Source organism: Flavobacterium agrisoli (assembly GCF_016522065.1).
Lineage (GTDB): Bacteria > Bacteroidota > Bacteroidia > Flavobacteriales > Flavobacteriaceae > Flavobacterium > Flavobacterium agrisoli.
Window position 1 is genome coordinate 57,672 of sequence record NZ_JAEHFV010000009.1, and the last position, 48,824, is coordinate 106,495.

The 48,824-nt window shown below is 35.3% G+C and carries 46 protein-coding genes, 2 tRNA genes, 1 other RNA gene and 1 riboswitch (1 of these 50 only partly in view); of the genes, 20 read left to right on the plus strand and 29 right to left on the minus strand.

The window, feature by feature from the left end; all coding sequences use genetic code 11:
* The 3 genes in view from I5M07_RS15285 to I5M07_RS15295 are tightly spaced (at most 35 nt apart) and all read left to right on the plus strand, a layout consistent with a single transcriptional unit that may run on beyond the window.
* Positions 1 to 1,101: the 3' portion of a phospho-sugar mutase gene (locus I5M07_RS15285; protein ID WP_200107318.1), read on the plus strand. Its footprint begins 627 nt before the window's first position; only the last 1,101 of its 1,728 coding nucleotides appear in the window; its start codon lies off the left edge, out of view; its stop codon occupies positions 1,099 to 1,101.
* 4 nt (positions 1,102 to 1,105) lie between these two features.
* The gene (locus I5M07_RS15290; RefSeq protein ID WP_200107319.1) at positions 1,106 to 2,935 is read left to right on the plus strand and encodes an ABC transporter ATP-binding protein; all 1,830 of its coding nucleotides are present in this window, start codon (positions 1,106 to 1,108) and stop codon (positions 2,933 to 2,935) included.
* A gap of 35 nt (positions 2,936 to 2,970) precedes the next feature.
* A complete protein-coding gene (locus I5M07_RS15295) occupies positions 2,971 to 3,672 on the plus strand; it encodes a DUF2971 domain-containing protein (protein WP_200107320.1) in 702 nt (233 codons plus the stop codon).
* A gap of 50 nt (positions 3,673 to 3,722) precedes the next feature.
* Here the strand turns inward: I5M07_RS15295 and I5M07_RS15300 are convergent, their stop codons facing one another.
* The 3 genes from I5M07_RS15300 to I5M07_RS15310 all read right to left on the minus strand — a co-directional run bounded on the left by I5M07_RS15300 (position 3,723) and on the right by I5M07_RS15310 (position 8,693).
* Positions 3,723 to 4,445, minus strand: coding sequence for a CREC-EF hand family protein (locus I5M07_RS15300; protein ID WP_200107321.1), 723 nt, complete (start codon positions 4,443 to 4,445; stop codon positions 3,723 to 3,725).
* Positions 4,446 to 4,538: 93 nt separating this feature from the next.
* On the minus strand, positions 4,539 to 6,992 hold the full coding sequence (locus tag I5M07_RS15305) for a TonB-dependent receptor (RefSeq protein ID WP_233622083.1): 2,454 nt from the start codon (positions 6,990 to 6,992) through the stop codon (positions 4,539 to 4,541).
* Positions 6,993 to 7,004: 12 nt separating this feature from the next.
* Positions 7,005 to 8,693 (minus strand): M23 family metallopeptidase, encoded by a 1,689-nt coding sequence (locus I5M07_RS15310; RefSeq protein ID WP_200107323.1) that lies wholly within the window; start codon positions 8,691 to 8,693, stop codon positions 7,005 to 7,007.
* A gap of 173 nt (positions 8,694 to 8,866) precedes the next feature.
* On the opposite strand from I5M07_RS15310, the gene I5M07_RS15315 reads away from it, so the two are divergent.
* From I5M07_RS15315 to rny, 4 genes are all read left to right on the plus strand, one after another.
* On the plus strand, positions 8,867 to 9,157 hold the full coding sequence (locus tag I5M07_RS15315; RefSeq protein WP_200107324.1) for a hypothetical protein: 291 nt from the start codon (positions 8,867 to 8,869) through the stop codon (positions 9,155 to 9,157).
* 4 nt (positions 9,158 to 9,161) lie between these two features.
* A complete protein-coding gene (locus tag I5M07_RS15320) occupies positions 9,162 to 9,455 on the plus strand; it encodes a cell division protein ZapA (protein WP_200107325.1) in 294 nt (97 codons plus the stop codon).
* Between the two features lie 54 nt (positions 9,456 to 9,509).
* Positions 9,510 to 9,616: non-coding RNA, 6S RNA (gene ssrS / locus I5M07_RS15325), on the plus strand.
* A 53-nt stretch (positions 9,617 to 9,669) separates the two neighbouring features.
* Positions 9,670 to 11,232: a ribonuclease Y gene (gene rny, locus I5M07_RS15330; RefSeq protein ID WP_200107326.1), complete on the plus strand. Its 1,563-nt coding sequence runs from the start codon at positions 9,670 to 9,672 to the stop codon at positions 11,230 to 11,232.
* A gap of 73 nt (positions 11,233 to 11,305) precedes the next feature.
* Here rny and I5M07_RS15335 read toward each other — a convergent pair whose 3' ends face one another.
* Positions 11,306 to 11,830 (minus strand): DUF4252 domain-containing protein, encoded by a 525-nt coding sequence (locus I5M07_RS15335; RefSeq protein ID WP_200107327.1) that lies wholly within the window; start codon positions 11,828 to 11,830, stop codon positions 11,306 to 11,308.
* A gap of 262 nt (positions 11,831 to 12,092) precedes the next feature.
* Here I5M07_RS15335 and I5M07_RS15340 point away from each other — a divergent pair, with 262 nt between their 5' ends.
* Positions 12,093 to 13,541, plus strand: a complete 1,449-nt coding sequence (locus I5M07_RS15340) for a S41 family peptidase (protein ID WP_200107329.1) — start codon at positions 12,093 to 12,095, stop codon at positions 13,539 to 13,541.
* 55 nt (positions 13,542 to 13,596) lie between these two features.
* Here the strand turns inward: I5M07_RS15340 and I5M07_RS15345 are convergent, their stop codons facing one another.
* The 7 genes from I5M07_RS15345 to I5M07_RS15375 form a co-directional block, all read right to left on the minus strand.
* On the minus strand, positions 13,597 to 14,652 hold the full coding sequence (locus I5M07_RS15345; RefSeq protein WP_200107330.1) for a YncE family protein: 1,056 nt from the start codon (positions 14,650 to 14,652) through the stop codon (positions 13,597 to 13,599).
* 4 nt (positions 14,653 to 14,656) lie between these two features.
* Positions 14,657 to 16,510 carry a TonB-dependent receptor plug domain-containing protein gene (locus tag I5M07_RS15350; RefSeq protein ID WP_200107331.1) on the minus strand — a complete coding sequence of 618 codons (1,854 nt, stop codon included), beginning with the start codon at positions 16,508 to 16,510 and terminating at the stop codon, positions 14,657 to 14,659.
* A 28-nt stretch (positions 16,511 to 16,538) separates the two neighbouring features.
* Positions 16,539 to 16,734, minus strand: a riboswitch (cobalamin riboswitch).
* Positions 16,735 to 16,798: 64 nt separating this feature from the next.
* On the minus strand, positions 16,799 to 17,362 hold the full coding sequence (gene cobC, locus I5M07_RS15355; protein ID WP_200107332.1) for an alpha-ribazole phosphatase: 564 nt from the start codon (positions 17,360 to 17,362) through the stop codon (positions 16,799 to 16,801).
* Complete coding sequence (locus I5M07_RS15360) at positions 17,347 to 18,141, minus strand: adenosylcobinamide-GDP ribazoletransferase (protein ID WP_200107333.1); 795 nt, start codon at positions 18,139 to 18,141, stop codon at positions 17,347 to 17,349. Before I5M07_RS15360 ends, cobC begins: the two co-directional genes overlap by 16 nt.
* Positions 18,142 to 18,144: 3 nt before the next feature.
* Positions 18,145 to 19,830, minus strand: coding sequence for a nicotinate-nucleotide--dimethylbenzimidazole phosphoribosyltransferase (cobT, locus tag I5M07_RS15365; protein WP_200107334.1), 1,686 nt, complete (start codon positions 19,828 to 19,830; stop codon positions 18,145 to 18,147).
* Between the two features lie 16 nt (positions 19,831 to 19,846).
* Positions 19,847 to 20,356 (minus strand): bifunctional adenosylcobinamide kinase/adenosylcobinamide-phosphate guanylyltransferase, encoded by a 510-nt coding sequence (gene cobU / locus I5M07_RS15370; RefSeq protein ID WP_200107335.1) that lies wholly within the window; start codon positions 20,354 to 20,356, stop codon positions 19,847 to 19,849.
* 22 nt (positions 20,357 to 20,378) lie between these two features.
* Positions 20,379 to 20,741 (minus strand): DUF5522 domain-containing protein, encoded by a 363-nt coding sequence (locus tag I5M07_RS15375; protein WP_200107336.1) that lies wholly within the window; start codon positions 20,739 to 20,741, stop codon positions 20,379 to 20,381.
* A gap of 96 nt (positions 20,742 to 20,837) precedes the next feature.
* Between I5M07_RS15375 and I5M07_RS15380 the strand changes: the two genes are divergently transcribed.
* Genes I5M07_RS15380 through I5M07_RS15390 form a run of 3 tightly spaced genes read left to right on the plus strand, consistent with a single transcriptional unit; the run spans position 20,838 to position 23,815 of the window.
* Entirely contained in the window at positions 20,838 to 21,980 is a 1,143-nt protein-coding gene (locus I5M07_RS15380; RefSeq protein WP_200107338.1) for an ABC transporter substrate-binding protein, read from the plus strand.
* Positions 21,981 to 22,018: 38 nt separating this feature from the next.
* A complete protein-coding gene (locus I5M07_RS15385; protein WP_394369064.1) occupies positions 22,019 to 23,011 on the plus strand; it encodes an iron chelate uptake ABC transporter family permease subunit in 993 nt (330 codons plus the stop codon).
* An 18-nt stretch (positions 23,012 to 23,029) separates the two neighbouring features.
* Complete coding sequence (locus tag I5M07_RS15390) at positions 23,030 to 23,815, plus strand: ABC transporter ATP-binding protein (protein ID WP_200107340.1); 786 nt, start codon at positions 23,030 to 23,032, stop codon at positions 23,813 to 23,815.
* Position 23,816: 1 nt separating this feature from the next.
* On the opposite strand, the gene I5M07_RS15395 is transcribed toward I5M07_RS15390, so the two are convergent.
* The 5 genes from I5M07_RS15395 to I5M07_RS15415 all read right to left on the minus strand — a co-directional run bounded on the left by I5M07_RS15395 (position 23,817) and on the right by I5M07_RS15415 (position 28,025).
* Positions 23,817 to 24,275, minus strand: coding sequence for a tRNA (cytidine(34)-2'-O)-methyltransferase (locus I5M07_RS15395; RefSeq protein ID WP_200107341.1), 459 nt, complete (start codon positions 24,273 to 24,275; stop codon positions 23,817 to 23,819).
* A gap of 23 nt (positions 24,276 to 24,298) precedes the next feature.
* Complete coding sequence (locus I5M07_RS15400; protein WP_200107342.1) at positions 24,299 to 24,880, minus strand: pseudouridine synthase; 582 nt, start codon at positions 24,878 to 24,880, stop codon at positions 24,299 to 24,301.
* Between the two features lie 210 nt (positions 24,881 to 25,090).
* On the minus strand, positions 25,091 to 26,473 hold the full coding sequence (locus tag I5M07_RS15405) for an outer membrane beta-barrel protein (RefSeq protein ID WP_200107343.1): 1,383 nt from the start codon (positions 26,471 to 26,473) through the stop codon (positions 25,091 to 25,093).
* Positions 26,470 to 27,021 (minus strand): RNA polymerase sigma factor, encoded by a 552-nt coding sequence (locus I5M07_RS15410; RefSeq protein ID WP_200107344.1) that lies wholly within the window; start codon positions 27,019 to 27,021, stop codon positions 26,470 to 26,472. Before I5M07_RS15410 ends, I5M07_RS15405 begins: the two co-directional genes overlap by 4 nt.
* 134 nt (positions 27,022 to 27,155) lie before the next feature.
* Positions 27,156 to 28,025 carry a protease complex subunit PrcB family protein gene (locus I5M07_RS15415; RefSeq protein ID WP_200107345.1) on the minus strand — a complete coding sequence of 290 codons (870 nt, stop codon included), beginning with the start codon at positions 28,023 to 28,025 and terminating at the stop codon, positions 27,156 to 27,158.
* A 209-nt stretch (positions 28,026 to 28,234) separates the two neighbouring features.
* Between I5M07_RS15415 and rmuC the strand changes: the two genes are divergently transcribed.
* The 4 genes from rmuC to I5M07_RS15435 all read left to right on the plus strand — a co-directional run bounded on the left by rmuC (position 28,235) and on the right by I5M07_RS15435 (position 31,204).
* Positions 28,235 to 29,569: a DNA recombination protein RmuC gene (rmuC, locus tag I5M07_RS15420; protein WP_200107346.1), complete on the plus strand. Its 1,335-nt coding sequence runs from the start codon at positions 28,235 to 28,237 to the stop codon at positions 29,567 to 29,569.
* 14 nt (positions 29,570 to 29,583) lie between these two features.
* Entirely contained in the window at positions 29,584 to 29,952 is a 369-nt protein-coding gene (locus I5M07_RS15425) for a 6-phosphogluconate dehydrogenase (protein WP_200107347.1), read from the plus strand.
* Positions 29,953 to 29,956: 4 nt separating this feature from the next.
* Positions 29,957 to 30,505, plus strand: coding sequence for an acyl-CoA thioesterase (locus tag I5M07_RS15430; RefSeq protein ID WP_200107348.1), 549 nt, complete (start codon positions 29,957 to 29,959; stop codon positions 30,503 to 30,505).
* 159 nt (positions 30,506 to 30,664) lie between these two features.
* Complete coding sequence (locus I5M07_RS15435) at positions 30,665 to 31,204, plus strand: YceI family protein (protein ID WP_200107349.1); 540 nt, start codon at positions 30,665 to 30,667, stop codon at positions 31,202 to 31,204.
* Here I5M07_RS15435 and I5M07_RS15440 read toward each other — a convergent pair.
* A complete protein-coding gene (locus I5M07_RS15440; RefSeq protein WP_200107350.1) occupies positions 31,196 to 32,119 on the minus strand; it encodes a TIGR01777 family oxidoreductase in 924 nt (307 codons plus the stop codon). The two genes, I5M07_RS15435 and I5M07_RS15440, sit on opposite strands and share 9 nt — an antisense overlap.
* Before the next feature lie 84 nt (positions 32,120 to 32,203).
* On the opposite strand from I5M07_RS15440, the gene I5M07_RS15445 reads away from it, so the two are divergent.
* Both I5M07_RS15445 and I5M07_RS15450 read left to right on the plus strand, forming a co-directional pair.
* The gene (locus tag I5M07_RS15445; protein WP_200107351.1) at positions 32,204 to 32,866 is read left to right on the plus strand and encodes a TetR family transcriptional regulator C-terminal domain-containing protein; all 663 of its coding nucleotides are present in this window, start codon (positions 32,204 to 32,206) and stop codon (positions 32,864 to 32,866) included.
* A gap of 22 nt (positions 32,867 to 32,888) precedes the next feature.
* Complete coding sequence (locus I5M07_RS15450) at positions 32,889 to 34,196, plus strand: ABC1 kinase family protein (RefSeq protein WP_200107352.1); 1,308 nt, start codon at positions 32,889 to 32,891, stop codon at positions 34,194 to 34,196.
* An 8-nt stretch (positions 34,197 to 34,204) separates the two neighbouring features.
* Here the strand turns inward: I5M07_RS15450 and I5M07_RS15455 are convergent, their stop codons facing one another.
* From I5M07_RS15455 to I5M07_RS15470, 4 genes are read right to left on the minus strand one after another with little or no spacing between them, the layout of a single operon-like run.
* Entirely contained in the window at positions 34,205 to 35,512 is a 1,308-nt protein-coding gene (locus tag I5M07_RS15455) for a cryptochrome/photolyase family protein (protein WP_200107353.1), read from the minus strand.
* A 1-nt stretch (position 35,513) separates the two neighbouring features.
* Positions 35,514 to 36,413, minus strand: a complete 900-nt coding sequence (locus I5M07_RS15460; RefSeq protein WP_200107354.1) for a MerR family transcriptional regulator — start codon at positions 36,411 to 36,413, stop codon at positions 35,514 to 35,516.
* Between the two features lie 45 nt (positions 36,414 to 36,458).
* A complete protein-coding gene (locus I5M07_RS15465) occupies positions 36,459 to 37,430 on the minus strand; it encodes an ion channel (protein WP_200107355.1) in 972 nt (323 codons plus the stop codon).
* Between the two features lie 60 nt (positions 37,431 to 37,490).
* Positions 37,491 to 38,000, minus strand: a complete 510-nt coding sequence (locus I5M07_RS15470) for a tetratricopeptide repeat protein (protein ID WP_200107356.1) — start codon at positions 37,998 to 38,000, stop codon at positions 37,491 to 37,493.
* A 215-nt stretch (positions 38,001 to 38,215) separates the two neighbouring features.
* Here I5M07_RS15470 and I5M07_RS15475 point away from each other — a divergent pair, with 215 nt between their 5' ends.
* The 3 genes from I5M07_RS15475 to I5M07_RS15485 all read left to right on the plus strand — a co-directional run bounded on the left by I5M07_RS15475 (position 38,216) and on the right by I5M07_RS15485 (position 41,433).
* Positions 38,216 to 39,316 (plus strand): fatty acid desaturase family protein, encoded by a 1,101-nt coding sequence (locus I5M07_RS15475; RefSeq protein ID WP_200107357.1) that lies wholly within the window; start codon positions 38,216 to 38,218, stop codon positions 39,314 to 39,316.
* Positions 39,317 to 39,559: 243 nt separating this feature from the next.
* Positions 39,560 to 40,696 (plus strand): hypothetical protein, encoded by a 1,137-nt coding sequence (locus I5M07_RS15480; protein ID WP_200107358.1) that lies wholly within the window; start codon positions 39,560 to 39,562, stop codon positions 40,694 to 40,696.
* A gap of 11 nt (positions 40,697 to 40,707) precedes the next feature.
* The gene (locus tag I5M07_RS15485; RefSeq protein WP_200107359.1) at positions 40,708 to 41,433 is read left to right on the plus strand and encodes a porin family protein; all 726 of its coding nucleotides are present in this window, start codon (positions 40,708 to 40,710) and stop codon (positions 41,431 to 41,433) included.
* Positions 41,434 to 41,480: 47 nt separating this feature from the next.
* Here I5M07_RS15485 and I5M07_RS15490 read toward each other — a convergent pair whose 3' ends face one another.
* The 8 genes from I5M07_RS15490 to I5M07_RS15520 all read right to left on the minus strand — a co-directional run bounded on the left by I5M07_RS15490 (position 41,481) and on the right by I5M07_RS15520 (position 48,824).
* On the minus strand, positions 41,481 to 42,149 hold the full coding sequence (locus I5M07_RS15490) for a response regulator transcription factor (protein ID WP_200107360.1): 669 nt from the start codon (positions 42,147 to 42,149) through the stop codon (positions 41,481 to 41,483).
* Between the two features lie 11 nt (positions 42,150 to 42,160).
* Positions 42,161 to 42,517 (minus strand): sensor histidine kinase, encoded by a 357-nt coding sequence (locus tag I5M07_RS16080; RefSeq protein WP_317191336.1) that lies wholly within the window; start codon positions 42,515 to 42,517, stop codon positions 42,161 to 42,163.
* Positions 42,518 to 42,592: 75 nt separating this feature from the next.
* Complete coding sequence (locus I5M07_RS15495; RefSeq protein ID WP_317191337.1) at positions 42,593 to 43,870, minus strand: tetratricopeptide repeat protein; 1,278 nt, start codon at positions 43,868 to 43,870, stop codon at positions 42,593 to 42,595.
* 355 nt (positions 43,871 to 44,225) lie between these two features.
* Complete coding sequence (locus tag I5M07_RS15500; RefSeq protein ID WP_200107361.1) at positions 44,226 to 44,825, minus strand: hypothetical protein; 600 nt, start codon at positions 44,823 to 44,825, stop codon at positions 44,226 to 44,228.
* Positions 44,826 to 44,931: 106 nt separating this feature from the next.
* Complete coding sequence (locus I5M07_RS15505; RefSeq protein WP_200107362.1) at positions 44,932 to 45,300, minus strand: DUF1016 N-terminal domain-containing protein; 369 nt, start codon at positions 45,298 to 45,300, stop codon at positions 44,932 to 44,934.
* Positions 45,301 to 45,408: 108 nt separating this feature from the next.
* The gene (locus tag I5M07_RS15510; protein WP_200107363.1) at positions 45,409 to 48,366 is read right to left on the minus strand and encodes a DEAD/DEAH box helicase; all 2,958 of its coding nucleotides are present in this window, start codon (positions 48,364 to 48,366) and stop codon (positions 45,409 to 45,411) included.
* A 262-nt stretch (positions 48,367 to 48,628) separates the two neighbouring features.
* Positions 48,629 to 48,711, minus strand: a tRNA-Leu gene (locus I5M07_RS15515).
* Positions 48,712 to 48,751: 40 nt separating this feature from the next.
* A tRNA-Lys gene (locus I5M07_RS15520) sits at positions 48,752 to 48,824 on the minus strand.

Sequence of the window (48,824 nt, forward strand, 5' to 3'; positions counted from 1 at the left end):
AAATCATCTATTGAAAATGCTAGTTTTAATACACCTCAAAGTGCCAAAGATGAATTAGAAATTGTGTTTACCTCTTTGCACGGGACTTCTATTAAATCAATCCCGGCGGTTTTAGAAACGGCAGGTTATAAAAACGTACATATTGTGCCAGAACAAGCCGAGCCTAATGGTGATTTCCCTACTGTAAAATCACCTAATCCCGAAGAGCCTGAGGCGTTAACGATGGCTTTGGCTTTGGCCGAAAAAACCAATGCTGATATCGTAGTGGGCACTGATCCCGATTGTGACCGATTGGGAGTAGCAGTTCGAAATAATGATGGTAAAATGATTTTGTTAAACGGGAATCAAACCATGGTTTTAATGACTTCTTTTTTGTTGAAAGAATGGAAAAAAGCCGGAAAATTAAATGGCAAGCAATTTGTAGGGTCTACTATCGTATCTACTCCAATGATTATGGAATTGGCTAGCAGTTATGGTGTAGAATGTAAAGTTGGTTTAACCGGCTTTAAATGGATTGCCAAAATGATAAAAGATTTTCCAGAACTCGAGTTTATTGGTGGAGGAGAAGAAAGTTTTGGTTTCATGGTTGGAGATGCGGTTCGCGATAAAGATGCTGTGGCTGCTACTTTGTTAATTTGCGAAGTGGCCGCACAAGCCAAAGCGAAAGGGAGTAGTGTATACCAAGAATTACAACAATTGTATGTAGAAAATGGTTTTTATAAAGAGTATTTGGTTTCTTTGACAAAAAAAGGAATGGAAGGACTTCAAGAAATCAATCAAATGATGGTCGATTTACGCGAAAATCCGATGAAAGAAATAAACGGACAACGTGTTATTATGGTAGAAGATTACCAATCATCAACTGCTTTAAATTTATTGACTCAAGAGGTTTCTGATTTGACTTTTCCAAAATCAAATGTCTTGATTTATTATACCGAAGACGGCTCTAAAATATGTGCACGACCAAGTGGTACCGAGCCCAAAATTAAATTTTATATCAGCGTAAATGCTGCTATCGAAAATGTGAGTGAAATTACAGAAGCAGAGGCCTTTTTAGACCAAAAAATTGCCTCTATAATTTCGGAAATGCAACTAAAATAAAATAATGGATAATAATTTAAAAAAGCTTATTCCTTTTGTAGCCAATTATAAAAAACACATTTACCTAAATGTGTTTTTTAATATTTTCTATGCCCTTTTTTCAACCTTATTAATGGTATCGATGATACCAACTTTAAATGTACTTTTTGGTCTTAATAAAAAAGTCCACCAAGCGCCCATTTATACAGGTATTGGACATATAAAAGGTTTTGCCGAGGAGTATTTGAACTATCAAATAACCATTTTAACAGAAAATAGTGGTTTTAAAATAGCGCTATTGTTTGTTATTTCCATAATTATAATCACTGCTTTTTTAAAGAATATTACCAATTATTTTGCTTCTTATCATGTGACTCGATTAAGAAATGGAGTGCTGAGGGATATGCGTCAAAAATTATATGCAAAAATTGTAAGTTTACCTGTTTCCTATTATTCCGAAAAAAGAAAGGGTGATGTAATGGCGCGAATGTTGGGCGATATCAACGATGTCCAAAATTCCTTTTTTCAAATATTAGAATTGGTGGTGCGCGAACCGTTAACGATTTTATTTTCTATCGTGACAATGTTTATTATCAGTCCTAAATTAACGTTGTTTGTTTTTGTTTTTATTCCGGTTTCAGGAATAATTATTTCGAGAATCGGGAAAAATTTGAAACACAAATCCATTAAAGCCCAAAACGAAAATGGTATTTTTATTTCTATTGTCGATGAGACTTTAGGTGGACTAAAAGTGGTAAAAGGTTACAATGCCGAAAAATCGTTCATTCAAAAATTTGACGATTCGATAAATCGATTGTTACGTCTTTCTAATAGTATTGGGAACAAGAATAATCTAGCTTCGCCTTTGAGTGAATTTTTAGGAATTGTCACTATCGCCGTTTTGTTGTGGTTTGGTGCGCAACTGGTGGTAGAAGATAAATCGATTACATCGGCAACGTTTATTACTTATATTGCGTTGGCTTACACAATTTTAACGCCTGCAAAAGCCATTTCAAGAGCTTCTTATCAGGTGAAAACAGGATTGGCTGCTGCCGAAAGAGTCTTTAGTTTGATGGATCAGGAAAATATAATCGTAGATAAACCGAATGCCATAAACAAAGAAACGTTTGACGATGCCATTCGTTTAGAAAATATTAATTTCCGATACGAAAAAGAAAATGTGCTGAAGCAGTTTACACTCGAAATTCCGAAAGGAAAAACAGTAGCGCTTGTAGGACAATCGGGTTCAGGAAAAAGTACTATTGCCAATTTATTAACTCGTTTTTACGATGTTAACGAAGGTAAAATTACGATTGATAATGTCGATATTAAAGACTTGTCAATGCAATCGCTTCGGGATTTGATGGGCTTGGTTACGCAGGATTCTATTTTGTTTAATGATACCATCAAATACAATATTGCTTTAGGAAAACCCGGAGCAACCGATGAAGAAATTATCGAAGCATTAAAAATTGCCAATGCCTATGAATTTGTTAAAGATTTACCGTTAGGCATCGAAACCAATGTAGGAGATAGTGGCAACAAATTATCGGGAGGTCAAAAACAACGTTTGTCAATAGCAAGAGCGGTTTTGAAAAATCCACCGATTATGGTTTTAGACGAAGCAACTTCGGCTTTGGATACCGAAAGCGAAAAATTAGTACAAGTTGCGCTCGAAAATATGATGCAAAACCGAACTTCAGTAGTTATTGCTCACCGTTTATCGACCATTCAAAAAGCGGATATCATTGTGGTGATGCAAAAAGGGCAAATTGTAGAGCAAGGCAGTCATGATGAGTTAATTAAACGTAATGGGATGTACAATAAATTGGTAAGCATGCAGTCGTTTGAATAATTTAAAGTAAATTTAAACTACAAAAATAGCCTAGCATGTATGTCAAACATCCTAATATTAAATTGCCTGATGACCCCGATACGGTAGTATGGAAATATTTGGATTTGTCTAAGTTTTTAGATTTACTGCTTTCTAAAAAATTATTCATGTCGCGTTCGGATAAATTTGAAGATCAGTACGAAGGCACTTTTAGCGAACCTACTTTTGGTGAAATTAAAAAATTAGCCGAAAATAATCCGGACTTTTTAAAATATTACAAGACACATCGCGAACATGTGGCTATTAGTAGCTGGCATATTAACGAATACGAATCCTTTGCCATGTGGCAAATTTTTACTCAAAATAGCGAAGGCTTGGCCATACAATCAACGGTTGGTCGTTTGCAAAAGGCTTTAAATCCGGAAAATAATTTCAATCAATATATTGGTGAAGTAAATTATATCGATTACAAAAAAGAATACATTCCGTTTGATGATTTGTTTTTTCCTTTTTTGTTCAAACGAAAAAGTTTTCAATATGAACGAGAAGTTCGCATTATTACCGATACTTCGCACACCGGACAAAAACTGAATGACGGCTTAAAAATCAATGTAGATTTGCAACACCTTATCGAAAAATTATACATTCATCCCAAATCGGAAAATTGGTATAAAAAACTGGTCATTGAGTTAATGAAGCAGCTTGATTTTGATATTGCCATCGAAAAATCTGACTTAGAAAGTGATATTTTGATATAAAAAAACCACTCGTTTTTATCGGAGTGGTTTGCTTTTCTTCATAGAAAAAATCAAATAGGTTGATAATTTTTTACTTCCCATTTAGTAGAGTTCAACTCAATATAATTGTAATGTAAGACATCATTTTTGTCAAATTGTCCGTTTTTGTTGGTGTCTTCTATGGTTCTAAAATACAAACGGTTTTTAAACTCAACCAAATTCCAATCAATTAATTCCTGAAAATCTGCTGACTTTTTGGTAAAATTATCGCCACCCATATAGCTTAAATACAGTGCTTTAATGTCCCCAGTGTCAATTTTTCCATCTTGATTGGTGTCGGTATCAATCATGGTGTAAACCATAATTTGGTTGTTCGTTTTATCAGCAATTGGTTTCAAATAAGTAGCTGTCAAAATTAAAGCGGGTTTGTCTGTCAACGGTCTAATCGAATCCGAATCAATTCTTTGAAATTTAAGATTTTGTAAATAACCAGTAATTTCATATTCGCCCAAATTGGATATGGTAAAACTCAAATCGTTTACACTCGAACTCCCGTAGCGGGCTTTTACACCTCGCTCGTACACACTTAAATCGCCTACAGGATGAATAAGATATTGCGTGCCCTGCATTTGAATGGGTAAGTCGGCAACAGCTATTTGAGAAGAATCTATTTTGGTTGTTATTTTGCTGGTTTTAGCATCGTAAGTCACTTTGGGTTGCTCGGGTGCTTGCTCTTTGCAACTTGCCAAGCATAAAGCTAAAACGGCGCTTATGAAAAATGGAAATTGTTTCATTTTATTTTTCTTAAATATAATTTCAAATGTAAGGAATTTGAATTATTAAAAATGTTAATCCTTAATTTTTGCGGTGTAATTTATTCCTCTCGATTATAGGCGCATATTTACTTTTACATTAAAAACCCTCGAGGTCATATAATTAGGAATAGCATATTCGTTTTTAGAATATACATCGCGAACCCAAGTATTGGTAATGGCATTTTGATTGTTGAAAAGATTGAAAATTTCTAAGCCTACAGCCAATTCTTTAAAATTATTCAGCCAATTTTGTTTGTTTCGAATGGTATTGGCATCGATAAAAACTTTAGAAAATCCAACATCAGCTCTTCGGTAATCGTTAAGTCGGTTTTGATACAAATATGGATCCGAATAGGAGGGAGCCCCGCCCGGAAGTCCGGTGTTGTAAACCAAGTTCAAATAAATTTTTACACTTGGAATAGCCGGCATATAATCCTGAAACAAAAGAGCGAACTTCAAACGTTGATCGGTTGGTCGTGCAATATACCCTTTGTTGTCGTAGTTTTCTTCGGTCTTTAAATATCCAAAACTCAACCAAGATTCGGTGCCAGGAACAAACTCCCCATTCAAACGTAAATCGAGTCCTTGTGCGTAGGCTTTGGCGTTGTTATTGGCGATGTACCGAATACGGACGTTATCAATATTGTAAACGTTGACATCGTTGAGTGATTTATAATAGATTTCGCTGACCAACTTAAATGGGCGTTGCCACATTTTAAACTGATAATCATTGCCTAATACAATTTGAGCCGATTGTTGTGCTTTTACATTGGGTTGCACATCTCCATTGTAATCGCGAAGTTCTCGGTAAAAAGGGGGTTGATAATACAATCCACCCGATAGTCTGAAAACCATATTGGCAGTCCAATTGGGTTGAAGTGCAATTTGTGCTCTCGGACTAAATACCAATTGAGTATCACCTGAAATAGATGCTCCCGAAACTTGCCAATCCTGAAAACGAACTCCAGCATTATACCAAATTTGATTGTTACCAAGGTTGCTTTTTTGATTCCATTGTACAAATCCCGAGTAGCGATTAATGGTATTAAAATTGGTTGCGTTTCGGTTTTGATAAGGAACTATTGGCCCTGTATAAGCGCTATAGGGTTGGTTATTATTCGGAAAATCCAAAATGGGTGGGTTTATCGAAAATCCGGCCGAATCAATTACTTCCCATTCGTTTATCCTGTCACGGATAGATTCTCGGGTATATTTAACACCCCATTCAACACTGTTTTGATTCCAAAAATGATTTCCTTTTAATTCGATATTCGCAATTAAAGCATCCAAATCATTGCGGGCATGGTTAAGTTGCGAGCCAATTCCGGTTGCATAATCTACATCCCCTACTTCGGCATTGGTAGGTTTTAAAAGGTATTGACCTAAAATATCATAATGTTCTTGTTCGGTAGTGTGATACAAAGAACCAATTACTTTAATGGTGCTGCTTTCTGAAAGTTTGTGAGTTGATTTAACAGCGCCAAAATAAGTTTCGTATTCATTTTTTTCTCGACCTTCATAATAAATTGCTAAGGTTAAAGGTTGATCTATTGTACCAAATTTGGTTTCGCGAGTTAAAGGTTGGTAGAGGTATTTATTTTGAGAAACGGCTCCTAAAAAACTCAGCTCCCACTGGTCTGAAACCTGATAATTAATATTGGTTTGTGCATCTAAAAAAGTCGGAGTATAATTGGTTTGGGTATCTTGACTGTTAACCAACATGCTGTTGTTGCGATAGCGAACTCCGGTAACGCCACTCCACTTTTTATTTTTTGAAACAAAATCAAAACCTGCGTTAACGCCTAATAAACTCGCTTGTAAATAGCTCGAAAATTCAGTTGGTTTTCGGTACGTAATGTCTAATACAGAGGAAAGTTTGTCGCCGTATTTGGCTTGAAATCCGCCAGCCGAAAAATCAATGTTTTGAACTAAATCGGTATTAATAAAACTCAAACCCTCTTGTTGTCCGGAACGAATTAAAAAAGGGCGGTACACTTCGATGTCATTTACGTAAACTAAATTTTCATCATAATTTCCGCCTCGCACTGCGTATTGTGTACTGAATTCGTTGTTAGAATTTACCCCTGGTAAAGTTTTTAAAACATTTTCAATGCCTTCGTTTGCTCCTGGAATTTTCCGAACCGTTGCGGTACTCAAAGAAACAATTCCGTTAACCCGCTTAGAGTTGGATTGTGTGATGACTACCTCTCCAATTTGTTCGGTTTCTTCTTTCATTACAGGATTAAAAACGTAATATTCATTAGGTTGTAACTGCAACTGAAGCGTTATCATTTTCAAAGAAAGATGTGTGAAAATTAAAGTTACTTTTTTGTTTGAAGGAACTTCAATAGTGTACGAACCATCTTTTTGAGATTGCGTTTGTTTTCCGGAACAATTAATATTTACGTTTTCGACAGTGGTCTGATTGGAATCTAAAATAACACCTTTAACAAAGGCATTTTGTGCACTTACCGAAAATCCTAATCCAGCAAAAAAACATAGGAAGGCTATTTTGAACGTATTCAATCGATTGGGGTTTTAATTTTTTAAAAATTGCGTTTCAAAGGTAGTCGAATTTCCCACATTATCGGTTACAATCAATTTTAAATCATTTGCGCCAGTTGCCACCATGCCGTCATCGAGATTATGAGTAATTTTTCGGTTTTTATACTCGTATTCAAATAGAATCCATTTACCGTTTAAATAACCATTATACGATTTGATTCCGGATAAATTATCGTTAATAATAAATTCGATGTTTTTTTGGTTTTTAATGTCTTTTCCTTCAATTGATTTGGTGATTTTTACAGTTGGAGCAATCGTGTCTATAGCCAATTGAAATTGACCAAGATTTCGAACTTTTGCTGTAAAAACATCATTTTGTAAAGTAGTGCTGTTAAAATCAATTCGCTTTCCGTCTACGCCTCCAATAAAAACTTTATCTCTGTTGCCAGCGCCAAAATTTTTGTCGGTCATGGTTATGATGTAATAGGAGTGAACCGGAACAGTTTCGTCGTGTATGATGGCTTTATTATCTATTACGTCAAAATTGAGGTTAAAATCATTGTAAAAAGTACCTTTCGGAAAAAATACGGTCACATTCTCTTTTTCGAACATACTGTCTTTGTCTGAATTAATTGGGTATTTAGCAGCCGTTTTTTCTTCGGGAACGATAGCCGGAAGCGAATCATATTGAATCGGAATATGAATGGTGGTGGTGTTGCCATAAAAATCCGAAACTTCAATTCGATACGTCGAAGCTAAATTGGGAACAATGGTTAAAATTCCGTTATTTTCATCGGTTTTAATAATGCTTAATGGGAATTTTTTTCGCATAAAAAGTTGTTGCACTTTTTGCCCTGTTGTTTTGTACTTTTCATAATCCATTAAAGCGTTTATGTAGCGCATTTCGTCAAACGAATAGGTGTCGAAAGTGTATTCGTAATTGCAATTTCCGTTAAAAAAAGAAGCTACTTTGTACACACCATATTTAAAAGGTGAAACATTGTCTTTGTCGCGAACCGTTATGCCAAATCCGATTTTACCATTACTGGCTACATGGTCGGCCAAATAAGAACCATCAGATTGTAATTTCACATTCAATACCAGCGGTCGGCGTGATTGGTTTACAGTTGTGTTTTCATTAATTGGGTACACATAAAGCGTAGATAAAATGGGTTTTTGCGTGTCTTTAAAACTTTGGTCAAAACCAAATAACATCGGGTTGATGATTTTTTCGGTTTTAGAATCGCGTATTTCAAAATGCAAATGGGGACCACCAGAGCCACCTGTATTTCCCGAAAGGGCTATAATTTGCCCTTTTTGCACTGGTAATTCATTGGGTTTTAAAAAAAGTTCTACTTCATAAGCTTGCTGTTGGTATTGTGCTTTTTTGATGTAATTTTCGATTTCTCCTACACCACTGCTCAAATGGCAATAAACGGTAGTGTAGCCATTTGGATGGGTAATATATAGTGTTTTTCCGCCGCCATAAGTCCCAATTTTAATTCGAGATACGTAACCATCGGCTGCCGATAATACTTTTAAACCAGTTCGTTGTTGGGTTCGGATATCAAAACCAGCATGAAAATGATTGGTTCTGAGTTCACCAAAATTGGCTGAAAGTTGCAGCGGAATTTCTAGGGGAGAGGCAAAATAATCTTTTGGATAATTATTTTGTGCCATCATCAATTGGCAGCTCAAAAGCGCTAAAAAAAGGAATCTCATAAATTAGGTTTTGGCTAAGGTAAAAAAAACAAAGCAAAAAAAAACGTAATAAAATCAAATAAATACAGGATAAAATACACATATTATTTTTTTATTTTAAAAAAATCGATAAAACATTGCAATAATAAAAAGGAATACTAACTTTGTATGATTAAGTAATGAAATGTGCTAAAATGAGTGTAATTGCAGAAATAATTGATACTCTTGAAAATAAGCTTGAAAAGCTCTTGAATAAGACCAAAAAGATAGAGCAAAACAATCAAGAATTACGTTTAGAGATTCAAAAAGCTGCAGCTATTATACAAAAACAATCACAACAGATTGAAGCTTTGCAAAAGCAATATGATACACTTAAAATGGCCAATTCGTTATTGGGCAGCGAGGATAATAAGAGAGAGACTAAGCTTAAAATAAATTCATTAATTCGAGAAATTGATTACTGTATAGCGCAATTATCAGACTAATAACATGAACGAAAAGCTTAAAATTAAAATATCAATAGCCGATAGAGTGTACCCCTTAACGGTGGAACTCAATCAAGAAGAAGGACTTCGAAGTGCTTCAAAAAAAATTGATAGCATGATTAAGCAATTTGAAGAAAATTATGCCGTTCGTGATAAACAAGATGTTTTGGCTATGTGTGCCTTGCAATTTGCCGCACAAGTAGAACAAAAACAATTAGATAATGCCATTGATGGTACAGAAGCCATTGACCGAATTAAAAAAATTAATTTAATTTTAGATCAATATCTCGATCAATAATATACGTTCTTTACATTAACTAAGATACTGCCTACATTAGTTCACATTTGGTAAACTCAACACTAACAATTTAGAATGAGCGAATCATCGTTACTATAGCAAGCCAATTTAGTTTGGAAGCTTGAACAACGAGTTAGCTCAAAACTTGTCTTTACGAGTTTATACAAGCAACCTAATGTAGGCTTTTTTTATATATAAATTTTTTAAACAAACCATGGACATAATCACAATTATACTTTCAGTCATTGGCGGAATAGTAGCAGGATTCGGAATTGCAAAAATCATTGAAAAGAGTAATATCTCGAATTTGATCAAAAATGCAAAAAAAGAAGCCGTTTCTATTATAAAAGATGCCAATCTTGAAGCAGAAAACATTAAAAAAGACAAAATTCTTCAAGCAAAAGAAAAATTCATTGAACTTAAAGCAGAGCACGAACAAGTAATCTTAACGCGTGATAAAAAAGTAGCCGAAGTAGAAAAAAGAGTTCGTGATAAAGAATCTCAAATATCAAATGAATTGTCAAAAGCAAAAAAAGCAAACGACGATTTAGAGAGTAAAACGTCCGAATTTCAATCTAAAATTGAGGTTTTAGAGAAAAAACAAGCCGAAGTAGAACGTTTGCATAAAAGTCAGTTGCAACAATTAGAAGTAATTTCGGGACTTTCTGCCGAAGAAGCCAAAGAACAATTAGTAGAAGGATTAAAAGCAGAGGCGAAAAGCAAAGCTATGTCGCACATCCAAGATACGATCGAAGAAGCAAAATTGACAGCGCAACAAGAGGCTAAAAAAATAATCATCAACACCATTCAACGAGTAGGTACCGAAGAGGCGGTAGAAAACTGTGTATCGGTTTTTAATATCGAATCGGATGATGTAAAAGGTAGAATTATTGGTCGTGAAGGACGTAATATTCGCGCTTTGGAAGCGGCAACAGGAGTAGAAATTATAGTAGATGATACGCCAGAAGCGATTATTCTTTCCTGTTTTGATCCTGTTCGTAGAGAGATTGCACGTTTGTCATTGCATAAATTGGTTACAGATGGTCGTATTCACCCAGCGCGTATCGAAGAAGTGGTGGCTAAAACGACCAAACAAATTGATGATGAAATCATTGAAGTTGGAAAGCGTACGGTAATCGATTTAGGAATTCACGGTTTGCACCCAGAATTGATTAAAGTGGTTGGACGTATGAAATACCGTTCTTCTTATGGACAAAATTTATTGCAACACTCCAGAGAAGTTTCTAAGCTTTGTGGTATTATGGCGGCAGAATTAGGACTGAATGTAAAATTAGCCAAAAGAGCTGGATTATTGCACGATATTGGTAAAGTGCCAGATGCCGAAAGTGATTTACCTCACGCATTATTAGGAATGCAATGGGCTGAAAAATATGGAGAAAAAGAAGAAGTATGCAATGCAATTGGAGCGCACCACGATGAAATCGAAATGAAATCATTATTAGCACCAATTATTCAGGTTTGCGATGCTATTTCAGGTGCAAGACCAGGTGCTAGAAGACAGGTTTTGGATTCGTATATCCAACGTTTAAAAGATTTAGAAGAAGTTGCTTATGGATTTGGAGGTGTAAAAAGCGCCTATGCAATTCAAGCCGGTAGAGAACTGCGTGTGATTGTAGAAAGTGAAAAAGTTTCTGATGACAATGCCGCTAATCTATCTTTTGAAATTTCTCAAAAAATTCAGACCGAAATGACCTATCCTGGTCAGGTTAAAGTGACTGTAATCAGAGAAACTAGAGCGGTTAATATTGCCAAATAAGACCGATTTAATTATATAAAAAAGGGATTGATATCATGTCAATCCCTTTTTTTATGAAATCATTTTGCTGAAATTAAGGTTGTCCGGTTGCTTGTTTTAAATAGGCACCGCCAGGAATTTGCATTTTATCAATTAGTAAACCAATTTCGTTCAAATTAAAATTGCCTTTTACATCCATTAAAACCGACTCTCCGTTTTCAGGACTGTTAACAAACATAAACAATTCTTTTACTTGCGCATTCGTTGCCCCTGAATCGGTGTAAACGGTTGCTATTTTATTCCCTTCTTTAATTTGTTTTAACTGGTTTAAATTGGTTGTTTTAATATAGTTCTCGGCCGTTATTTTCATTTCTTGACCCACATTTGGATTGGTGGTGCTGAAAACTTTTAAATCATCAATTTTTTTGGTGAGGTTTAAATAGTTTTGCATTTGAGCATCGTTACTATCGGCATGGACTTTACTCATCAGTTCAAACATTTTTTTGTTAACAAGGATGGTGTTTACATCATCCATGCCATCGTATTTGTCTAAAGTGCTTTGTGCATAAAAGATACTCGTGGTCGCAACCAACACAAAGCTTAATATTGATTTTTTCATATTACTTAGATTTTAAATGGGCTATTAAAAGCACCAATTAGTAGAATAGGAAATCGATAATCATGCCATAAATTGTTCGATGCTCTTCTAATTCTAATGCTAATATACCAATCAATTTTCAATAGGTTTTAAAAAGAGGCGGCTTTTCTATATTTATTTTATAACAATAAAAATTTTTGGCTCGTTTTTTGTTGTTAAATAAATGTGAAATTAAAACTAATTATCATACTTTTACGTTAACACCCTATATCTATAGCGTTATATGAAATCTACTATAAAAATTGTTGCAGCGGCATTATTAGTTTTTGCTTCTTTGTTTTCCTGTCAAGATCAAGACGATGTTGATTTGACTAAAGAAGAAAATCTAGAAGTGCAGGATTTTATTTGGAAAGGACTCAACCAATATTATTTATGGCAAAAAGATGTGCCTAACTTGGCAGATAATCGCTTCACTAATCAAAATGAATTGAATAAATTTTTGGCAAATTTTGATGATCCATTTGATTTGTTTGACGCTTTGCGAGTTGCGCCTAATATCGACCGTTTTAGTTGGATGGTTGATGATTATACGGTTTTAGAGCAATCGTTTCAAGGAATTGTAACCTCAAACGGAATGGAATTTGGCTTATCGTATAAACCGAATAGCAATTCTGAAATTTTTGGTTACGTAAAATATGTGGTGCCAAACTCAAATGCGGCAACAAAAAATGTACAACGAGGGATGCTTTTTTATGGCGTTAACGGAACCCAACTTACGGTAAACAATTACCAGTCCTTATTAAATTTAGAAAATTACACATTAAATTTAGCCGATTTAACTAATGCGACAATTGTTCCAAATGGAAAAACAATAATTCTTTCGAATTCTGTATTGGCTGAAAACCCAATTTTGATTCAGAAAGTAATTGAATCGGGAAATCATAAAATTGGTTATTTGATGTACAATGGTTTCTACCCGGATTATGATGCAGAACTGAATACCGTTTTTGGTAATTTTAAAGCAGCTGGTGTAACCGATTTTGTTTTGGATTTACGTTACAATGGTGGAGGATCTGTACAAACGGCAACGCGTTTGGCTACTATGATTTCGGGTCAAACAAAAGATAAAGTTTTCGCGAAAGAAGAATGGAATGCTAAAATCATGGAATATTTCAATAGCGAAGATCCCGAAATGTTAAAAAATTATTTTGTGGATGTGGTAAACGGTAATCCGGTAAACAGTTTAAGTTTAAGTAAGGTTTATATTTTGACAACAGCCAGTACGGCATCGGCAAGTGAATTGGTGATTAACGGATTGAAACCGTATATGACTGTAGTGCAAATTGGCGACGTGACTACAGGTAAAAATGTAGGTTCGGTAACGCTTTATGATTCGCCTACCTTTTTAAAAGAAAATGTAAATCCGTCTCATAAATATGCCATGCAGCCAATTGTACTGAAAATTGTAAATGCAGAAGACGAAGGAGATTATTTTAATGGAATATCGCCAGATTTTAGTTTGAAAGAAAACTTAAATAATTTAGGTATTTTAGGCGATGTAAACGAGCCGCTTTTAAGTAGCGCCATTTCAAAAATAACCGGAACTGGTAAAGTAGCATCACAATCGTTTTATACTTTTAAAAGATTTAGTGATACCAAAGCGATGTTTAACCGCAACCAAATGTACATTGAAAAAGCACCCGAAGGACTTTTGCGTGCTTTACAACAATAAAAAAAAATGGCTTTCCATTTGGAAAGCCGTTTTTGGTACAACTAAAAACAAATAATTAATTAAAATAAAAACCATTTGGACCTACACCCACGGTAAGTTCTTTTTCGAGTGTGCCGTTTAAAGAGTAAATATAAGCTTTGCTGTTGGAAGCAAAATCGCCTCCATCGGCAATATAAATACGACCATCGTTAACGGCAAAACCATACATTTTTCCGTAATCAGAAGTGGATGTATATTCAAAAACAGGAGTAGTAGGTGCTGTAGTAGCAGTACGATTCATTTGATAAACCCCGGTATTTACGGTAAAATAAATAACATCATTTTCTATGTCTAGATTTTTTGCACCATCAAGGGATGCGCCTAATGTAACTTTTGAAATAGAATTATCAGCTAATTTTATTTTTACAATTTCACTTCGGTTACCATACGGACTTCTCATTACGTATAAAATTCCGTCTTCTTCTTCCATTGTATCAGCATCATAACCAATGGCAATTCTACTTTCTACTTGATTGGTGTTCGGATTCACCACAATAATGGCATCACTACTGTAAGGTTCTGAAACGTATAGTTTGTTGTTTGCCAACTCAATACGGTTGGCTGTGCCGTTTAACGGAATTGTAGATTCTACCTTATTGGTTTTTAAATCGATAACCGCTATAAAATCGTCGGTGTCACCTGTTTCTGGATTGGCATACGCATAGGTGTTGGCATTGGTAACGTAGGCTTTTCCATCTTTCACTACACCATAACGAGGAGTTTTTAATCCGCTCTCAATTTTAGCAAGCAATTGAAAAGTGTAACGGTTTACAACGTTAATTACATTGGATCCTCCCGCAATAATATAGGCTTTATCGCCATCAAAAAAAATGTGCTGCAAATAAGTACCAATATAGTCGTTTCCGTTTACGGTGCTGTACACATTTGCGGTAAAAGTGCTTTGATCATCGCTTAAAAAAGAAACAGAACCACCGCTCGAATTTCCTTCGTTTAAGATAAACACACCATTATCATAAACCCCTTTTGGGTCGTTGGTTTTATCATCGTCATCGGAACAAGAAATAAAAAGCGAGGTGCATAAAGCTACTACTAACAATTTAGTGAGTTTCATAATATTAAAATTTAAGGTTTAAGTACAGGTTATAATTTCGCCCAGGCATGGGTCTATTTTCGAGGCTTTCGTATGCCGAATTCCATAGGTTTAAAACTTGAAAGCCGATTTTAAAAGTGTTTAGAAATTTCAAATCATAATCAATTCCTATATTCGAAACTGTATAGGCCGGAACAATTTTACTTGGATCATTGTCCGACTGTGTAAACACCATTCCGTTATATAAAAACTGATACGTAATTGCTGCTTTTTTGTAACCATAAGCTATAGAAGCTGTGGTTTTATGATAGGGAACAAAAAAAAGCTGCTTTTTGGTTTCTCTATTTTCCGATACAGTATAAGCATAAGTAGCATTGCAGCTGATATGATTTTCGCCAAAATGCGTATTCCAATTCAATAAGGTTTCTGTTCCGTAACTGTTTACTTTATCGGTGTTTTGAGGAGCCCAAATGCCGTTATTAGCCGGAACCCAACGCAGCAAATCATCTATTTTATAATAATAAAAGGTTTGTGTAAGACTGATTTTTTTGAAGCTAAAAACATTTCCGATTTCAGCTTGGTACGAATTTTCGGGTTTTAAATCGGGGTTTCCGCCTTCTTCCCAATACAAATCATTAAAAGTGGGAATACGAAAATTTCGAGATAAATTGATTTTTAAATGATAAAAATTTCCAAAGCCAACAGTCGAACCAACCGAAAATAAAACAGGCGATTTGTAATTGGTAGTAAACTCTTTTCGAATACCATACTCGGTTTGCCATCGATCGGTAATTTGTTGTTTAGTCAAAAGAGCAACCGAAGTTATGTCGCGACTGTGATCGCCAAATCCACTTCCATAACCCTTTGTTTTGGTGTAATCGACTATTCCGTTTAGGTTGAAGTTTTTTGTAATGTGATAGCCCAAATCGGCTTTAGAAATCCAACTTGTCGTTTTTCCATAGGTGTAATTAGGTGACTCTATTTCGGGAAAATAGTGATAATCCTCAGTAATGTAAGCCATTTTTAAGTTGGTCGTTAATCCATTAAAATTACCCGTATACGAAACTAAATTGCGATTAAAACCATTTACATATTTGGATTTGGTTTCAGTTGGAGAAACTAACGACGTATTTCGGTCGGTATTGGAAGTTTGACTGTAAAATTGGAGTAAGTTCGTTTCATTTAATTGATAGGCAAGATTGGCATTAAAACCAATTATTTCGTATTCCCCATTTTGATTCCATAATGGCTCTCCTTTCCAATTGTATCGACCAATATAATCGTAATCGTTGGTAGAACTGTTTCGAGAAAAACCAACTTGGGTACTCCATTTTTGGGTGGTATAATTCGTTTTATAATGAATACCCTGTGTGTTAAAACTGCCGTAATCTATTTTTAATTGATTCTCAAACCGATTTCCAAATGCTAAATCGGTATTCAAATGCACAGAACCTCCTATCGCGCCACTTCCGTAAATCACACTTCCTCCACCTGCTTTTACGCTAACCGAATTGAAATCGGCTCCCGAAATAGTATTAAAATCGGTACTGCCATTCATTTGCGAATTGATATTGATGCCGTTCCAAATTACTGCAGTTTGGGAGGCCGTCGTGCCCCTAAAAGCGACTGTCGAAAGCATGCCACGACCGTATTCTTTAAAATACAGTGTAGAATTAAAGTTAAGTAAATCAGTTAATAACGCTTCGTTTTGCGTGAGGGTAGAGTCGTTAAATTGTAAAATCGTTTGGCTTTCCGAAAATTGCTGTAAGTTACGGTCAGACACCAATACTTCTTGCAACCGATTGATGCTATCGTGTTGGGCTAAAATCAGTTGGCTAACAAAGAGCACTAATAAAAGGATGTATTTTTTTGCTGTCATATTTTCTAAACTCTTTTTCCCGAGAGTTCGATTTTAATGCAAAAAGGCAGGTCTCCTGGCTCGCGTTTTGTTGATTTCCTTCCCACTCTACCGAGCAGTGGCTTGTAGTGACCAACAAACATTCGTTTTCGAACTAAGCTTACAGTTGCGGGTACAGCTCAAGTTTTACACTTGATTCCCTTTTAATGTGCAAAAATAGCACAACCTAAACGCGCTGCAAATATACTGTTAAATAGTAGCTTTGTTGTGTTTTTTATTCAAAATAATAAACAAAATAGTAGTTGAACTTTATAGTTTTGATTCCGAATGAGATAAAGGATATTCCGTTCGGATAACTGCTCCAAAATCTACTTTAGTAGCAAAGGCTTCTGCTAAAGGAATTTGTTCAAAATAACATAAGATGCTCCGAATAATTCCCGCGTGCGCTACTATAATGACATTTTGGGTTGACAGATTCTTAATTTCAGATTCTATAAAATCAAGTACTCTTTGATGTAATTTTTCAAACGATTCGCCATTTGGCACCGCAACCGAAACAAAATCGGTCATCCACGGATTGAGTATCTCTGTCGGAATTTCGTTCCAAGCTTGCATTTCCCAATCACCAAAATGCATTTCCATCAGGCGAGCATCCACTTGTATTTTTTCTGTTTTGTTGTGTAGCTGTAAATAGTGGGCTAGCTGCAAACAACGCTGTAGCGGACTAGAAAATAAAACGGCATTATGAGGAAGTTGTGTTGCTATTTTTTCAAAAGCAGTATCATACGGCTGCGCAATTGCTACATCGGTTTGGCCATAGCAAATTCCTTTGGGAACAACCGTTTCGGTATGTCGGACTAAATAAATTTCCATAATCCTATAACCGAAAGATAAAAAATAATTTCACAAACTTGTTGTGTGGCTCCCAAACAATCACCCGTATAACCGCCAATCCATTTGGTGAAATAATGAGCTAAATAACTTCGGGTAATCCAAATGGGTAATAAAACCAACAGCATTTTCCATTCGAAAAAAGCCAAAATACACAAAGGTACTAAGCCAAAGAAAAAAGCGCCCGCAACTTCTTTCCAACTATAATGTTGTGCAATGGGTTTGCTTTTGCTCAAGGCATCTTCGCGCACATATTGATGTGTAAATACAATGCTAATGGCCGCCAACCGACTAATGGAATGACCGCTAATACACAACAAAGCCAAAATCAAGAACGCGTTATTCAATTGCGAGCTAATCGAAAACAATTGGAGTAAAACGGTGAATTTCAATAGAAATAAAAGAACCAAACCAATGGCGCCATAGGCACCTATTGCGCTGTCTTTCATGATATGCAGGATTTTTTCTTTGGTCCATCCACCGCCAAAACCATCGCATACGTCGGCAAAACCATCTTCATGAAAGGCGCCTGTGGTCAAAATACTGGCTATTAATGCCAAAACAATTGCAATGTTCGTATCAAAAAGCAACGAACTGAGGTAGAAAATTCCGAAGAAAATAAATCCAACAATCCAGCCAATTAGCGGAAAATAGCGACTGGGTTTGTTTAAAGAATCAGGGTGATGATCGATATGTTTCGGACAAGGAATTCGGGTGTAAAATAGGAGCGCGGTAAAAAATAAATGGAGTTGTTTTTTCATGTTTTAATCTTCTTTCTGACTAATTCCAGCACTTTCAAAACTGGCCATTTCGTTAAAAAAAGCCACTGCCGATTGGATAATAGGGAAGGCCAAAGCACAACCAGTGCCTTCACCCAAGCGTAAATCCAAATCCAATACAGGTTCGGCTTCTAAGAATTGTAATAATTTTTGATGTGGTTTTTCGGCCGATTGATGGCAAAATATAGCATTTTTTTGAATGTTGGGTGAGAAGGTTTTGGCTATTAAAAAAGCTACCGTACAAATAAAACCGTCAACTAAAATCAGCATGTTGTTTTCAAAAGCAGCCAACATACCACCGGCCATTTGCATGATTTCGAAACCTCCAAAATGAGCAAGTTTCGATTTTAAATCGGGTTTTCCATCGAAGTTGGAGAGTGCTGTTTGTAAAATATGTACTTTATGATGCCATTTGTCCATGCTAATTCCAGTTCCTCTTCCTACGCATTCTTCGATTGGGAATTGGGTTAAAATATGCATCAAGGCCGAGGCCGAAGAGGTATTGCCAATTCCCATTTCGCCAAATCCAATGCAATTACAACCCGTTTTAGCAATTGTATTTATAGTGTTTTTACCCCCTTCAAAACACAACTCGAGCTCAGCAAGTGTCATTGCCGAAGTGGTTAAAAAAGACTGTGTTCCTTTGTCAATTTTCGCATTAATCAGTTTTGTGTTGGTAGGAAAGTCGTAATTAACGCCTGCATCGACAATACAAAATTGAATGTGATTTTGTTGGCAAAATACAGTAATAGCAGCACCATTGTCTAAAAAATTGGCTACCATTTGGCGCGTAACATTTTGCGGATAAGCACTAACACCTTGGTTCGCTATACCGTGATCGGCTGCAAATACGACCAAATGTGGTTTTTGAAGCGTAAGAGTTAAGGTTTGAAAAACCGAAGCAATTTGAAAAGCAATTTTTTCGAGTTTGCCTAATGAACCTAATGGTTTTGTTTTTTGATCAATTTTGGTTTGAATACTTTCAGCAGAAATTTGGGGTGTGGCATTTTGTTTTTCTTTTTGAATTTGCAATTGAGTTTGCACCAATTCATTTATTTCTGAAATTTCGGTAACCGCCGGTAATTCCGATTTTTGTTTCCATTGCAATTGTTGCAACATGGGCTGGTTGTCGTAATTTGTGGCGGGCTTACCTATGCAAAAATAACCTAGCGGCTCAATGTTTTCGGGTAAATTTAGGATTTTTTTAAATTGATAATAATTGATTATCGAAACCCAACCCATACCAAAACCTTGTTCGGTTAAGGAAAGCCAAATATTCTGCGCGGCACAAACAGAACTGAATTTTACTGCTTCATTGCTGCCCACAGTCCCAATGGTAAAACTGTTTAAAACCGAGCGGTCGTATGCTATGACCATGCCAATTGGGGCTTCTTCAATCGCTTCTAATTTCAACGATTTGTATTTGCTTTTTTGAGTAGCATCATCGGTTAGGTCACTCGCTTTTTCATTATAATCTAAGAAGAGTGATTTGATTGCTTTTTTTACCTTATCCGATTTGATGATATAATAACGAGTAGCATCTGTTAAACCCACCGATGGGGCCCAATGTCCGGCTTGCAACGCTTTTTCGAGTACGTGCTCCGGAACAGGCTCATCGGTAAAATGACGAGTATCTCTTCGTGATTGCATAATATCATCTAACTGACTCATAAAATTCTTGTTTTAGTTATCCTTTAATTTTTACCGGAATTCCCGAAACCATCAAAACAACTTCATCGGCTTTTTTTGCCAAATATTGGTTCATCCAACCTTGTAATTCGGTAAATTTTCGACCAATGTGGGTTGGGGCATGTACACCCATTCCAATTTCGTTAGTCACTACAATCAAAGTTACGTTTTCTTGAGCTATCATTTTTTCAAACTCCAATTGTACTTGTGTTAAACTTTCGGTAACATCATTTTCGGTATCTACAAAAAAGTTAGTAAGCCAAAGTGTCACGCAATCAACTAGCGCAATTTTATTTGAAAAGTCAATTTCACTTAAAAATTTCTCTTTTTCAATATTTACCCAACGTTCATCTCGGTCGCTTTGATGACGATCTATCCGAGTTTGAAAATCAGCATCCCATTTTCGTGCAGTAGCTACATAAATAGGTTCGTTGGAGAGTTGTAATGCTAATTTTTGAGCATAGCTGCTTTTTCCGGAACGTTCACCACCTGTTATTAAATAAATCATATTGTATTTTGGTATTTTAGGATTAATAGGGACAATGACGACAGCCGTTTTGGCAACAATATCCTCTTTTTAAATGGTACCACGACGTAAAAACGTAATTTCCGTTTTCTACATAATAATCCAAATCGGGAATTAAATTTGTGCTTTTGGGAAGCAAGGCTGCTTTATTGTTAACGGCTGTTTCGGGTGTGGTTTCGGCCACAAACTGCTCGATACGATAGAGGCAACTTTGTTTGAAACAAGTCGGACACAAACAATCACCGCCCGTTTCCAATTCGAAAATAGGAGGGAAATCATTGCACCAGCAGCTTTTACCGCTTACACTGTCGCCACAACTAAATTGGTTTTCACAAGCACTGCAAATTTTTATTTTTTGTTTCGCCATTGTGTAAAGATAGTATTTGTTGTATTTTTCACGAATATTAATAAACAAGAAATTTAGAAATTCTCCTACCTTTGTGAGCATCCAAAAAGATAATTTATGAGATTTAATATAGGCAAATCAATTTTCGTGTTTTTACTTGTAATAATGGTTTCGTGTAAAAAACAGGAAAAAATTGAAATAGTCGAAACACCAATTGTACAAAATAGTATTGAATATGCTTCGGGTTTATCTATTCAGAAATACGAAGGCTATTCAGTAGTAAAAGTGAGCAATCCCTGGCCTGATACCGATAAAAAGTTTACGTATATACTGAAAGAAAAAACAGCTCAAGTACCCGATAGCTTGCAACAATATGCCAATATTACGGTTCCGTTAACTTCAGTAGTGGTTACTTCTACCACGAATATTCCGTTTTTAGAAATGTTAGAAGTAGAAAATAAATTGGTGGGTTTTCCGCATACCGATTACGTTTCTTCCGAAAAAACACGTGTTTTAATTGATAATGGAAAAGTTAAAAATGTGGGGCAAAATGAAAAACTGGATATTGAACAATTAATTGATCTGCGTCCCGATTTGATTGTAACATTTGGCGTAGATAACAACAACCCGATGTTAGAAAACTTGCAAAAAAGCGGGCTTAGTGTTTTAATTCAAGGCGATTGGATGGAGCAATCACCACTTGGAAAAGCCGAATGGATTAAACTTTTTGGTGCTCTTTTTGCCAAAGAAGACAAAGCCAAAGAAATTTTTGATAAAATAGTAACCGGTTACAATCAAGCGATGAAATTGGTCGAAATGAGCGATGCCAATGCCACGGTTTTGTATGGTTCAATGTACCAAGATAAATGGTTTGTGGCACGCGGTAGCAGTTGGGTGGCGCAATTTATGAAAGATGCTAAATCCAATTATTTATGGGCTGATTTAGAAGGTTCAGGTAGCTTAGGACTTTCTTTCGAAAAGGTTCTTGATAAAGCCAAAGAAGCCCAATTTTGGATTGCAACAGGTTCTTTTAAATCCTTAGCTGAATTAGCGGCGAGTAACACCCATTACAGTCAGTTTACGGCTTTTACCACTCAAAATGTATACACTTTTGAAAGTAAATTAGGAGCTAAAGGTGGAACGATGTATTACGAATTAGGTCCTAGCCGACCGGATTTGATTTTGAAAGATTATATCAAAATTTTTCACCCTGAAGTATTACCGAGTTACGAATTCACTTTTGCTCAAAAATTAAATTAAAACAGTTGAATCCTTCCCGAAAAAATAGCTTTTTATTTTTGGCACTGGGTTTCTTCTTGGTGTTTTTGTTCTTGTTGAACCTCAGTTTCGGGTCGGTAACCATTCCCATAAAAGCGGTTTTTGCGAGTTTGTCGGGTGGCGAAGTAAGTAAATCTACTTGGGAGTATATTGTACTCAATTACCGTTTGCCCAAAGCCATTACGGCTGTTTTAGTAGGAATGGGGTTGTCTGTAAGCGGCTTGCTCATGCAAACCTTATTTCGAAATCCTTTAGCGGGTCCTTACGTATTAGGGCTGAGTTCGGGCGCTAGTTTAGGTGTGGCTTTTGTGATTTTAGGAGCTGGTTTTTTGCCGGTTTTTTTGCACGATATAATCCTTTCGTCTTACGGAATCGTATTGGCTGCTACATTTGGCAGTACCTTGGTTTTGTTGTTGGTAATTTTGGTTTCGCAGCGACTACGTGATACTATGGCAATTTTAATTGTTGGTTTAATGTTTGGTAGTTTTACTTCGGCAATTGTAGGAGTGCTTACTTTTTTTAGTACGGCCGAACAATTGCAAAAATTCACTTTTTGGTCTATGGGCAATTTGGGTAGTCTTTCTTGGACAGCCATTTCAATTTTGTCGGCTTGTGTTTTGATTGGGTTGCTACTGAGTTTAGCGAGTGTAAAATCGCTTAATACATTATTATTAGGAGAAAATTATGCCAAGAGTCTGGGGTTAAATCTTGCTAAAGTTCGTTTGCTTATCATTTTTGCTACCGGAATATTGGCTGGAAGCATCACCGCTTTTGCAGGCCCTATCGCCTTTATTGGACTAGCAGTACCACACATAGCGAAACTTTTTTTTCAAACAAGCAATCATGCTGTTTTGTTTTGGAGTACCTTGTTAATGGGCGCCGCTATTTTATTATTATGCGATTTATTATCCCAATGGCCAAGCGATACTGCCTTACCAATAAACGCCGTAACTTCTATAGTTGGAGCCCCAGTAGTAATTTGGTTGTTAATTCGGAAACGAAATTACCATTAATTGTAGAGTAAACTGAAAATGGAAAAGCAACAAAATATATTGGTTACTCAGGATTTGACCATTGGATATACTTCTAAAAATGAAGTTACAACCATAGCCAAAAATATAAATATCACTTTGCAATCGGGAATGCTCGTGGCTTTGGTTGGTGGAAATGGAATAGGAAAATCGACTTTGTTGCGCACCTTAACCGGAATTCAAAAACCAGTATCAGGAAGTGTTTTGCTAAATCAAAAGTCCATTTCGCATTTTAAAAGAAACGAACTTTCTCAACAATTAAGTGTAGTCTTAACCGAAAAATTACCGCCCAGTAATTTGTCTGTTTTTGAATTAGTGGCTTTAGGAAGGCAGCCCTACACCAATTGGATCGGTTCTTTGTCCAATGAAGATTCAGAAAAAATAAAGCAAGCCATGTTACTTACACAAATTGAGCATTTGGCCGAAAAAAAGCATTATGAAATTAGCGATGGTCAGTTACAAAAGGTTTTAATTGCAAGAGCTTTGGCACAAGATACTCCATTGATTATTTTAGACGAACCCACGACCCATTTGGACCTGCAACACAAAGTTTCGTTGTTTAAATTGCTTAAAAAGTTAACGGTCGAAACGCAAAAGTGTATTTTATTTTCTACTCATGATGTAGATTTGGCTATTCAATTAAGTGATGAAATGATTTTGATGACACCCGAATTCCTTGCCCAAGAAACTCCTTGCAACCATATCGAAAAAGGAAATTTTTCGCGTTTGTTTGAAGATGATAGTATTGTTTTTGATCCCGAAAAAGGAAAATTTATTGTGACTTAATTTAACGCAAGGCAAGTTGTCTTTTGGCTTCACCAATTACAAATGCAACCGAATTAGCGATATTAAAACTTCTAATTTTATCCGACATCGGTATTTTAAGCTGATTTTGAACCTCAAAATTAGAAATAAATGCAGCACTCAAACCCACGCTTTCTTTTCCAAAAACCAACCAATCGCCATCTTGAAATTCGATATCCAAATACGAGTTTTTAGCATGCGAACTCATCAAAAAAACACGTGATGTATCTGGAATTACCTCCATCCATTCGGCTACATTTTGGTATTCGGTAACATCCAAATGCACCCAATAATCCAAGCCAGAACGTTTTAAATTCTTGTCGTTAATAACAAATCCAAACGGATGAATTAAATGGAGTTTGCTTTCGGTGCCCACACACAACCTACCAATATTTCCGGTGTTATTTGGGATTTCTGGTTCAACCAAAACAACGTTTAGCATTTTTTTATAGATTAAAAGAGTAATTATTCAGATTCTTTATCCAAAGTAAAAGAGTCAACTTCTAATACTTCGCCTGCTTTTAGATTTTGCAAATATACATTTCCAATACGCACCCGTACAAGTCGCAAAGTGGGAAATCCAACGGCCGATGTCATTTTTCGAACTTGTCTAAATTTACCTTCCCGAAGAGTTATCGATAACCATGAGGTCGGGCCATGCCGTTCGTCTCTAATTTTTTTTGCGCGAATACCAAAATCCGGAATATCGGTTACGATACGTGCCTGGCATTTTTTGGTTTTGTATTTAGAGCCGTCTAAACCAATTTCAACACCTTCTTGTAATTGCAAAATGGCTTCGGGAGTGACTAGTCCATCCACTTGGGCGTAATACTCTTTTTCTACTTTTTTACTGCGTACCAACTCACTCATCATGCCGTCGGTAGTCAACAAAAGCAAGCCCTCGGAGTCTTCGTCTAAACGACCTATAGCCATTGTTCCATCTGGAAATGGGTATAATTCGCCTAATAACTTTTTCTTTCGTTTCAATTCATATACAAATTGACTCAAATAACCATAAGGTTTAAAAAGAAGAAAATGTCGGTGCATGCTTAAAAATTTGAGCAAAGATAGGGGTTAGGTCATAGTACTGCTATTTTTGAGGAGGAAATAGATTAAATTAGAATTACATTTTTTTATTAATAAAGTCAATATTTAGGAAAAGATGAATAAATTATTAGGTTGATTTTATTCTTATAGTGCATAACAAAATGATAAACGCCACAAAAATTGCGGCGTTATAGTAGTGTATTTCGTAGATTAAAAATTGACATTGATTCCAAAATTAAGTCCCCATTGAAATTGATTAAAGCTGTTATCCTTCATCGGATTGAGGTAATAATTCATGCCGGGTTCTACAAAAACATTTGTTTTTTTCAATACTTCATATTGCAACGTACTGCTCAATTTCGAACCAAAAACATACTCGTTTACATGTAAGGTTTCTCCAATTGCATTGCCGTCTAAACTGACTTCATTCGAGATTAATTTACCCATAAAACCGCCTGTGTTAAAGCGAATGTTTGCCTTTTTGCTGTCTAAAACAGAATACGAGATTTCAAGAGGTATTTCTAAATATTGCAAATTTTGATCAATAGTAGCCGTGGCAGTAGTGGTATTCTTGGCTTCGGTATTCGTTGCAGAAGCAAATACATAATTGGGATTTGAACTAAGATAGGTTGCATCATGCGTTACCTTAAAAAAGTCGTTCGTAGCCATGTTGTTCATCACATTTACTTGTTTGTTATAGTAGGAAACATTGGCAATAGACTGACCCAATTCGTTGATTTTTAACCCAGCGCTAACACCCCATTTTTTATTGAGTTTGTAATTGGTTTTGATGCCATACGTGGTTCCTTGCTTAGAGGAAACAGAAGTGCCTAACACTTTTTTATTGGAAAGATTTTCCGAATCGGTGACTCCGGCATATACGCCCAAAGACCATTTGTTAGAGGAAGAGGATTTGGTTTTTGGCTCTTCGGTTTTGGTTTCTTGATGTGCCAACGTTTGTTCAAGTTGTTGTAATTCTTGGGCTATTTCGTTTTGTTTTTCAGACGTATTTAAAAGCGTTTCCGAAGTCGTTTCAGATTGTGCTGCAATAGGGTAGTGAGTATTTTCCACAACTGCGATTGATTCTTTCTGTAAGGTTTTGTCTTTTGAAAATAGGACTGAATTTGAATTTTGATATGAGGAATGAACTGGCGAATTCGTCACGAAATGAGCTAGGCCTGAATTAGAATTTATGCTAGTTGTATTCGAAGGTGTGTGAACTGAAATTTTTGTTTGAATAACCGAATTTTGCTGAAGCGTTCCTTTTGCATTGGCATTGTATTTGGAACTAGAAATGCTTTTCTCAGCCGAAGGTACTTTTTCAGGTTTTATATTCGGTTCTTCAATGACTATTTTGTTTTGGATGTCGATTGCAGGCGATTGGATGTCGGTTTTTAAATCCGAAATCAAAAACAAGCCACCCAAGCTCAATCCGATTACCAAGCTTGCGGCTACGGGCCACCAAAAAAGGGCACGTTTTTTTCGTTTGGGCGCATCCAGCTGTGCCTCAATCGCATCCCATAATTCGGGTGGAGGAGGAGTACTGTAATCGTCTAACGATGAAAAAATAGTTTCGATACCTTGCTTTTTCATGCTGTTCTTATTTTTATTGAAGCCAGAATCTTTTTTTGTAAAATGCTTTTTGCTCGGTTGAGGTTTGATTTGGAGGTTCCTTCGTTAATATCTAACATTTGCGCTATTTCGCGGTGTTTGAATTTTTCAAAAACATACAAATTAAAAACCATTCGGTATTGGTCGGGCAATTCTCTAATATATTCAAGTAGTTTTTCTTGCGGAATGGAGGGTTCTTCTATCGGAATTTCCTCCTGAATTTTTTCTTCAAAATCGACTATATCCAGTAAAAAATAGTCTTTTTGTTTCTTTTTTAATGTCTCTATCAATTTGTTGATGAAAATGCGTTTCAGCCAACCTTCAAAACTGCCTTCAAATTTATACTGATGCATTTTTTGAAACACAATAACAAAAGCTTCCTGAAAAACATCTTTTGCATCGTCTTCATTTTTCATATATTTCAAACAAATACCATATAACATAGGAGCAAACAATTGGTAAAGTTCCAACTGCGCTCCTCTGTCATTTTGTAAGCACTTATTAATAAGTAAGTTTAGATTATCGTTCAAAAAATAATTGTTTAGAAAATGAAGGTAAAAATAGCCTGCAAAAATAACACCTTTATTTCAGTTATGGGCATTACATAATTGGTTTTCAGTTGTTAAAGTAGTTGCAGGCAATTGATTATCTTACTTGCTAGTTGCTATTCATAGCTAGCCATTCGTTCTTGCAATGATTTTTTAAAGGCAATAATTTCGGTACTTTGATCGGCAGTATCTGCAGTATCAAAAAATACCGTTGTTTTAACACCATTCTGAATCAATTGAAAATAAATTCCGCCTTGATCCGCTGCATTTGGCGCTCCGTACGTTTTGGTTTGACCGTTTAAAGCTAAAATTTCGGCAGGTACGGTTTTAAGAAATTCGGTGTAATTTCCTTTTTTGGTTAACGATTGAAAGTTGAATTGATTAAGTTCGAAATTGCCATAAGGCACATTTAAATAACGCATGATATTCAAATCGGTTTCGCTATACAAATCTTGTGTTGGCAAGCTCCCAAAAGAACCAACAACCATATAATTGTTAATTTCGCTCACACGATTAAAGTAAATAGATTTTGTAGTTTTCGGAATCAAAACAAAATCATATGGGTTATTTAGCGTAGCCGATGTATCCGTTCCTTCTTCAGGTTCTTTTTCATAGTATTGTACCACCACTTCACAATCATTTTCTACGATAGAGCTAATGGCAATTTCATAACCAGTAGTCGATTTAGGTCCAGCAAAAATCCCTACTAACATAGTAGTACTAAAATCGATATTACTCGGAATACTAGTGTCGGTGCAAGGTGTAGCATTTGGAGTAAAAAAGGAATCCATTTTTTCTTGAGAAGAAACTACCAAAACCCCTGCTGTGGTAGGCATCGATGTTATGGTGTAATTACAATCAATAGGATAACTCGTAAAATACATGTTTTCGTAAACGCCGCAATTGGTAGTCATATCGGTGTTGTCGTTTAGGTCGCATGAAGTTAATCCGATTGCGATAAAAAGGCCTAATAAAATTTTTTTCATCTGTAAGCTAATTTTTTTGATTATACCTAATAGAGTACATAATGGCAAAAGGGTTGCGTTTTTTTTGATAAAAAATCTTTTTTTGAGAAGAAGTACGCTTTCTTGCAAAAGATTTATCACAAAATAGTGATTGGTTTTGCCTAAAAAAGAAGAGCCATAGCTGATAAACTACGTATTAATGCGTATTTTTACCCTTAAAAAAACAGAGTATGCAGGAGGTTTTTCCCATTTTAGTCGCATTTGGAGCTGCTTTGGCTATCGGATTTTATTTAGGAAGAATTATTTTCAAATCGCAATTAAACTCGCAAATGGCAGTTTTAAACGAAAAAAACCATGCCTTATCCCAACAACTAAATAGTGAGCAACAGCTTTTTCAAAAGCAGCTTGAAACAATACAACAGCAACTCGAACATATTCGAAACGAAAAAGATAGTTTGGCTATTCAATTAAGTAAAAAAGAAGTGGATTTTGAAAATTTATGGGAACGCAATAAAGAACAAAAAGCCGAAGTAACGCAATTGCAAGAAAAATTTACCAAAGAATTTGAAAATTTAGCCAATCGGATTTTGGAAGAAAAAGCAAGTAAATTCACGCTTCAAAACCAAGAAAACTTAAATCATATTTTATTGCCCTTACAAGATAAAATCCTAAATTTTGAGAAAAGGGTAGAGGATTCACACAAAGCGAGTATCGACTATCATGCGGCCTTACGCGAACAAATTAAAGGACTCAATACTATAAACGAGCAAATGACCAAAGAAACGCTCAATTTGACCAAAGCACTAAAAGGCGATAGTAAAATACAGGGCAATTGGGGCGAGTTGGTTTTAGAGCGTGTTTTGGAAAAATCGGGACTCGAAAAAGGCAGGGAATACGAAGTGCAACAGGCTTTTACCACCACAGAAGGAAACCGTGTTTACCCCGATGTGGTCATTCATTTACCCGACGGAAAAAAAATGATTATCGATTCGAAGGTGTCGTTAACGGCCTATGAAAAATGGATAAACGCAACCGACGAATTGGCACAAGCAACCTACTTAAAACAGCATCTTTTTTCCATCAAAAAACATGTGGAGCAATTAAGTTCCAAAAACTATTTTGATTTGTATCCGTTTGAAAGTCCCGATTTCGTTTTGTTATTTATTCCGATAGAGCCTGCTTTTGCCATCGCATTAAACGAAGATGCCCATTTGTACACCAAAGCTTTTGAGCAAAATATTGTTATTGTAACCCCAACCACTTTATTGGCAACCTTACGTACTATCGACAGTATGTGGACCAATCAAAAACAACAAGAAAATGCTCTCGAAATTGCCAGACAAGCTGGGGCTTTATACGACAAATTTGAAGGTTTTATAACCGATTTGCAAAAAATAGGGAAACGCCTAAAAGAGGCCGATACCGATTACAACCAAGCCATGAATAAATTAGTTAACGGAAGAGGCAACTTGGTAAGTAGTGTTGAAAAATTAAAAAAAATGGGTGCCAAAGCCAAAAAAAGCCTACCCGAAACTATCGTAACACAAGCGAATAATTCCAACTAAAAAAAGAGACTACTATGTTTAAAAAAGCTTTATTTCTAATTCTGTTAGTGAGCGCCTTGGCTTTTGCGGGTTATATGGCCTTTATTAATTATGTTCCTTACAGCACCGGTATTCGTTCGGGCGAATTAATCAAAATAAGTAAAAAAGGAACGGTGTTTAAAACGTGGGAAGGCGAGATGAGTCAGGGCATTTCGGGTGCGCAGATTTTTAAATTTTCTGTCATGCAAAGCGATGCAGCAGTTTTAGAAAAATTACAAAATTTACAAGGCCATTATGTGGTAGTGGGCTACGAAGAAAAATACAGAACCTTTAAATGGTGGGGTGATACCCGCTATTTTATAAAATCGGTAAAAGAAGAAAAATCCCCTTTTAAAGTTAAATAATACTATGAATTCAGATTACAAAACGGTGGGCTGTTCCAAAATCAGCATATCAGAATTAATGTTGCCTTCTCATACCAATTTCAGTGGCAAAATACACGGAGGTTATATTTTGTCGCTACTCGATCAAATTGCTTTTGCTTCGGCTTCAAAATATTGCGGCAATTATTGTGTAACGGCTTCGGTTGATACGGTGAACTTTTTAAAACCAATTGAGGTGGGCGAACTCGTAACCATGAAAGCTTCGGTAAATTATGTAGGAAGGAGCTCCATGATTGTGGGCATTCGGGTAGAAGCAGAGAACATTCAAACGGGTGTAATCAAACATTGTAATTCTTCCTATTTTACAATGGTTGCCAAAGACAAAGAAGGTAAAAGTGTAGCCGTACCAGGTTTAATTTTATCCGATTTGCAAGAAGTACGCCGTTATTTTAAAAGTTTGAAACACATTCAAGTTAAAAAAGAAATTGAAATGCACGAAGAGGAATTGGATTATACTTCAATCGAAGCCTTAGCCAGCTTAGAAACGCACAACGTACTTTTAGAACTTAATTAAAAGAAAAAAAGGACTCAAATACACTTCACGTATAAAATCGGTATTTAATCGATTTTAAGAGTTTTTTATAAGTTGTTATTCCAAAATCAGCATTTAAATTTTGTAACTTTAAGTAGGATTTTATCCAAAAAAGGAGTTCGAATTTAAATGCTGAAGATTATGAAAAAAACTACTTTATGGATGCTGTTGTTGATAAGTCAAATAGCGGTCACCCAAAACAAAATGATAACCACCGGTGGACAAATTTCTTTTGAAGCTTCGGTGCCTTATTCCGAACCAATTAAAGCCGAAAATAATAAAGTCAAGGTCACTTTTGATACCCGTTCTCAAATTTTAGAATGTGTGGCATTGGTAGAAGATTACGATTTTGAACTAGGCTTGATGAAAAAACATTTTCGAGAAAATTATTTAGAAAGCGGTCGTTACCCAAAAGCAGTGTTTCGAGGAAAAATTGAAAAATTTGATCTGAAAAAAATTACCGAAATTCCGAAAGAACACACCATTACAGGCAAAATGCAGTTGCACGGAAAAACAAAAAACATTTCGGTGAAAGCCATTATAAAAAGGACTGCGGATGGAATTAGCATTCATTCAAATTTTGTTTTAAATCCAGGCGATTTTGAAATTGAAATTCCGAATATGTTATCCGATAAGGTGGCTAAAAATGTAACGACCAATTTAATTGCAACCTTACAATAAAAGATCTTCGAATGCTTTTTCTAAAGAAGAAAAACGAAATTGAAACCCGGTATTTTGTAATTTTTGAATCGAAAGTTGTTGGCCTTTTAAGAGTAAATGACTCATTTTACCCAATACGATTTGCAGCATAAAAGCAGGTACTGCAGGCAACCAAATACGATAGCCATAGGTCTTTGCCAGTTGTTTTGAAAAATCCCGATTAGTAGTAGCCCCTCCTGTTGCTGCATTGTAAGGGCCAGTAAAAGTGGGATTCTCAATAGCTGCTAAGTAAATTCGACACAAATCGGTTAAATGTATCCAAGGCATGTATTGGTTGCCTGTTCCGAGTATGGCTCCTAATTTATTTTTAAAAAGTGGCTGTAAAATGGGCAAAATACCGCCTTTTTTACCTAAAACCAATGCTGTACGGATAGTAACCACTCGAATTCTGAGTGAAGAGAATTCTTCAGCGGCTGCTTCCCATTTTTGGCAAACGCTTCCCACAAAATCGGATGCTGGGGGCGTACTTTCATCACAAATACGTTCCGAATTAAAAGCACCATAAATTCCCACCGCAGATGCCGAAATTAAGGCCTCAATCGAAATATTCTCTTTTTCAATTGTGCGGTAAAGAAGTTGTAGCGTATCGATTCGGCTAGAGAGAATTTCTTTTTTTCTTTTTTCTGTCCAGCGTCCACCGGCAATGTTGGTTCCCGCCAAATGCACGATATAATCGGCCTGTATGAGGGCTTCTTTATCAATTTTCCCCTCCGCTATATCCCAAGAATAATAGCGCACATCGCCTTGATTGGTGCGTTTACTTCGACTCAAAATCCCAACCGAGAATCCGTTTTCTAATAACAGTTGAGTCAGTTTTTGGCCTATAAAACCGCTACCTCCCGTAATTAGTACATTTTTTTTACCGTTTGCTTCCATACTTTTAACATTACTTTTGTTTAATGTTAAGTAAATATACTTAAACGATGTGTATCTTTATACTCCAATTTTAAAGAATTTACGATGGCAACCAAAAAAGCAAAAATCACCAAAGAAATGCTAATCTCCCTTTACATGGAATCGGTTTTAGAAAATGGAAAAGCACCGAAGTCCATTTATCATTTTGCAAAAGAAAACAATTTTGAAGAAGCCGATTTTTATGCTTTTTTTGGAAATTTTGAAAGAGTTGAAAAAGAAATTTTCCTGCAGTTTTACCAAAATACATTGAATTTGCTCGAAGCCAATCAAGCGTATTTGGAATACGGAACCAAAGAGAAAATGCTCAGTTTTTACTTTACTTTTTTCGAGTTGCTAGCCGCTAACCGAAGTTATGTAGTCTTGGCTTTAAAATTGCACCACAACCCACTCAAAAATTTGGTGCCTTTAACGTTGCTACGAGAACAGTTTAAAGAATATACAGCCTCTATTTTAACGGATGAATACCGAATTGCGACCCAAAAATTACAAAATGTTCAAGATAAAGCAATTCAAGAAAGTGCTTGGTTACAGTTGTTATTTACGATAAAATTTTGGTTAGAAGATGATTCTCCTGCTTTTGAAAAAACAGATATTTTAATCGAAAAAGCGGTCAATACGACTTTCGAATTGATGCGGGTGGCTCCAGTAAATCAATTACTCGATTTGGGGAAATTCCTATTTAAAGAAAAATTTCAAAGTAAATTCTAAATCCAGCTTTCAACAAGTAAACATGAAAAGTATCGATCATATTCCAACTTCAAAAATTGAACGCGCAAGTAAATTGGTGCAAACTGGTGCTAAAATTGGAGTAAATTACCTAAAATATTACGGTGAAAAAATCGTAAACCCCGAATTGTCACGAGATAAATTAAACGAAAACAATGCCGAAGATATTTACGACGGATTAAAAAACTTGAAAGGGAGTGCTTTAAAAGTGGCGCAAATGTTAAGTATGGATAAGAATTTTTTGCCACAAGCGTATGTCGAAAAATTTTCATTGTCACAATTTTCGGTACCGCCTTTATCGGCTCCTTTGGTTTTAAAAACCTTTAAAAATAATTTTGGCAAAACTCCTTACGAAATGTTTGATGCTTTTGACGCCAATTCAATCAATGCCGCCAGTATCGGGCAAGTGCATTTGGCCGAGAAAAACGGGAAAAAATTGGCAGTGAAAATTCAGTATCCAGGTGTAGCTAATAGTATCTCTTCCGACTTGGCTATGGTAAAGCCCATCGCCATTCGCATGTTTAATTTGCAAGGAAAAGATTCGGATAAGTATTTTAAAGAAGTAGAAGATAAACTGACTGAAGAAACGAATTATGTTTTGGAGCTGAAGCAAAGCGAAGAAGTGGTGGCTGCTTGCCATCAAATACCTAATTTGCTTTTTCCAAGGTATTATCCTGAGTTTTCTTCGGACAAAATCATCACGATGGATTGGATGACAGGCAAACACTTGCCAGAATATTTACTAACCAATCCGAATCAAGACCAACGAAACAAAGTAGGACAGGCACTTTGGGATTTTTATATGTATCAGGTACATGTTCTAAAGAAAGTACACGCCGATCCGCATCCGGGTAATTTTTTGGTTAGTGCAGAAGATAAGCTTATTGCCTTGGATTTTGGTTGTATGAAAACCATTCCCGATGATTTTTATGTGCCTTATTTTGAATTGGTAAATCGAGATTTAATTAATAATCCCGATTTATTTCATGACAAATTAGTGGAGTTGGAAATTATACGCGAAGAGGATACTCCCGAAGAAAAAGCCTATTTCACCAGCATGTTTTACGATTTATTGCAATTATTTACCCTGCCTTTTCAAGAAGAAACTTTCGATTTTGCAAACGAAGCCTTTTTTGCTGAAATTGCCCAACTAGGTGAACGTTTTTCGAAAGACACCAATTTGAGAAAAATGAATGGTAATCGAGGTTCAAAGCATTTTATTTACATGAACCGAACTTTCTTTGGTTTGTATAATTTGATGTTTGATTTAAAAGCAGCTATTACCGTAAACAACTACCAACAATACCAATAAAGTTTGATTTAGTTTCCGGTTTTTAGAATAATACCGGCCTTGTATGTCGCAATGGCTCGGTCTCGGGCAAAAGCATGTGCTACCATTGGCGCAGCATAACCCAAGTCAAATTCGGGAATCCATTTCCGAATATAAACGCCTTTTGGGTCAAATTTTTGTTGTTGTATTTCGGGATTAAAGACCCTAAAATAAGGTGCAGCATCGCAACCTGTTCCTGCTGCCCATTGCCAGTTGCCTACGTTGGAGGCCAATTCAAAATCCAATAATTTTTCGGCAAAATACGCCTCTCCCCATTGCCAATTAATCAACAAATGTTTGCATAAAAAACTGGCAACTACCATCCGGACGCGGTTGTGCATGTAGCCCGTTTGGTTGAGTTGTCGCATGCCAGCATCTACCAGCGGATAGCCCGTGTTGCCTTGACACCATTGTTTGAACTCACTTTCGTTATTGCGCCACTGTATACCATCGTAAGCAGATTTAAAATTCTGATGCACGGAATTCGGAAAATGAAAAAGAATTTGAATGAAAAATTCCCTCCAGATTAATTCGCTTAAAAAGGTTACATTTTTTTGGACTGCCCATAATGCCAATTTGCAAATACTAACGGTACCAAATCGCAAATGAGGCGACAAATAAGAGGTAGTATCTAAGGCAGGGAAATCACGAGTTTGGTGGTAATAAGTGATATTGGATAAATTAGGCTTTTGTACTTGGATAGTACTTTTAGTAAAACCAATGGATTCGAGTGAAGGAAATTCAAAGGAATTCTTGTAAAAATTGTCAAATGAAATAGGAGGTAGCGGTTGCAACTTGTTTTTTTGCAACTCAAATTCGGTCAACCATTTGTTTTTATAGGGCGTATAAACGGTATAAGGCAAACCGTCAGATTTAACGATGTCGTTTTCTTCAAAAATAACATGGTCTTTATAGCTTTCAACAGGAATTCCTTTTTCAGAAAATAACTTCAAAACAGCCGAATCTCGTTCTAAGGCAAAGGGTTCATAATCTTTATTGAAAAAAAGACCTTGTATGTCGAATTCTTCTAACAAAGAATTCCAAACTTCTAAAACGGTTCCTTTTTGAATTAAGATAGAACTTTGAAATGGTAGTAGTTGCTGATGTAAGTTTTGTAAAGTCTGGTAAATAAACGTAACGCGTGCATCGTTTTGAGGCAATTCATTTAAAATAGCGGTATCAAAAATAAACAACGGAATGACACGGAATTCACTTTGCAAAGCATGCCAAAGCGCCGTATTGTCTTCCCAACGCAAATCACGTCTAAACCAAAAAAAAGATACTTTTTGCCTACTCATTTTACAATTGTGCGGTTAATTCTGCTATCGATTTAAAAACCAATGTTTTACTTTGCAGTGACTTAGTATTTAAGTGTTGTAATTGTTTGCCCAGCAACCAGATTTCGTTAGAATCACTTAATAATTCACTTTCCATTTGATGAACATACTCATCCAATTGGGTAATTTCGGGCTGTACGGTCATAAACGAAACAAATACAATCGATTGGAAATGTGCTCGTAAATCTTTTAAATTTTCAATGGGCATACTTTCGCCCAGATAAATACTTTTATACCCTTTTTGCAGAATTTCATATTGCAAAAACAGCAATCCCAATTCGTGAATTTCATTTTGCGGAAGCGACAGTACAAATACTTTCGAGTTATTTTGGGGAGTTTTGGCTTGAAGCGGCTCGGTATTGGCCACAATTTTTTGTTTGATTAAATAGCTGATGAAATGTTCATGCGCCGGCGAAATGGTTTCGGATTGCCACAACAAACCCAATTCGTCTAAAAAAGGTACAAAAACATCGTAAAAAATGGCTTTAAAGGTTTTTTCTCGAATGAGCCAATTGTAGGTATTAAAAAAAAGTTCCTGATCAAAATGCATCATGGCTATTTTTAATTCGCTAATAGCATGATTGTTCGCATTTTTGTGAGATATAATTTCGCGAACCATTTCGGGAATTTTTTCAGAAGGATAGGTCGCGATTTTAGAAATTTTATAACCGTATTGATGCAGTAAAGTGATATTGAGAAGCTTTTGCAAATTGGTTAAATCGTACACTCGAATGTTGGTTTCGGTACGCATCGGAGCTAGAATGGCGTATCTTTTTTCCCAAATTCGGATGGTGTGCGCCTTAATGCCCGATAGGTTTTCTAAATCTTTTATGGTAAAAACACTTTTTATATTGTTTATCATTTGGGGAAATTTTCTAAACAAAAATAAAGTATTTTTTCAATTTACCTAATTTTGAATTCCCTCGAAAGTGTAATTTTGATAATGATTGAGTTTGTCCAAATCAAGTATGGTTTTAGAAGCATCATTACTTCGATGGTACATGGGGTCAAATTTGGCTCCATAAACCACTTCGTCAAAAGTATAAGAAGTTTTGGCGGCTACCGTATTGCTGTACATTTCGTCAAAAGTTTTGATGAAAACTAAAAATTCGCCTTGTACTTTTTCAAAATCGGAAGGCGTAAAATTGTACAACGGACTATTCTCATCGATCGGATGAACCAAAGTCCAGCTCAAAGTAAGGGTGTTAATTTTGTCCAGTTCGAGCGTAAGGTTGTAAAATTTGTTTGAAGAAATGCCGTTCTCGGTAATACGCATACCCAATGTCATTTTGGCTTCGGCATCCGAAAAATTGGTATTTTTAAAAGGAACCAAGCGTACCATTAAGGCTTTTCCATTTCGGTACGGACTAATCAAAGCGATATCCGAAAATTTTAAATACGCTTTGGGCTGGCTAAACCGACCAAAAAACAAACCGGTGGCAATGGCAAAACTCAATAAACCAATTAAAGCTTCGGTGGCAGATAAAGCACTGGTTAAAAATCCGGTGGGACTGATGTGCCCGTAACCCACCGTAGTAAATGTTTGGGCACTAAAAAAATAAGTCTGACCAAATTGCACCCATTTGTTATTGGTAACCGTTATACCATCCAAATGTTCAATTCCGATGGCAAAATATAAAAGCGCAAAAACAAAATTAATGGCAATATAAAACCCAAACAAAACCAACATAAAATGCCACCTAGGCAAAGCAATGAGTGTGTGATACCAACTGGTACGCTGCAAAACATTCAGTCCTCTTTTTTCGATGTTGGCTGTTCCATTTTTATTGATAAAACGGCCACCATATTGGTTGGGATTGGTTCCAAAACCCGAATGCGAATCGTCTTGCGCTTTTGTGTTTATTTTGATAAAGGCCATAAAGTTTCATGGTAATAGTCTATCAAATATAGCAATTACTAGTGGTTTGATACTGAAGTTTTACGGCTTGCAAAAACTTTTTTTGTTTTTTACGGCACTTTGACTTCCTAAGGCAATGGCTTTATCAAAATCGGAGGATGCCTTTTTTTTGTCGTTGCTTTTAGCATAGGCTAATCCGCGCAAATTATAAGCCACATAATCTTTCGGATTTAGGGTAATCGATTGGGAACAATCTGAAATGGTTTTGGGATAATCCAATAATTTGTAATAGGCATTGGCTCTTCCAGAATAAGCATCCGAATTTTTTGCATTTAAAGAAATCGCTTTGTCAAAATCAGAAATGGCTCCTTTAAAATCATTGAGTTTGCTTTTCTCGACGCCACGATTCAAATAAGCAGCTTCAAAATTAGGGTCGTATTTGATGGATTTGGTGTAATTGCCTATTGCGGCTTTCGAATTTCCAGTATTGGATTGATTGTAAGCCAAATCAAAATACTTCTCAGCGGAGGTTTGACAAAATGCGTTTAGACTTAAAACGAACAAACAAATAGTAAGTAACTTTTTTTTCATAATATAAGTTTAAATAGTTTGGGGTTAGGAGATTAACGTTTCATCAGAATTTTTATTTCATTTTAAGAAACATTTTTTTAAAAATTTGAAAAGAAAAAAATCAGTTTTAGGTTACAAAAGTGTTGGTAATACTTTTTAGGTAAAAAATTACTTTTTATATTTGAAGGGTAAAAAGTAGTTTAAAAGCTGCCTTTTTTTTATTTTAAAATAGTTTTATGGAAACCTTAGTAAAACCTGTATTTCAAAGACCTGCCAAAGACGATTTTTTCAAAAAATTAATCAAAGAAGTACAAGAAAATGTATTAAATAGTAAAAAATTACAACTTAAAAACAGAAGAAAAGCATTCCTGTTTTTGTTTCTTTTTCTGGGATTTTATGGATTGATTTTAACCTTTGGAAACAACACTACTTTATTGTTTACCTTTTATGTTTTAATGGGTTTTTCAATGATTATTCTCTTTATTAATTCCTTTCATGATGCTGCTCACGGCGCTATTTTTGAAACAGCCAAACAAAACCGTTTGTATTGTTATGTGTTGGAACTTTTTGGGAGTAATAGCGAAATTTGGATTCAAAGACACCTATTACTACATCATCCCTACCCAAATATTCCGAATTGGGATTGCGATATTAAACAAAGTGATGTAGTACGTATTTTTCCTAATAGTAAATATTTCAATTTTCATCGTTTCCAGCATATTTATATGTGGTTTTTGTATCCGTTATACTCGATGATTTGGTTGTTTATTCGAGATTTTAAAGATTTTTTTGGAACCGATGATAATTATTTAAAAAGAGTTTATACCATTCCGACCAAACAATATGTATTGCTTTTTGCGGCAAAAATTTTCAACTTATGTTACATGTTGTTAATTCCTTACTTAGTATTAAATCAGCCTTTTTATTTGATTTTTTTAGCTTGGATAACTATGCATTTGTTATCCAGTATGTTGGGAGTGGTGGCTTTAATTTCTACGCATGTAGATGAACATGCTGTTTTTCCGTTGCAAGAAGAAGACGGGAAAATGTCTAATACTTGGGTTCGCCATCAGTTGGAAGTGACCAAAGATTTTAGTGCCGGCCATCCCGTAGCCGATTTTTTATATGGCGGATTTACCCATCATGTAGCACACCATTTGTTTCCCACAGTTTCCCATACCTATTATCCCGAAATCACCCCGATTATTAAAAAATATGCACAAGAATACGATTTTGATTATACCTGCTACAGCATGCTTGCGGCTGTGAAATCACATTTTTCGTTACTCAAAAATTGCGGTGACAGTAGCAACTTAATCTTTAGCGGCGAATTATAAAATACCTTAATTGCGAATAATATAAAAACAGAAGCTTTTCGAGGCTTCTTTTTTTTTTTGAGAAAGAGGTAAGCCTATAACTATTTTGTATGCATAAATTATTACAAAAACAATCTTAAAATTTAAAGTATCTCACTATCTTAGCGAGATATTAAAACTTTTCTAACGCTAACTCAAATAAGTTGTCAAGTTGTTGATTACTATTATTTTGAGATAGAATATGTAGTATAAAAAAATAAGATTATGTTAAACAAACAAAGCAGAAACACGAAAATGGTAACCTTACTAGTATTTTTTATTAGTATTTCAGTGTTTAGTCAGGTATATACAGATAAGGTAGTAGGAAAGAAAAACGAAGCGTTAAAAGACAGTTTACTGGTTTCAGATTATCCGTATGTATTACCCATTTGGGGAGACAAAGCAACGGCAAAAGGATTTAATTTACCCTATTCAGCGGGGGTTTCTGTGAATTATTTTTGGCAAAAATCAGACATCAACATCGATAATTTGAATGTAGGTTTCAATAATGGTCCACAGTTTAATTTGGATCAAATAGTTCGGTTTCAAAATTCGACTGCCGAAGCAACTTCTATAACAGTTAGACCCGATGTGTGGTTGCTGCCTTTTTTGAACGTGTATGGAATATTTGGAAAGGCATATACGCAAACGGATATAAATGCGGGCGTTTGGATACCCGATGCCGATAATAATTGGTCAGAAATTGCAAGTTTTAATACAAAAGCAAATTTTAGCGGATCAACTTTTGGTCTTGGAATTACGCCAACAATAGGAATAGGAGGAGGATGGTTCGCTTTGGATATGAATATGGCGTGGACCGATTTAGATGGGTTAGATCAACCGGCATTTACTTATATTTTTGGACCACGATTCGGAAAGACCTTTAAGTTTAAGAAACCCGATCAAAATATTGCCGTGTGGGTAGGTGGATTTAGAGTGCATCTTTCGGGTAAAACAAATGGGAATTTAGCTTTAAGCGACCTTTTTTCTGTTGATGATGCGCAAGGTAAAGTGGATAACGGACTTCAAAAAGTAGGCGAAAATCAAGAAAAGGTGAACAATTGGTGGGATGGATTAACAGCTATTCAACAAGCTAATCCGGTAAATATAGCCAAACACAATACAGCTAACCGTGCACTGGAAGCAGCGGGTAATTTGTTATCTGCAATGGATGGAGCTTTGAGTACTGCCGAAAATTCAACTGTTCAATATTCGCTACACAAAGAGCCAAGAGACATGTGGAACTTTATAGTAGGAAGTCAATTTCAATATAATAAACATTTGATGTTTCGCGTAGAAACTGGGTTTTTAGGAAGTCGAACACAAGTGTTAGGAGGTGTACAATATCGATTTGGTTTATAATCTAGGAGAATATGAAGAATAAAATTGGTTTACTGCTGTTTTTTATCTCCCTAAATGCACAATCGCAAGTACTGATTTCATTACTTTTTGGGGATAAACTCAATTCGCCTTTAATTGAATTTGGGCTAGAAGGTGGTGCCAATTTTTCGACCATTTCAAATACCGAATCCTCAGGTATGAATCCAGGGTTTAATTTGGGATTTTATTTTGATTTTAAATTCAAAAATAACCCGCAATGGATGGTTAATACGGGCGTTATTGTGAAATCGCCAATGGGTGCAAAAGACATCGGAGTGTATTCCTTAAACGATGCCGATTTAGATGCCGTGTTTGCCAACGGAAATGTAAACCGAGAATTACGTTATTTTAATGTACCCATTTTAATCAAACACCAATTTAATAATAATATTTTTTTAAAGGCAGGACCTCAATTCGGCTTACTGTCTAAGGCCTTTGATAAATTTACGGTTGAGGTGAATAAAGAAGATGTAGAATACAAAAATAAAATTCGAGATCAAATTCATGTAGTAGATGCAGGAATTGCGCTTGGAGCGGGTTACCATCTTAATGTGGCCCACGGAATTAATCTTACGCTTCAATATTACCACGGTTTAGTGCCGGTTATGAAAGGCGATGGACCAAACCAATACAACCGTTCTCTTTATATTACCGCCGGTTTACCTATCGGAAAAGCGAAAGCCCTCGCAAAAAGAAAAGCAGAAAATAAGGATGACTAAATGCAAACGGGTGTATAGGCATACGCTGTAATCATCCTAATTCAACATCAAATCACGCCCATATCCTTGGCAATCGAAATCAAATGTGTCGTGTTGTTGGCTTTAAAAAAATCTTTTAGTTTGGCAATGCGTTTCTCTAAAGTGCTTTTACTATTGGGTGTGATGCCCATATTTTTAAAAGAAGCGCCCATCTCATCTTGCGCTATCCCTAACGAAAGTTGTTTAAGGATCATAACATCATAATCGTCAATTTCAAAAGAATGCTGTTCTCTTAATACATGTGCCACTTCAGGCGAAATATAAGTGCTATCAGAAGTAGCTAATACTTGTATGGCTTTTTTAAGTTCTTCGATGCTGTTGCGTCCTTTGATGACAAAGGCATTCAAATTAGCATTTTCAAAAAGAGACTGAATGCGGTAGGGCTTGTCTTCTACGGAATAGGCTATGATTTTAAGTTCCGGTTTTAATTTGCGGACTTTTGCTATGAGTTGGTCTCCGTTTTCAATTTCCACCGTCCGGTGATCGGTTTTAAAAGACAAATCGCTAATAAGTAAATCATAGGGTGCTCCATCGGCAAGGGCTTTTCTTATTTTTAAAAAGGCATCATCACAGTATTTGGAATGATCAAAATGAGGAATATGTAAATCGTCTAAGGCTTGACAGATGCCTAAATTAATACTGTCAAAATCTTCCGCTATAAGGACTTTTTTAAACATGCTGAAATATTTCAAATTGGAATGGAGAGCTTTATTTTAAATCCTTTTTCAGGAGCTGTGTCAAAAATACAGGTTCCATTTATTGCACGAATACGGTTTTCCACATTTTGAAGGCCATTTTTTGTAATTTGAGTTATCAAACAACCATTTCCGTTATCCACATAGTAAAAAAGTAAACTTTTAGGCGTTGATACATCAAATGTTAGCACAACCAAAGTCGCTTCACTATGCTTTTTCATATTCACCATTAGTTCTTGTAAAACTCTATAAAGCGTTACTTTTTTGATATCGTCTATAATTGGCCAGTTAACGGTATCAATATTGTTTATGATAATATTTCGAGTATTTGTATTATAAGTGGCTAGCATTTCTTTGAGATTCCGTACATAGTCAGAACCCGTAGGTACTTGGCTATTTTCTCTAGAAACACCACGTACTCTGCCCTAAAGATTATCCAATTTCTGAATCAGAATTTCTTTGGTATTTTCATTTGATAAGGGTTGTGTTTGCGCAAAAGTAATGGCCTGAAAAACGTCATTAGCCAATTCATCATGAAGGTTTTTGGCAATTCGAGTTTCGGTATCGTAAGCTGTTTTTATTTTGATGATTTTGGTTTTATCAAAATGCAATTTTCGAATGTAAATTAAAATCAGAAATAAGGCTATAAACGCAAGTAAAAACAAAATGCTTTGGTAGTTTGCCCGCTGAAGCGAAACCAAATTTTCGGCTTTTTCCAATCGAAGTTGTTGGTTTTCATACTTTTCTTTTTTGGCTTCGTATTTAATTTTAGCAAATTTATTTTTGAAGTTGTTCCGAATTCTTTTAATACTATCATTTAAACGAACGTAATGTTGCGCATATTGAATATTTTTCTTACTTAGATCGGTTGAAATTAAAAAGGATAAGGCATTTAATCGCTCGTCAATGCTGTTAAATTGTGTAGCGGTTTGGTAAGCGGTTTGGGCATGTTGTACGGATTTTTCAGGATTTATCCGACTATAATATTCGGCCAAATGCAAGTTACTTTCGATGTTTCCATAGGAGTCCTTAATTTGATTGCGTATGGTAAAACCATCATTTAATAACTTTAGGCTATGATTCAAATTTCCTTTTTTAAAATAAGCATATCCCAAATTATCCACTAAGCGTGCTTTGGTTGATAGAGGCAATTTAGAGCTTTCGTTATTGTTTAAAATCGATTCCAAAATACGAATGGCCTTGTCGTATTTTTTTTGTTTGATGTAAACAACTGCAATATTGTTTAAAGGCGAATTTTTAGAAACGGAGTCTGTTGCTATTTTTAATGCCATTTGGTACGAAAGCAATGCATCTTCATAAAGAAATAATTCCTTATCGGCAATTCCAAAAAAGTTATAGATGGATGCTAAATAGAGAGCGTTTTTTTTAACATAAGGCAAAGCCTCTGTCAAAGTCTGCTTGCTTCCATAGTAATCGCCATTGATTTGCTGGATGGAAGCCATTTGAATCAAATCATAAGCAATATTGGCACTATCTTTAATAGATTCAGATAATATTTTGGATTTATTGAAAAAGAAAAAAGCACTATTAAAAGCATTGTTTTTAAGTTGAAACATAGCCTTGTTTTGAAAAGATTTAGATGCTGTTGCAGCCGTATTTTGTAAAACGGGTGCTTTGGTTTTTTCTTTGCAGGAAAACAAGAAAACCAACATAAATAAAATGAAAAACGGGTGCCGTAGCATAAAGTTACTTTTTTTTCGAAAATAATAAAATTATCTTTATGATCTTGTTTTTCATTTTTGCGGGTAATCGCACAGGCTAGTATCTAATAAAAAAAGGTACAAAAAAGAAAAAATCTTGTTAGTTCTATCAAGTGACGCTGATGGTACAGAATTGGAACCTTTTAAAGGAGGAAATAAAAACCTTAAATGATTAGAATGTCACTTGTACTATAAATTTTAAAAGAAAGTGTCCCAAAAAGTGTGTAAGTTGAAAAGTCTATGGCTAGCACCGAGCAATAAATCGAGTTGATTATACGCGCTGCCACTAATGTTTTTTTTAAAATAATAATGACACAAACTGTTTTTAGTTCAAGCTCTAATAGTAAAAACCATCTGTTATTTCTTTAACAATTATCCATTTGCCTTTTTCTTTTTTCATAATAAGAAAAGATCTAGGGTTTATGAATTGTCGACCTGTAGTTGTTTTTGCAAAAGCAAAAACAACATATGTTTTTTTGTAAATCATGGGTTCTGAAAATGAAAACGCAGGTTTTTCTGGAATTTTATCCATATATTCACTGTAGATGTAAGGTTTTGGGAATACCTTTTCGGTCATCCATTTCACTTTAAAATTTTTAAATTCCTTTTGTTTCCATAATGATTTCCTTAACCATAGTGAATCGGTATCGTGATTACGGTATTTTTCATTCATTTCAGCCCAATATTTTTCTTCGTAAATTCTTGGGTTTTCATCTACACTTTCCACCATATATACGCTAGCATCTTTAAAATCTACTCTCTCTTTCCACAAATCCAATGCGTAATTATTATTAATTTTGTTTGTAATAATCACTATAGTATCGTTGGTTTTAACGGTTTCTTTTAAGTACGCATTTATAGGATCAATACTCTTATTGGTAGAAGAGCAGCCAAAAATAAAAAACAATAAAGCAGTGATATAAATATATTTTTTCATAATTATTTACATTACATGGTTTTCCGATTGCCGTTTGGCCATTTCTTATGCTATTAGTCCCTTCAGCTTCATAGCTGCCTTTTATCCGAAGGAAAACGAGCCTCTTTCATCGGTATTTTTTACTTTGCAAGCAACTAATATGATGGTACCAAGTAATTTGTGCAAAAGGCACTTGCACGATTGGAAAATTTGGATAGGCTTCAGAAAAAGCTCTCATATATTTTAAATTCCTAACAGAAAAACCCTTACTATCAGGGAAATTTCGATTTAAATCAGCTGATAAAAAGTCCATAATTTTACTTTCCCAACCATTTTGCCGTTGTGTTTGAAGGATAGAATTACCTATTTCCCAATATAAAGTAAGCATTTCAGCGTTAACTTTTAATGCCGTTTGGGTTTGAGCTAGCTTTATCTTATTGAAAATAAAGTCAGACCAATCTTTGTAATCAATACTTTGGATAATTTCTCCACTCATAATAAAATACAGTTTTAATGTCGACAAATATAACTAAAAATGAAATTTTTCGTTTTTGAAGATGCCTGATTGAATAATTAAAACACTATCGAAAGGGTAAATATAAAACTAAAGTAATAGCGTTTCTAATAGGTCTTTCCAAATTATAAAACCTTTATTATTAACAGAATAATTATGAAGGATTTTGGAGAAATTCTGAGGATTAGTTTCTAAATAAGCTTGTCTTCCGTTATTTCTGATTATGTTTAATTCTTTGTCTATTCGTTCAATACTATCTATGAGAGAAGATTTACTTTTTTCGGAGTGCCAAATATAAGTCGCTTCTTCAGTATCTAATGTTTCTAATACAAAATAATAGTTGTTTTCTCCTGCTAACAAAAAGATAAACGAAAACGGCTGTAATAAAAACCGCAATTTCATTACTTTTCGTTCATGATTTTCTGCTAAAAATTGAATATGTTGTGAATGCTTGTAGTGTTTACCTTTCAATAAATCAACTAAAATAGGTTCTACATCACTGTAAATATGTTGATTTTTGGGTAATTCCTTTGTAGTTAGAATGTTTTGCTGTGATATAGGAGCTTGACCGATGAACGTATTATTTAAAAATTGAAATTTAACGCTTTCAATCAATGCTTTATTGATGTTTTCTAGCTCGGAAGACGTGGCTAGTTGCGAAAGAATTACCCCATTCTCGATTTCAGCATAAACAGCTATCATTACTGTTTTTGATTTTAAAACCTTTGTAAAATATGGCTTTAGCACTTCAAACTCAGGTCTAATTTCTACGTTTTCAATTTCAAAATTAAGTTTCTGATTACTTTCTTTATCAATGTATTCAAAACCTATATTTCCGTATCTGAAATCCAATTTGGCAATTGCCATTTTTAGTTGTTTTTCAACAATCAAACTTTTTCTTTCAGGTATAAAATCAGTTGGTTCATCAAATAGACTGGTTTGTTTTGTAATTTGTCTATAATAAGAATTTCTTTTTAGGAACATTTTATTCAGGTAGTCAATTTTACTATCACGATAATCATAAATCGTAGGAGTAATTTCTGAACGCTGTACGCGGCCAATATATTGAATAAGCTTACCCTTAAAAGAAAAGGGATAAGCTAAAAATAATGAACTAATATTTTTTAAGTCTGAGCCTTCACCAAAATATTGACCAGTTGTAATCAATACCTGAAAATTGCCTTGTTGCAAAGTTTGCCATTTAGATTTTTTATTAACATCGGAATCCTCTCCTCTTAAGGTTACTACTTCATATGATGATTTCAAGAAAAGATTAAGAGTATCTATATGTTCTTTTCGTTCTGTAATTATCGCTACTTTTTTTCCATTTGATATTTCATTTTTAATATCATTTAGAATGACTTTATTTCGCTCCGAATCGTGAACTAAGACTTTTGAAAGTGTTTCAAAATTATCGGTTTTTGAATTGAATGGAATATGAAAATCTGTATTTCTGACAATAATCTGAGCATGCTTGTAGTTTTCAATTTCATTATTTGAAACTTCTGAAATAATTTCTCCAAGAAAAGCAAAAATTAATTTATCATCATTATATTTTCGAAATGGAGTAGCTGTTAAACCATACAGATAAAATGTATTTAATTGAGCGATAGTGTTGCGAAATGTTTCTGCTGGAATATGATGACATTCATCGACTAAAACAGTTCCAAATTGATTTTGGATTTGCGCTATCTGTTTTGGCAGACTCTGAATGGTTGCTATAGTAATTTGCGCTCCTATTTTTGTTTTGCCTTGACCGATAATACCAATTTCGTGTTTTGGTATACCAAGAAATGCTTGAATCCGTTCCTGCCATTGTTCTAATAATTGTTTGCGATGCACAACAATTAAAGCGGGTTGTCCTTTCTCAGCAATAATTTTTAATCCAATAATTGTTTTGCCCGAACCAGGAGGAGCGACAATTACTCCAAAATCTTTTTTAGAAATCTTTTCAATGACCTTTTCTTGATGATTTCTCAATGCTGCACTAAACGAATAAGGAATTGCCTCTTTTAATTTTCTGTTGTCTTGAAGATCAAAATTCAAGTTTTCATTATTACAAAACCGCAACAATTTACCGATAAATCCACGAGGAATAATCACCTCGTTCTCTGTTTCTTCCACCAGTTTAAAATAGCGTTCTGTTCCAAATGTACTTTTACCCGATTTCTTTTTTATGAAAAACTCCGAATTGGAAAAATTCAATTCTTCTTTCAAAAAGTTAATGAACGGAGTTGTTAATCCATCTCTTAGAATCCGTATGTTTTGTTGAAGTGAAATATTCAATTTACCATTACGATTATAGAGAATTGGTAAATTATCAGTACTCAAAATTTCATTATATATTTTATCCAACATTGCGGTCGAAACACGATGAATTTCATTTAAAAAATGGCATTGATTTGTATAAGGTTCAAATGTTTCGGGATTGATGAAACAACTATTTCCGTTCTCCAAAGCGGGCTTAAAAAAAGGCAAAGCAATCAAATTTCCTAAACCTTTTCCTGATAGAAAATCCTGATTAGGAAACAATCTGTCAAAACTCGAACTTTTATCAAACATTGAAAATGCTCCTGATTGTTCTAAAATTGATACAATAATCTTTCGACTTTTAATTGCCGGATAAGGTTTTTCAAAAAAAATCCAGACATGTCCACCATTACCCGAGCGAGAGCGTTCCAAATAAGCAGGGATATTTTTCTCTTTACAAGAATTTAGAAAAATAACGGCTTCCTCTTTCCAATTTTGTTTGTCAAAATCTGCTACCAAAAACCACGAAGTATTATCCGTTAATAAAGGATAAACTCCAATTTGTTGAACTCCATCTAAATGCTTTTCAATTTCAGTAGAATTAAACGAGTGAAATGTTTTGTGTGGATAATTAGCAAAAGTACCTCCATTCATTTTATAGGTTCGGTAGTGATAGATGTCATATTGATATGCTGGCATATAACCCGACTTCCCTGCTTTTTCCCAACGAACAGCAAACACATCTTCTCGTCCTTTAAAAAGTGATTTTAAAAGCTCAATAGACTTTGTAATTGACATAAGGAAGAATTTGAATGAAACTACTCAAATTTAGTAAAACCATGTCTTTAAATAAGATTATCTCTCTACTAATTATAACTTTGCTTTCTAAAACCGATTCTTTATGAGCAGTTGTAGCTTTAACTTACAGTTGAAATTTGAAGTTAAATTGTAATTAAAAGTTTTGTTCTTGATCCAGAAATTGTATCGGATTTTACACTAAAGTTTTTGAAACAAAAAAAGCCTGCAAATATGCACTTTGCAGGCTTTCATTTTTTTATAGTGACCATGGAGGGATTTGAACCCTCACGCCCTTGCGAGCACCACCCCCTCAAGATGGCGAGTCTACCGTTTCTCCACATGGCCTAAAAATAAAAAAGGTCAAGTAAAAAATACTCGACCTTTGTGACCCGACTGGGGCTCGAACCCAGGACCCCATCATTAAAAGTGATGTGCTCTACCAACTGAGCTATCGAGTC

Bases quoted from the DNA above. Each gene is read 5' to 3' on its own strand.
- I5M07_RS15290 (WP_200107319.1), top strand. From the start codon at position 1,106: ATGGATAATAATTTAAAAAAGCTTATTCCTTTTGTAGCCAATTATAAA.
- I5M07_RS15295 (WP_200107320.1), top strand. From the start codon at position 2,971: ATGTATGTCAAACATCCTAATATTAAATTGCCTGATGACCCCGATACG.
- I5M07_RS15300 (WP_200107321.1), bottom strand. From the start codon at position 4,445: ATGAAACAATTTCCATTTTTCATAAGCGCCGTTTTAGCTTTATGCTTG.
- I5M07_RS15310 (WP_200107323.1), bottom strand. From the start codon at position 8,693: ATGAGATTCCTTTTTTTAGCGCTTTTGAGCTGCCAATTGATGATGGCA.
- I5M07_RS15315 (WP_200107324.1), top strand. From the start codon at position 8,867: ATGAGTGTAATTGCAGAAATAATTGATACTCTTGAAAATAAGCTTGAA.
- I5M07_RS15320 (WP_200107325.1), top strand. From the start codon at position 9,162: ATGAACGAAAAGCTTAAAATTAAAATATCAATAGCCGATAGAGTGTAC.
- rny (WP_200107326.1), top strand. From the start codon at position 9,670: ATGGACATAATCACAATTATACTTTCAGTCATTGGCGGAATAGTAGCA.
- I5M07_RS15335 (WP_200107327.1), bottom strand. From the start codon at position 11,830: ATGAAAAAATCAATATTAAGCTTTGTGTTGGTTGCGACCACGAGTATC.
- I5M07_RS15340 (WP_200107329.1), top strand. From the start codon at position 12,093: ATGAAATCTACTATAAAAATTGTTGCAGCGGCATTATTAGTTTTTGCT.
- I5M07_RS15345 (WP_200107330.1), bottom strand. From the start codon at position 14,652: ATGAAACTCACTAAATTGTTAGTAGTAGCTTTATGCACCTCGCTTTTT.
- I5M07_RS15350 (WP_200107331.1), bottom strand. From the start codon at position 16,510: ATGACAGCAAAAAAATACATCCTTTTATTAGTGCTCTTTGTTAGCCAA.
- cobC (WP_200107332.1), bottom strand. From the start codon at position 17,362: ATGGAAATTTATTTAGTCCGACATACCGAAACGGTTGTTCCCAAAGGA.
- I5M07_RS15360 (WP_200107333.1), bottom strand. From the start codon at position 18,141: ATGAAAAAACAACTCCATTTATTTTTTACCGCGCTCCTATTTTACACC.
- cobT (WP_200107334.1), bottom strand. From the start codon at position 19,830: ATGAGTCAGTTAGATGATATTATGCAATCACGAAGAGATACTCGTCAT.
- cobU (WP_200107335.1), bottom strand. From the start codon at position 20,356: ATGATTTATTTAATAACAGGTGGTGAACGTTCCGGAAAAAGCAGCTAT.
- I5M07_RS15375 (WP_200107336.1), bottom strand. From the start codon at position 20,741: ATGGCGAAACAAAAAATAAAAATTTGCAGTGCTTGTGAAAACCAATTT.
- I5M07_RS15380 (WP_200107338.1), top strand. From the start codon at position 20,838: ATGAGATTTAATATAGGCAAATCAATTTTCGTGTTTTTACTTGTAATA.
- I5M07_RS15390 (WP_200107340.1), top strand. From the start codon at position 23,030: ATGGAAAAGCAACAAAATATATTGGTTACTCAGGATTTGACCATTGGA.
- I5M07_RS15395 (WP_200107341.1), bottom strand. From the start codon at position 24,275: ATGCTAAACGTTGTTTTGGTTGAACCAGAAATCCCAAATAACACCGGA.
- I5M07_RS15400 (WP_200107342.1), bottom strand. From the start codon at position 24,880: ATGCACCGACATTTTCTTCTTTTTAAACCTTATGGTTATTTGAGTCAA.
- I5M07_RS15405 (WP_200107343.1), bottom strand. From the start codon at position 26,473: ATGAAAAAGCAAGGTATCGAAACTATTTTTTCATCGTTAGACGATTAC.
- I5M07_RS15415 (WP_200107345.1), bottom strand. From the start codon at position 28,025: ATGAAAAAAATTTTATTAGGCCTTTTTATCGCAATCGGATTAACTTCA.
- rmuC (WP_200107346.1), top strand. From the start codon at position 28,235: ATGCAGGAGGTTTTTCCCATTTTAGTCGCATTTGGAGCTGCTTTGGCT.
- I5M07_RS15425 (WP_200107347.1), top strand. From the start codon at position 29,584: ATGTTTAAAAAAGCTTTATTTCTAATTCTGTTAGTGAGCGCCTTGGCT.
- I5M07_RS15430 (WP_200107348.1), top strand. From the start codon at position 29,957: ATGAATTCAGATTACAAAACGGTGGGCTGTTCCAAAATCAGCATATCA.
- I5M07_RS15435 (WP_200107349.1), top strand. From the start codon at position 30,665: ATGAAAAAAACTACTTTATGGATGCTGTTGTTGATAAGTCAAATAGCG.
- I5M07_RS15440 (WP_200107350.1), bottom strand. From the start codon at position 32,119: ATGGAAGCAAACGGTAAAAAAAATGTACTAATTACGGGAGGTAGCGGT.
- I5M07_RS15445 (WP_200107351.1), top strand. From the start codon at position 32,204: ATGGCAACCAAAAAAGCAAAAATCACCAAAGAAATGCTAATCTCCCTT.
- I5M07_RS15450 (WP_200107352.1), top strand. From the start codon at position 32,889: ATGAAAAGTATCGATCATATTCCAACTTCAAAAATTGAACGCGCAAGT.
- I5M07_RS15455 (WP_200107353.1), bottom strand. From the start codon at position 35,512: ATGAGTAGGCAAAAAGTATCTTTTTTTTGGTTTAGACGTGATTTGCGT.
- I5M07_RS15460 (WP_200107354.1), bottom strand. From the start codon at position 36,413: ATGATAAACAATATAAAAAGTGTTTTTACCATAAAAGATTTAGAAAAC.
- I5M07_RS15465 (WP_200107355.1), bottom strand. From the start codon at position 37,430: ATGGCCTTTATCAAAATAAACACAAAAGCGCAAGACGATTCGCATTCG.
- I5M07_RS15470 (WP_200107356.1), bottom strand. From the start codon at position 38,000: ATGAAAAAAAAGTTACTTACTATTTGTTTGTTCGTTTTAAGTCTAAAC.
- I5M07_RS15475 (WP_200107357.1), top strand. From the start codon at position 38,216: ATGGAAACCTTAGTAAAACCTGTATTTCAAAGACCTGCCAAAGACGAT.
- I5M07_RS15480 (WP_200107358.1), top strand. From the start codon at position 39,560: ATGTTAAACAAACAAAGCAGAAACACGAAAATGGTAACCTTACTAGTA.
- I5M07_RS15485 (WP_200107359.1), top strand. From the start codon at position 40,708: ATGAAGAATAAAATTGGTTTACTGCTGTTTTTTATCTCCCTAAATGCA.
- I5M07_RS15490 (WP_200107360.1), bottom strand. From the start codon at position 42,149: ATGTTTAAAAAAGTCCTTATAGCGGAAGATTTTGACAGTATTAATTTA.
- I5M07_RS16080 (WP_317191336.1), bottom strand. From the start codon at position 42,517: ATGCTAGCCACTTATAATACAAATACTCGAAATATTATCATAAACAAT.
- I5M07_RS15495 (WP_317191337.1), bottom strand. From the start codon at position 43,870: ATGCTACGGCACCCGTTTTTCATTTTATTTATGTTGGTTTTCTTGTTT.
- I5M07_RS15500 (WP_200107361.1), bottom strand. From the start codon at position 44,825: ATGAAAAAATATATTTATATCACTGCTTTATTGTTTTTTATTTTTGGC.
- I5M07_RS15505 (WP_200107362.1), bottom strand. From the start codon at position 45,300: ATGAGTGGAGAAATTATCCAAAGTATTGATTACAAAGATTGGTCTGAC.
- I5M07_RS15510 (WP_200107363.1), bottom strand. From the start codon at position 48,366: ATGTCAATTACAAAGTCTATTGAGCTTTTAAAATCACTTTTTAAAGGA.